The following is a 42,904-nucleotide window of genomic DNA, read 5'->3' as shown; positions in this document are numbered from 1 at the left end:
GTGCGGCTTTTGTTCTTCATGGCCACGGCTGTCCGGTCAAGTGAGGCTGCTGCCACCAGGTCGGCGCTGTATTGTGACACAGCATTGGTTACCTCCTGCAATGTAGGTACCGGGTTAGGAAAGGCCGGGTTGTTCGTCATACTGCTCAGTATGGCCTGTGCCTTTTGCTCAAACCCGGCATCGCTGTACGCCGAAAAACTCATGTTGATTTTTTGAGTCTTCATAATAATTGAATTTTACGTTTGCCACAAATTGTGGGTTGCCGTATTAACTGGCCGTGGGTAATAATTATTGGCTGCCTGTTCAACAAAGTAACGTTTTACCCTTGCCGCAAGCGGCGCTTACCCTTATTTACCCCCGTTTTTTGCTAACAGGCTGAGGCTGAAACCATAATACAAAAAAAACGGTTCCCGATGCAACAAACAACCCCAATAAAGCGCCGGAAGATGCCACAAAAGCAGTAAACGAAAGCCGGTTAGCAACGGATGTAAGCCCGGTAGCTCCGAAAAAGCCATCATAGCAGCGCAAACAGGCGCAATAGCAGCAAGAGCAGCCTTACATGCAGCAAAGGGATGGGCAATAGCGGCAAAAGAAACCGCAAAAGCAGCAGAAGCCTACCTGGTAGCAGCACACGAAAGGTCAATAGCGGCAAAAGAAAATCTTCAACAAGCAGAAGCAACGCCACAATCAGCAAGAACAGCACATATAGCATACGCGGAACGTTGGCTGAAGTACAACGGCCATCCTTGCCGTATCCCGAAGTTTTAAATACAGTATTGTCCAAACATAAAGGCATCGGGCAACATCGTTGCATCGCCCTCTTGTACGGCATACCGTTGAGGGGCTTTTATCATAGCGGTTGTGCGTTTACCAAAATAAAAGGCACGTTTACGTAAAGTTTTATTTTGGTGTTGGTTTTTAGTGTACATTGTTCACCACTTACTTCTTATATCCCAGCGATTAATTTTTAACCCTAAATAGCTTTTCCATGATGATGAATATCACCGCCCGTTTGTGGCCTGCGTGCTCAATTTTCGTGCATTCCCAGCGACGACTTCTTCCGAGCCAATGCGTTAGCCACGGACTTGCCATACAACGGAACGACAAGTATAGCGCCTCTTATAAATTTTCACGATTAGTGACATTACAGGTCTTATTGTCTATTTATAAATTTTCTCGAACTACACAAATTGAATCCGATAAAATCATTTAAGATGAGAGATGAAAAAAAACAATTGGAATATTTAGAAGAAGAAAGAAGAAAAATTTGGTCAAAGATTCTTTCCCTTGAGGAAGAAATTAATAAGCGCCCTTCTGATTTAGAAAAAGAAGCAATGCAGGCTTCAAAAAAAACTTCCGAGTATCGAAATAGGGCAGAAGAATCCAAAAATGCAGCGTTCGAATCTTTAGGAGAAATTAGAGCACATGTAGATGAGGTTTCTAACCTTGCTAGCCGTTCCATAGAGCTGCATAAACAAATTCAAGAAAGTAATATTCACTCAAAGGAAGTTTCTGACTTGCTTAGTAGCACCTATGATGATTTAACTAAAAGGAAAGTTACAATTGATGAAGAAATTTCAGAAATAGAAGTAGCCTATGAAGGTATAGACTCTTTAATGGAGAAAATAAATGCACTAGAGACGATTTTCAAAAACGGGAATGAAAGTGCTGCAAAAATTGAGACATTAAATAAATCCATCTTGGCGAGGAAAAACGAGATTGACAAACTTTATTTTGATATCATTGGATATACTGAACAAGATGCCGAAGATAAACCGGTAGTAGTTCCAGGAAAAAAAGCTGAATTAGAAGAAACTTACATAAAACTCAAAGCAGATTTTGCAAATAGCGCAAAAGATATTGCAGAATTGAAAAGCGGAATCGAATCAGAGTATTTGGATTTTGAGAATAGAAAAGAAGTTATTTTTAAAAATACTATCGAAGATAGAAAAAAGGAATTTGGCGATGTTTTACACAAAATTGAAGAACTCTTGCCGAATGCACTTACCGCTGGTCTAAGTTATGCATATTCAAAAAAGAAGGAAGAAGAAATAGATGAAAGCAAAAGGATTTCCAAGAATTTCAATGCTGCCATTTGGGGTTTGGTAGCAATATCACTAATTCCTTTTTCCATTAGTATATTTTCCTTGTTTCATGGAGAAGATCTAAAAGAGGTTATTTATAGAATGCCTAGAGCTGTCTTGTCTATATTACCCTTATACATTCCAGTTTTGTGGGTCGCCTATTCTGCAAACAGAAAAATGAATTTGTCCAAAAGATTAAGTGAAGAATATGCTCACAAAGAAGTGCTTAGTAAAACTTTTGAAGGGTTATCAAAGCAAATTAATAATATCGAAAATGTAGAGATTTCAAATGATTTGAGAAATAAATTGTTGTACAATATTTTAGAAGTTAGCGCAGAAAATCCCGGCAAACTAATTTCTGATTATAATAAATCTGATCATCCTCTAATGGATGCTTTAGATAAAAGTGTTAAACTGGCTAATGTTGTAGATAAGCTTGCAAGAATTCCAGGGTTTGCTAAACTTACAAAGTCCATTGATAAAAAATCAAAATCAATTTTGCATGAAAAAGATAAGAAAGCTTCAGAAGGCTTAGCTTTTTTAGATGACGAGGAAGTGAAGTAGGTAATAATAGAATTACAGAGAAAAAAATAGTGATGACAATAAAATACAATCATTTTCTTACACTCGATAATGCAATATTAAAATCAAAGGATTTAATTGCCAAGAGTTTATTAGAATACAAAGGCCAATATTCAAAATTTACTGAAAATTGGCAAGGAGATTTATGTAAATATGAAATTATAGCTAAAGGGCAAAAAATATATGGGCAGATAAAAGTGGATAGAAATTTAGTACTGCTCGACATTTCATTACCGTGGATATTTCTATTATTTGAATCGAAAATTAAAAAAGAAATTGAAAGCAAATTATTTCAACACTTTAAAAGTTAGTCCCTTCGCCTCGTTGGCGCAGGGTAGGGACGGTAAAAAGCATTAATTCTACTTTAGCCAGATTAAAACAATGAACGGGCAAAAATACATCAATAGCGATAATGTTAGCCTTTACAAACAGAAATAGAAGCACCGTTTATGGACAGTTATCAATTTTATAAAAGCCTTTATGACAGAGAGCTAAATCGACGCAAGGATTTGGATGCTGCAATTAATTTGCCCATCACAATTTTGACAATTTTGGTCGCTGCGAATTCATATTTAATAGGCAAAGAGGTAACTATTCAACAGAAATATATAGTTGTATGCTCATCCATTTTATTAACATTACTACTGGTTTCATTTTTAGTTAGTATATTTTATTTAATACGTTCTTACAATAATTTGTTCAAAGGATTTGGTTATGGAAACTTGGGGCTTACAACTGAAATTAGAAATTTTGAACTCATTGAAATTCCAAAATACAATGCTCAAGTTGACGAAACAAAAAAACTAAATTTTGAGGCAATTATTATTAATAAGCTGACACAATATACTGACGACCACATTGTGTTTAATGACAAGCGGAGTTTTGATCTGCACAGAGCTAAAACTTTTATTATAATAACTTTAGTTTTAACTGGATTCGAATTTTTAATAATCACACTTAAATATTTAACAGCATGAGTAATGACAATGACAATTCAGGCACAACACCAACTCCTGAAAAGCCAGTGGTGCCACAGTTTCCAACAGGGAGAGTTGAGCTAAATGATATTCCCGAAATGCCTAGGTTTCCTACTGACAGAATAGAGAAAGGGGAAAAGTCTGGCGATATCAGCAAGAGTGACAACTAAAATTTTATGCTAGCATAGGATTGGTTTTATCAAATGGAAGCTGATGAATTGAGTTCGTCGGTTTCCTTTTTTCAACTTCGTTTCTCTGCGTCCATAGTGGGTGTAATATCGTTGAGCCGTCCCCAACTGCGCTAAGCCCTGGAACCTTAGGCGTAACCTATAGAAACACTTCACCATGAACAGAACGACATAAAAATGACAAATAAAAAGAGTACAACGAGGAAGACGATTTTCATATCCCCCATTTGGTCCAAGCGCACTCTTCCAAATCAGCGGGCTTTTGCATTGGCGCAAGCTTGGTAGCAAAGGTATTGTGAGTAGGCCATGCTTGTGCCAGACAACAAAAAGAGCTAACAAGTATTTAGCGTACCATCTAACGTAACATTCTGGCAGCAACATAACAAGCCAATTGAAATAGTAGACCGGGCAATGTTTGCAGAAATCGTATTTTACATTCATCAAAATCCTGTGGTATGCGGGTTTGTTTACGAAGCTGAACAATGGGTATAGAGCAGCGCAAAACATTTTGCAAAAAATGATGGCATTATAAAATTGTCTGAGTTTTGTTAGCGAAAAGTTAGTTTAAAGAGCCTTCGGGGAACAAGGATAGCCGACGCATATAGCCAACGCTACACCCTTGCGCCAAATGCAAGCGTTCAACTGTTTGAAGAGATGCTTGCACCAATGGGGGGCATTGCACAAACAAGGGCAATTTGACCTCAACTAAATTCTAAAATAAATTTAAACTTACAAAAATGAAAAGTATAAAATATTTAAATGGAGTTCTCACAATCATTGCTGTCTGTCTTGTATTAATCACATTAGCAATTTCAGGGTTACTACCAAAATCATATGCCTCTGACAAACCATCTTTAAATGAAAGAAAATACATTTCGGTTCCTCTTAATGAAGACGGTTCAATAAATGTTAAAGTGATAAACTCAACAATGGATGTAAACATTGAAGAAGTGGGTGGAATAAATACTTTAGGCAAGGTTCCTATCAATATCGAAGAAGTTGGAGGGCATAGCACCCATGGAACTATACCTGTGGAAATTGAGAAATAAATTTCACGACTATTATAAACAGGTAAGCCGAAAACTGAATAGAGTAAGCAAAATTAAATAAAGGCAATATGAAAAGTTTAATTCTAATTTTTATTTTTGGACTTATTACTTCAATAAGTTTTGGGCAAACTCGTCACCCGTATTATGGAGGTGGACACCACACGACAAGCCACGGAGGTCATTATTCAGGCGGATATGGTTCTCATAATCGTGGTAGTCATTATGTGAATCCTAGAACATCAAATACATATGGCAGACACAAAAGGTATTAATACTACCTCCTGTTGGTCCAAACGTTCTACTGGAGTGAAGTCTGCGTTGGCGGAGTGGCGTAGGGGGGGCAGAAACGTTTGCTATCCTTGTGCCAAACAACAAATGCGTTAACAATAAACCTTCCCAGCAACGTCTCCTCCCGAGCCAGTGTGTTAGCCAGGGACGTTGTGTACTACGGAGCAACGAAAAATACTCAGGCCGGCGCAACGTCCTCGGCTATGCATCAAATGCACTGAGAGAGACGTTGCTGTAAAGGTAATCCTGTGGTATGCGGGTTTGTTTACGAAGCGGAACAATGGGTATACAGCAGCGCAAAACATTTTGCAAAAAATGATGGCATTATAAAATTGGCTGAGTTTTGTTAGCGAAAAGTTAATTTGAAGAGCCATCGGGGCACAAGGATAGCCGACGCACATTGCCAACGCTACACCCTTGCGCTAAATGCAAGCGTTCAACTGTTTGAAGAGATGCTTGCACCAATGGGGGGCAATCATAAAAGCAGCGCAAACAAAATAGTAAGCCTGTTAATTATTGGGAAGTGTTACTTTGCAGCGCCTGCAACGGCACAAGGATAGCCGGCGCAAATTGCCAACGCTACACCCTCGCGCCAAATGCAAGAGTTCAACTGTTTGAAGAGATGCTTGCACCAATGGGGGAAGAGAGAGAGAGAGAATGTTAATTAATTAAAGAAGCTTAAAAGGTTATAAACCCCAATTTTTATTTTATTGTTTTTCTCTATAATTTCTTATATTAGTGAGATAATATATTTAATATCTATTCAACCATTTGACTAATGAAAAGTTTTTTAATGTTAAAAGAATTACCATTTCTTTTGACCTTGCTTTTCACGCTGGCCGGGGGCGCATTTATGAAATTATCAAACACTGTTACTTCTTCACCAACTATCGAATATAAATTAGTTAAAAAAACACATGCCGACACGACTTTAGCTTATTACCGTTTGGTTAATTTGTCGAACAACAAACAGTTTTCAAACCTTATCTTTCTCGTACAGTTTGATCCAAACGACTATGAAAAGAGCCATTTTATTGATGGTAGACTTGAGGCAATTCCACCTGCAGCCCAATTCCAATTAAAACCCAATATTTCGCTTTTCACCTCTACCTACACAATACCGAATTTTAATCCAAAAGAAGAATACCATTTGTGCTTTACTATAAAAGGACAAGTTAAAATACCTTTTCTCTCATTGTCTGAAAATGAAGGTAGTGTTGTAGTCTTAAGAAAAGCATCTTTATTCACTTTTTTTATTCAAAATGAAGAGTATGTATATGCGACAGCCTTTCTTGTTATTATGTGCCTCATTTTCATTTATGTTTTAAACCTAAAATCAGACACTCCAAAAACTAAATCACATGTATCCCGAGCTGCTTAAAAAAATTATTATTTACTTATTTTTTACCACAGGATTTGCAAAAGTTAATGGGCAAAATAACCGTGTGCGTTTTTATTGTTCAAGTGATAATAGCGATTCTATTCTTTGTCGTATAGTGATAACAGAAAAAAACGGGCATAAAGTCAGGGTTAATGATTATGTCTACTCTTATCCTTTAAATGTGAGTAGTTGCGATGAAGTAGAATGCTATCCAGATGAGCCAGGTGTGTTTTATGAGGCAAGAAAAACGTGTGCACAGATTAACAATATTATCCTTATTGATGTCAGGTCAATTGACATTTATAAAGCTTATAAAAAACTAACAGCAAAAGTTCAAAATACACAACATGAGGTCAGCGTTCTCCAAAATGGCAAAAAACTAGGCCAGAATGCAGGTACAATTGAAAAATCAGTTTCATTTTAGACCATTTTTATGAAAATCATCCTTATTATTATAGCCATTCTTTACATGTTATCGGTCAAGGGGAATGTGGATATGCGTACTGGAAATTTTTATAGTACATTCACAGACGTAGTATTTGATCAAAGTCCTGATTTAAAAATGGTGCGTGTGTACAATACGCAAAGTGAATATAGTGGTTTATTTGGTCATGGCTGGTCCTCTAATCTTGAAACACATCTTCAACTGCTAGCGAATAACCGAATACTGGTACGGGATTTTGGCGGCGGTAGCATGACCTATTTTAAAGGAAGTGCTAATTTTCCAGAAGGAACTATTTTTGAGACAGAACAATATGGGTATGAAGTTTTAACCAAAATAAAAGACGGGTTTAAGCGCCTCACCCATGAAGGTACTTTCGAATACTTTGATGACCAGGGGTATCTTAAAGAAATCATTAATAGCTCAACCAATTCCATGATTTTGATATCTTATGATGTCCATTATAAGATTGATCGCGTAAGTGATAATCTTCAGCATGAGTTGTTATTTTCCTATAACGAATTAGGATTTGTAGAAACTGTAAGGGGTACTAACGTCGGAACAGCTACTTACAAATATACCTCGGTTGGATCAATCTATCTCTTACATAGCAGTGAAGATATTAGCTCCAACCGATATCAATATCAGTACGATGATAAAGGTAAAATGACTGGTATACGATATGCTGACGAAAAGACCATGAATATAACATACGATGACAAGTACCGGGTATTAAAGGAAGTGAGCAAGGGTGGTAGCTATACGGAATATATTTATAACGAGGACAAACGAGATCCTGAATTTCATTTTCTAAGGGAAGCAAGAACATATGACTCAAATGGTAGAATGATTAAAAAGATAAATAAAGAATTTAGATTTAAGTTAGACGAAAATAATCACTTGCTCCTTACATACTATAAAAAAAATGACAAATCAGATAGTGGAAATCTTAAGAGCAGCATGAAAATGAAATTTAAAGGAACCGGGATGCCCTATGACAGTTATTCATCAATTTTTGATGATTAATACTACTCTAAATTAGTAGAAATTAAACTGGCTGATTATCATGGTAAAGTCTGCTTCCGTGGTTGGTGAGCCCCCCATTTGGTCCAAGCGCACTCTTCCAAATCAGTGAGCTCTTGCATTTGGCGCAAGCTTGGTAGCAAAGGTATTGTGAGTAGGCCATGCTTGTGCCAGACAACAAAAAGAGCTAACAGGTATTCGCTTTCGCGGTTGGTGAGAACCCTTCCACCCCCAAGGTAGGTGTCCCGCCGACCTGTAGGAAAATGAATTATCTTACAAATAAAAGTGAAAGCCAGCGACTTCAATACAATGGTTATCGCAATTCGTACGCCGAATTGAATGAAGTATATTTTTTGCACTATTACCATCACTAAGTGGCAGCATTCAGCACTATATGAACACCATGATAACTACAGCAGACTTTAAAAAGCAAATAGCAAAACCTTTTGGACAAGAAATGCGGCTTCACGGTTTTAAGGGAACCGGGTTTGAATATTTACAAGACACCGGCGATTATTTAATTGCAGTCTATATTGATCCAGGCAGATGGGGCGGTAGTTGTTCGGCAGGGTTTGCTATACACCCAAAACAAATTGACAAAGATTATTATGCAAAAGGGACTTGACCAAGCTCAAGATTTACCAATATGAATTTAAATTTAGTTTGAAAAGATATGCCAGAGGTGCAAAATGGGAATACGCTAACGATGAAAATACAAATCTTGCTACTTTATCCAAAATTGTAAAAACAATTAAAAATAAAGTCTTCCCGGTAATTGAAATGTTTAAATCTTCACCGAATATTCTTGATCAATTTGAGGTTAATGAAATGAATAAGTTTCACGCAAACTGGACAAAGAGAACCGGTGTTGCTATCGCAACGACTGACATACGATTTGCATGGGCATTGACAGTCATCTTTGAAAATAAAAATATTGAGAAGGCAAAGCAATTTGCCAACTGGGCTCTTGCACAGTCGTACGATGGGGACGATGAGTGGTTTGGAAACAAAGATTTTCATCGCATCCTGAAGAAGAATAACGCTGCGTAATTTAAGTACCAACGCTAAACGATTGCCCCCATTTGGTCCAAGCGCACTCTCCCAAATCAGCGGGCTTTGGCATTGGCGCAAGCTTGGTAGCAAAGGTATTGTGAGCAGGCTATGCTTGTGCCAGACAACAAAAAGAGCTGACAGGTATTTAGCGTACCATCTAACGTAACATAAATCCCCAACAAAGAACTCACGTTATGCGTAATTAAAATGACAGACTTACAGACAATATCCTGGATTTTTTTAGCGACTGCTCTGGCGACTAACACTAAGCCGACAGACATCAGCGGAATTTCCTCAGTTGCAGACGGAATTAATCACGCTGTTCCGACTCAAAAAGAATTACAGACATCCATTGCCTGGCTTACGACAAAAGGACTAGTTATAAAACGGGGAAAAAACTACGAATTGACTTCTAAGGGAAAACTTGCATACGAATCGGCATCGAAGAATACTCAGACAGTAATGAAGATTTGGGAAAACATAGAATTGAATTTTAACGGCTATGGCGACAATTAAGATGGCAACTAAAGACGATAGTATAGAAAAGATTTGCAGCCTGCCATTAGACTTTAAAGTTGCAGACAAATCATCCTTCACGCTGTTACAAGAATCGAAGTTTGCAGACTTTCATAATGACATCACAAAGCAAGACATTGTTGACTATTTATACCGACACAAGAACTTAATTGACAAGTGGGAAATTTGGTCGGAAGACAAACGAACCAGGGGTTTTTATTTATCACTTAACGCTGGCAATTATTCTGTTGGTTCATTAGACAAAGACGGAAAAGAAAACTTCTTTAAATCTTTTGCGACAGCAGAAGAAGCTTGTGCAGAATTTATTTTGAGAGAAGTTAGTGCTATACTTGACATTAAGAATGATTAAATTAACTACGCATAACAGTACATTTACAATAGGCGGGGTTTCATGCTCCTCTACATTGGCGCAGGGGTGTAGGGTGGGGCGGGAGCGTTGGCTATCCTTGTGCCAGACAACAAATGCGCTAACAATAATAATGCACCCACTGCGGCATTCATAAACCAGCGCAAACAAAAGAGTGAGCCTGTTAATTATTGGGAAGTGTTACTTTGCAGAGCCTGCAACGGGACAAGGATAGCCGGCGCAAATTGCCAACGCTATACCCTTGCGTCAAATGCAAGCGTTCAACTGTTTGAGGAGATGTTTGCACCAATGGGAAATAATTTTTTTATTGAGCCGTTTACTGAATTACATTATCTTGCTTTTTATTAAACCAAAACATATGAAAACTTTTGTTCCGGCTTTATTGCTTGCGTTTACTGGTCTGCTTGTTTCCTGCGGTAAAAAAAATGACGTTGCTGTATCTAAGGATGAGGTTGGTATCAGTTTATTTAGTATTGATACTACAAAGACAAAATTATTTAAAGAATCTTTTAATGGTAAGACTGAGGGTTATTCTGTAGGTCTTATTCCTGATGTTAGCACGCCGCTAACCGTTAATTTTAGCGTTACTACTAACCCGGCAAATTATAATACTAAACTGGAGTACACTATAGTCAATTCGGATGGTTCTGCAGTGCCTTTGTCATCCTATTCTATCTCAGCTAACCAAATTAATTTTACCGTTCCAGGCAATTATAGAATAACTGGAGCAGTACCAGGCGGGGCTAATAATAACCCGTCAGCAGTAACACCAGAAATAAAAATTCAGGTAGCCCCGAACGTTCCCGATAACAATTTAAGAACGGAATTAAAAAAAATAAGCACACTTCATTTTACCGGCGAAATTCTCAATGTTACCACTTCCCAAAGCTCAGGTACTTTGTCGCTGGGGAACCTGATGCTGCAAAGCCTGGAAGGAATTAAATATCTGAAAAACATCGACACATTGTATTGCCAGGCCAATACTTTAACCAGCCTTGATGTCAGCGGAATGACGAGCTTGAAATGGCTGGATTGTTCATTCAATCAACTACGGTCGTTAAATCTTACGGGTCTTTCTAACTTGTTCTTGCTTGGCTGTGGTAATAATAAACTACCATCTTTGGATGTGCAGGGGTTGAATAATTTAAGCGCACTTTTCTGCGATGCAAATCAACTAACTGCGCTCAATGTAACTGGTTTAACAAAGCTGAGGTCTTTGACTTTTAGTAACAACCAGGTATCTCTTATCGACCTCTCTGGCTTAATGGATTTAGGATATTTAGATTGCTCCTCGAACCCATTGTCGTCTCTTAATGTAACAAGTTTTACAAAAATGCAAACTTTAATGTGCATCAATAATAACTTTACCAGTCTTGATGTACAACAACTTTCACAGCTTGTTGCTTTTTCCTGCTATTCGAATGCCCTGTCTTCATTGACGTTTAGTACAGCTCCCAATAGCTACCCTAAATTAATTGACTTGCGGGTGTATGACACATTTGCATGCACGCCAGGGATTAAACAGGCAAAAATAGATCGTGGTGCTGCATTGAGTGTACGCTTGTTTAATGCTAACGGTCTTGTCAATAACGATTATGATGCTTCAACCTGCCCTTAATAGTGTCATTTCTTTTCAGCAGTCGAAGGAGTGTGTCAATGGAACGAAATGAAATAAGCTCAACAATGCTAAGCCTTTGTGCTAAAGTCGTAAAATTTTAACTAGCTAACAGAACATCAAAACAATGATTGTAAAAACGAAACTATCTGAGAAAGACTATATTAACGCAAGCATTGCTATTCTTTTTGCCAGATCCTATACGCGAAATTTTTTGGGCATTGCTTGTGTGGTTATTTTAATGAACATTATTTCCGGCATTGTAAGAAGCGGGTTGGTTATAGCAAATGTATTGCCTCCAATAATCATATTGGGGATTTTTCCTGCCGTGTTTTATTTTAGTATCAAAAGGGGGTATAGAAATAATAAAAGAATGAATGAAAGCATTGAATACAACTTCATGCAAAATGATTTAGTCGTAACGGGAGAATCATTTAAAAGCGAACTTTCATGGAACAAGGTTTACAAAGTTGCAAAAACAAACAAGTGGTTGCTGATTTGGCAAACCCGGCAAATTGCAAATGCAATTCCCATCAATAATATCGCAGGTGACGACTTAACAAAATTGAAGAATATACTAACCGATAACCAGGTTGTAAATAACTTGTGAGTCTTGAGTCCGGCGGCGTTTTCACAGAAGCAAATAATAATTATAATGCTGCGATGGTGAAAACACGAAGCAGAAAAGAGTTGCAAACAGTTTGTGGTCACGCTATTGAGGATGAGCGCTTTTGAAAGGCAGTGCTTCCGGCGTTGGGGTTTTCACGTAAAGCAAGTGCTTGTTGCTGCTTAAGCTATGAAACACCGTCGGGACCGAAAGGCCAAAAAATGTAAATTATGGGACAGCAACAGAATGTGTTTCTGTAATTTCAATAGTGGTTGAGGCTTGATGAGTGACGCTCAACTTTAATTACTAACTTCAACAAATAATGTTAACCGGCAGTGATAATGGCAGCCGGAATTTTGCGATTTTACTGCCTGCACAAAGGCCTGCCCGTTGTGTACTATGCGCAATAAAATTTACCGCTATGAGTCAAGCTAATTTTATTTTATTTACAATTGCTATTTTGGTTGGTGGCTGTAAAAGCCATCATCAGGGCGATTCAACATCCTCGTTTAAAACAGAAATACCTGCCTCTGTTTTCGGGCATGCTGACATTTTTTATCTGTTAGCAAAAGACAGGCAAAAGGAGTTAGGTCTTGACAGGCTTGAAAATGGCTTCCACGATTTACAGGTCAGGGTTTGGTATAACTCGCCAGTGGCAAAAGAGCAAAAGCTGGTAGTCATCACAAACAAAGACACCAACTGGACAGCGGCTGTTTATGATTTCCAGGTTAACAGGGACGACAAAGGGGAAACTATTCTATCTAAAAAAATAAGGCAGGTTTCACCCAAATCCGGTTGGCCAACATTCTCAAAAAAGTTATTGGACTTACGGATACTGACATTGCTCAACCAGGATGATGTAGAAGGCTATAGTGCGGGGCGTGACGGCACAACATACAGTATTGAAGTGGCAACGAAAAACCAATACCGGTTTTATAGTTATTGGGAACCGCAGGGATACCAGGACAAGTTTTGGCAAGCAAAGAATATGACTGAAATTTTAAAACTTATTGAAACAGAACTGGTCGTTTGAGAAACGCACAGGGACATGATGCGGGGACGTTTTACTACTGAACCCTGGCCAATAATTGTCAGCCAAAAATAAATCGAAATGTAACAAAGCACAACGGATCCGGCTATGTGCAAATACTTGCCCGGCAATGTTGGTAAAAATAAACTGTGATCAGTGTTGCGGTATTAATAGCTTTTGAATGAGAACTCCGAAAACTGGGCCTGCTCGGTTGGCCCACCTTTAAAATGCAGCCCTGCCCGCGGACTTCTGTCCCATTGGGGTAAAAACTGTACCGATACCGGTTGGGCGGTTGGCAACAACTTCCATTGCTCTTTGCCCTGCCTGTAGTAAACAAGTGTAGTCGCGTCGGGCTTCATAGTCAGTTTAAGCTGTACCGGTAACGTGCTGCTGATGGCAGCCTCTGCCAGTATGTTTCGTTTATTACTCCGCACCTCCCAAAACACCACTTTACCGCCGATAGTTCCAACACCGACAGCTGCATTGGCATCACCATAAAAAGCCAGCCCTTTCAGCACATTGTTATGATTTACCACGGTGGTGGTGATGTCAAAACTATCGGATACCGGCCTTACAGTTAGCACTATGCCTGTTTGATTATCTGCCCTGGCTGTGCCGGATAAAAATAAGGAACCATTGCGCTGTTGCACCACAGGCATTGCATTGCGGAAATCCCATTGCCAGTATTTGGCAGCCAGTTTATTATTGAAAAGGTCATTGATAGCGGCAGGCGCTGCTGGTGCAGTTTCCGTTTCTTTAAATGCCGGCCAGCCATTATTGTTGGGCCATACCAGTTCGGCAAGCATGCCCTGCCTGCCTGTAAACACACCGTTTTTATTGCTGTATGCATGGTGCAGGTAATAGTATTTGCCGCCGGCTGTGTTTACAAAAGTACCGTGCCCGGTGCATGTAAAGTCGCCACCGCCCTGCAGTAGAGGGTTACCGGTAAAATTTTCATAAGGACCTGTAAATTTTTTTGACCTGGCAACACGTACATTGTAACTGCAAGTAGCTCCGCAGCAATTGCCTGCAGAATAGAACAGGTAATACAAATCTCCTTTTTTGAGAATGCTCTGGCCTTCCATACCCATACGCGGCTCATCCTTCATCAAAGAAAAAGGGCTGCCCTCCAGCTTCAATCCATCTTTTGAAAGCTTGCTTCCCAATAACTCAATAGGCCGGTTATCCAGGCCATAAGCCTTAAAGGTGATGTACAATTGCCCCATGTCATTGTAGACGAATGCATCGATCGCTTCTTTGCCAAAGTCTACAATAACTCCATGGTCAACAAAGCCCTTGTCAGGATATCGGGAGGTAGCCACACCGATGTATGATACACTATCTTTTTTGCGCCGGGCGGTGTAATACAGATAATAAGTGTTGCCGATCTTGTAATATTCCGGTGCCCAGAAAGAACCTGCTGTCCATTCGGGTGCTTTGTTAAAAATATAGCCCTGGTGTTTCCAATTTTTAAGATCAGTTGATATGTAAACCGGGAAGTGTGGCGCCCATTCTGATGAAGTGCCTACAGCGTAGTAAGTGCTGCCAACCCTTATGATAGATGGATCAGCAAAATCCCCGGCAATAACGGGTTTAACTCGTTGTTGCGCTTGTAGCGGGGTAAAAAAAACAATGCATTGCAAGGTCAAACAAAACAGGAAAAGGGTAGCAACTGGTTTCGTCATGGAAGGCATTTATAGTTATCGTCCAAAGATAGAAGAGTGAATTGATACACAGTTAGACAACACAGTTTGGGGCAAGCGTTCTGCTAAAGTGAGTTGAGTTGCCGCAAGGGGGAAGATGAAATAGCAGCACATCAATTATCGGGCAAGTCTTACTTTGCAATGCCTGCATTGGCCCAAATAGCAAGTATTGAGCAGCCAATATAGCTGCATAGTAAATGCCGACAACTACCAATCAATTTCAATAGCAGCAGCCATACGACTTTCACCACCCGAACAGGAGATAGCAGTGGTAGACATTAGGAGTTGATGGTTGTAGTTCCTAAATTTGAATTATCAAAATTATGGGAGCCACTTTCTTTATTGTTGAACAATTACCGTCAGTAAGTGGCAGCATTTATACAAGCCGGATGAAAACAACATGGTTATTATCGAGCCATTGCGGCAGATAAGAGCAACCCCGGCCATTGGTGAACAAATAGAAAAAAATAAAAAGAAAAAATAATCAGAAAATGGAATTCTCACCCTTCAACAATGTTGTTAAACGCTGTATTCAAGGGATGGATATGGAAGAAAAAGGTAAGCATGACGAGGCAATCAACGTATTTCAGCAGGCCTGGGAAGAAGCGGCAAATGACTTTGAAAAGTTTCTTGCTGCACATTATATCGCCCGGCAACAAAAAACTGTATCCGGCAAATTAAGATGGCTTGAAACAACTTTGCAGTTTGCTTTAAAAGCAGATAGCGATTCTGTTAAAAGTGCATTTCCTGCACTCTATTTAAATATTGCCAAATGCTATGAAGATTTAAAAGACTATAACAAGGCAAAAGAGAATGCAGAATTGGCAATTTTATTTCAGACAAATCCTGCCGATAAAGGCCCGTTTTATCATGGTACGAAAGCCGATTTGCTGGTTGGCGATTTATTAACGGCGGGTGGTATTTCTAATTACAAATCCGAAATTAAAATGAATCATATTTATTTTACAGCACTGGTAAATGGGGCGGGACTTGCTGCTGCATTAGCAAAAGGCGATGGAAATGAACGGGTGTATATTGTTGAACCAACAGGTGATTATGAAAATGATCCCAACCTTACAGATAAAAAATTTCCAGGTAATCCAACTCGTTCCTACCGCTCAGAAGCCCCATTGAAAATAGTGGGAGAAGTAACAAACTGGGTTCGGCAAACTCCCGAAGAACTTAAAAGATTTCGTGAAAAATTGGCAAACAATAAAGGAGAAATAATTAACTAATGCCGGAGGGCTTGCAACAACTAACCGCTGACATGGGGTTTTATAATATTGGTGCATCACGAGCAATTATCAGCTAAAAGCAAAGCCAGTCTTAAGTTTTGGTTTTGACCAGCATCGCTCAAATTTAGTACAAACAATGAATTTGTAATTGTCCATTTGGCAGCGGTTACCTGCCGGCGGAGGAAAATATCCCGACAGCACAACGCCCGGGTCGCTGTATGAAACCTTACCCGGGTAATCTAAATCTTTACAGAAATAATCCCGCAGGTAGTTACAGTTATCCAGTCTATATTGAGTAATGAATCTTACCGAATAATAAATGACATAGTCAAAACGGAATGGTGTTCCTTTGCGGCAACTTAATAAATTATGAAGGAATATTTGAAAAAGGGACTTATCCTGCTGCTGATTTTCGCATGTAACAATATTGTTTTTGCGCAGGCTGACAGTATTGATGCTTTTGTACAAAACCAAATGCAGAAGCGTAGAATACCAGGCTTACAACTGGCTGTTGTGAGGCATGGAAAGATTATTAAAACGGGCAACTATGGACTGGCAAACCTGCAGGATTCGATTCCTGTAAGCGACAAAACTGTTTTTAGCATCAATTCAATTACAAAGGCATTTACCGGCGTTGCGACATTGCAATTAGTGGAAGCTGGAAAATTAAAGCTGAATTCTACTATTTCCGAATACCTGGCCGGCTTGCCTGATACATGGAACCGGGTAACGGTGCAGCAACTATTGTCACATATTTCCGGGATTCCCGATATTGTAGACGAAGAGGAAGCCGTTATGATATCCGGCGATCCGGAAGAAGCCTGGAGGAAGGTGCTTGTAATGCCCATTGACTTTAAGCCCGGTGAAAAATTCAGTTATAACCAAACCAATTATTTACTGCTCGGTCTCATTATTGACAAACTGAGTGGCATGTCGTTCCAGGAATTTATTACAAATGAACAATTGGTAAAAGCAGGTATGCCGAAAACCATTCACTCTGGTTTTGGTGCAACAAAAAACATTGTAGCGCATGCAGCCTGCAGTTACCAGTATCAAAAGGGAAAGCTCAACAATATGTTCTTCTCATTTCCTCCCTTTTTGCAAACGGCTGCCGGCATGAGTTCAACAGCAGCAGAAATGGCGGACTGGATTATTGCATTGCAGAACCTGCAATTACTAAAACAACCACAGAGCCTTACTGCACTTTGGACGCCTGCTGTACTGAATGACGGCGAAACAGGCGGGTTTAGCAGTTTGATTAATGGGTATGCTGCCGGCTGGGCGGTTGTAAAGAGAACGGAGCATCCGGCCTTAGCGCTTGTGGGTGGCGGACGTTCGGCAGTATTTCTTTATCCCGGCGATGACCTTTCAATTATTGTTCTTACAAATCTGTCAGGCGGGTTGCCGGATGAATTTATTGATGAACTGGCAGGCTTGTTTATCCCGGATATGAAAGAAGCGAATGGTTTCGGGCTTTCTGCATCTGTGAAATTGCTAAAGGCTGCGTTGGATAAAGTAGGATATAAAAATGCAGCAGAAGAAGTAAAAAAAATCAGGAAAGCAAATAAAGAATTTACCATAAAAGAAAATGAAATCAATAGTTGGGGATATAAACTTATCAAACAAAAAAGAGTGCCCGATGCTCTGGCAATATTTAAACTGAATGTGTTTCTATATCCGGCAAGTGCGAATGCATTCGATAGCCTGGGGGAAATCTATGCAGAGGAAGGCGATACTGAACTGGCCATAAAAAATTATGAACTGTCACTGAAACTAAACCCTCAAAATAGCAATGCAGCGCAACAAATAAAAAAACTCAAATCAACCAAATAAGGCATGGCCGTTTGGTGCAAGCGCTCTTCTGAAGAGAAGTTGGCATTGGGGAAGGGCAGGATAGTGGAGTTGGCTGCCCTTATGAAATACAACAAATATATTAACAACAATGATGCACCGATGCTGCAGTACCGTTAGCATTTGCAAACAAAAATAGTCAGCATATAAATTAGTGGAAAAGCTTACTTTCCATATACCGAATTGGTACAAGCCTACGTGGCGCACATTGCCCACGTTATACCGTTGCGCCAAAGTAAGCAATGCCAGTTTGAAGAGATGCCTGCGCTAACAGGAAATCAGGAGCGCTTTGCAACGGCCTGCTTACCTAAAATCTCTTCCCTGAAGTGAACGCCCCATTTCAACAATTCCTCCAGCATTTTATTCATCGACTTGCCAAGCGGGGTTAATGAATACTCTACAATTACCGGCATACTGTCGTACATGGTACGGGTAATAATTTTATTTTCTTCCAACGCCTTTAACTCCTGCGACAACATTTTGGGCGATATATCCGCAATATCTCTTTGCAGTTCACCAAAGCGTTTGCTGCCAAATGTAAGGGCAAGTACTATCGGCAATCTCCATTTGCCCTGTATTACTTCCACGGCATCCCTGGTAACCATCAGCTTCTGCTGGCATACGCTGTCTTTCTGGTTCATAACTGCTGTTTTTGTTTGTACTTACTTGTGGGTAACTACTTACCCGCAGGTAACAACTATCTATTGGATAGCAAGGTTAATTAATTTTGAGTTTCAAAACAAAAAAATATGGCAAATACAACAACATGGGTAATAGACCCGATGCATTCAGAAGTGTTATTTAAAATCAAACATTTGGTGATCTCTACCGTAACCGGTTCGTTCAGAAAGTTTGAGGGACAAGTGGTGACGCAGGGAGACGACTTTAATGATGCAAAGGTAACCATTGCAATTGATGTAAAGAGTATCGACACCAATCAGCAGCAGCGTGATGAACATTTACAAGCCGGTGACTTCTTTTCTGCAGATCAGTATCCGCAAATAACTTTTGAATCTACCTCTTTTAAAAAAACGGACGGTAATGACTATAAAATGACAGGCAACTTAACTTTAAAGGGTGTAACCAAACCCGTTGAACTGCATGTAGAATATGGCGGTTCTGAAAATAACGGGCACGGTGTAATAAAGCATGGCTTTGAAGTGACGGGAATAATTAACCGCAACAAATTTGGTATGACGTGGAATAAGCTAACAGATACGGGCGGCTTAGGTTTGGGTGAAGATATAAAACTGATTGCCAATATCCAGGTGGCTGAATTGGTGGAAGAAGCAGTATAGATAACCTACGCTGATGGCAGGTTCGGGCAATAAATGTTTTTGCAATTGCTACGCTGTTGATTCACTAAAGAAAACCCGTAGTTGGCCAACTACGGGTTTTCTTAATTTATACCAACACATTTGTGCCAGTATTTAAATAACTTGTAGTGATATAATGCAGAAACTTCGGAATAACTTTAGCATGGATCTTATACTTTAAACTGAAACCTTGGAAAACCTGACCAATCCTGACCGGCATCATCTTAACATTCTTAGTAAATTATTTCATGACCTGGGTTATGACGCCATTTGTAAAATTCACGCAGCAGGTGAGAAACAGCAAATCGACTCCGGGGAATATTTATTCAGGCAGGGGGATATCCAGGACTCACTTTATATTGTTTTAAGTGGAAGGTTACGGGCTGTGCATGAAGACAATGGAGCCTTGCAAATCCTGGGTGATATTGGAGAAGGTGAACCCACCGGTGAATTTGCGTTATTCACAAACGAACCGAGAATGGCAGCGGTATTGGCGATTCGGGCCACCACTGTTTTAGAAATCACCAAACAGGAATATTTAAACCTGGTCGCTCAAAATCCCGGGTTTGCGGGTAAGCTAACAAGTTTTCTTATTAAAAGACTAAGGCGGAATATGCTGGAGCAACACACGAGTAATGCGCCCAAAAATATTGCTGTCATCAACCTGCAGGCACACCATGACCTGAGCCCCTGGACAAATGATATAGAACGTACCCTCGGAGAAAACGGAACGCCGATCCAGGTTTATGAATACGATTCACAACCGGGGCTGCATTTTAAAACTACATTTGATACACTGGAAGAACACGAGGGACTGAATATTCTGGTGTGTTCGGAGGCGAATCTTGAATGGTCGCGGCAGGCCCTGCTCTATGCCGATTTGGTAATAGTTGCCACTAATTTTCTGGCTGATACGAGCTTGTACCATATTGAAAAAACACTGGACCTCTACGCTCAAAGTATTCTGAATAAAAAAATATACATCGCCTTCTTACATGAAAATACAGGTTCCTTACCGCAACAAACCAGTCGCTGGCTTCAAAAACGTGCCGTAAACTTGCACATTCACGTGCGTAAAGGACATGCTGCGGACACCCGACGGTTTTGCCGTATCATTTCCAACCAGGCGATCGGAGTTGTATTTGGCGGGGGCGGAACAAAAGGCTTCGCTCACGTAGGCGCAACACGGGCAATGTATGAGGCGGGAATTGAGATTGATTTCCTTGGAGGAACCAGTGCCGGCGCTCTCTACGGTATCGGGATGAGCCATTCCGATTTTAATTTTCCAAAGGTCGAACTGCTTTGCGAGGCGTCCGCCAAAGCCCGGCTTATGACCAATGATTATTCCTGGCCATTTATTTCCATTATGTCAGGTAAAAAAATGATCGGTTTCATCCGGCGCATGTTCGGCGAATCTGAATTAGAAGATATTTGGGTGAACTCATACTGTGTGTCTACCAACTTTACCAGTTCTGCCACCGCTGTGCATGATGGAGGACTTGCCAGCAAAATGATCCAGGCGAGTATGGCCATTCCAGGCGTTTTTCCGCCGGTGGTAATCAATGGACAATTACATGTTGACGGAGGAGTAGTAGATAATTTACCGATCGAGCCAATGTACCAGTATCCCGTCCGGCACATTATTGCCATCTCGTTGTCAAGTCTTTCAACGAGGGAGATCGATTATACTGAAACACCTTCTGCAATCACCTTGGCATGGGATAAAATTACAGGCAGGCGGAGATACAAAATTCCCGGCATCATGTCGTTGATTATTAATTCTCTTACCCTCAACAGCCGCCAGCGGCAGGAAAATGCCAAAGGTAAAGTGTCGCTGTATCTTGAAATGGATCTGAAAGGGGTTGGCTTACTGGATGACAAAAAATGGAATGAAACAATCAAAAAAGGCCATGAGCAAATGAGTACTTTCCTCGCTGGTTTGCCGGATGAAAAAAAATTTTGGATGAAGAGCCCGAGTTTTCCACCAGTTATTCGCAGCATCCCGGAGGTAGCTCCACGATATGCAGACAAAGCGCCCGATAGTTGATGGTCAATTGCATTTGCAATTTTATTTTTCTCATCGTGTTTTTTACATTACATGTTATCAATAAACAACCTCCTTCATTTACAGCGATATTGTAGTTGTGTTTTGTCTGGATGACCTGGCTACGATTCTGTGTTGATTATTATAATGCTTTGGTATTCGATACGCGGATTCAACTCGTTACTTTAAAAAACTGTTGAGGTAATTTAAAATGGTTGCGGTCTGCATCATCAGGCTCACATGCCCCTGGGAAGGAACAATGGCAAGTTGCGATGCCGGCATTGGCTGCATGTCGGCACTAACTCCACCGCCCAATAATTGATATGTTTTCATCAACTCAACTTTATCCAGTCCATCATTGTCACCGGATATGACTAATACAGGAGCCGCAATTTTTGAAATATTGGAGTCACCAACATTGAATGGTTCCTCTGCGAAAGCAAACATCTGCGCTAAAAACGGTCTCCATTTTGTTTTGTCAGGTGCCACTGCATCGTAGGCAGTTTTGATTGGGGTGTTATCAAAAAATTCTGGTTTAAAATTTTTAAACCCGCCGTTTACTACGGGTAGCCAGCCAGCGGTTTTATAAGTAGATGAAATGATGACTAATTTTCTCAACCGTTTCGGGCTTTGTACAGCAAACTGGTAAGCCACCGAGCCGCCCATACTAAATCCTGCAACATCCGCACTATCAATTTTCAGGTAATCCATTACACCGGCTACATCACTTGCCAAAGCAGTGATCGACAATTTTCTATCTGAAAACGGCGAATGCCCATGTCCCTGCATTTCAATTGCAATTACCTTCCTGGTTTTTGACAGTTCAGGGATTAATTGGCTCCAGTTCAAGTCAATGGTATAAAAAGCGCCATGCAGTAAAACTAAAGGCTTACCTTCTCCAAATACTTCGTAATATACTTTGATGCCATTAACAGGTGCATAGCCACTGTTGGAAGGTTTGATTGATTGCCCGTTTGATTTAGATACTGACAACATAGTGATTACAACTAACAATAGTATTGATTTCAGCCGGTTGCCGGTTTTGAATAACTTTTTCATAACATGATTTATCTTGTGTTTGAATTTTATTGACAAGACAAAGATTGGATTCATTTCCCAATTTGACACTGTGTAAAGACGACAACTTAGGGACGATTTCTGCCAAAATTTTTTACTTCAGTAGTTGGGTTAAACTCTTTAACTCCGGGGGGAGACGTCGCCATCAGCCTGTGGAAATTGAATTACTGTACAAATAAAACTGAAAGCCAGTGACTTTAAAAACAATGGTCATTGCAATTCGGGCAGCGGATAAAATGAAGTTTATTTTGGACAATTGCCATCAAAAAGTGCGGCATTTTATTAATAGCCGGACAAAGATAAAATGATTGTCATTAACCTGGGATATTGTATGAACAGCATCTTAAAACAGTTGAAAAAAAAGTTTGAGAAAACTTGCATTTATAAAAAATTAATCCAAATTTTACCGCACTGGTTTTTTAAACCAGTCCTCCTCTTTTAACTATACAGAAGACGCCAGGCAACAGCCGGCGAACGAAATGATTCAATAATTTTTATCTGAAGATTTTCCTGGTATCAATCCAATCATTCTTCCTTAATAAAAGTAATCCTTATCTGACAGGATAGTATTCCAGTGAAGCAAATATGCGCATGTTAAAAGTGCGCAACAGCAGGCCAATGCATATTTTTTAATGTAAGTAAATTGATTTTTTATGGATTTTGCATTCGCCCCCGGTGCATCTGGTTACGACATCATCATGCGTAAAATGTTTACCAACCGGGCATCCACCACATTGATAAATAAGCGTGGCATCAATTCGGTAAAAGATTTTTTCAATCACCTGGCAAGTGCCGGGGTAGTGGCTACACCGCTTACAGATATTTTAATCGGAACGCATGGCAACGAATCAGGCTGGATGAATGTGCAGCTGGATCCTGCATTTGATGCGCACACTACTTACGAAGCAATGGAAAGTGCGATCAATGCACCAACACGTACCTGCCAGCTTGCAGATGCCATCATCAACCCCAGGCCCGTGGACAGCAATAACAACCCAATTGATCCGCATGTGTTTATCAGGGGCTGCCGCATCGGAGTAATGAATCCTTTTATCGAAAAATTTAAAGAGGTAATCAATGGTTTGAGCACAACCGATATTGGCGTTTGCGCCCCGCTTTTTTATCATGAAGTCTATAATGTCAGGCAAGGTGTTTTTGAATCGTTTAACTATGACTTTCACATATTCAGTAAAACGGCGGTTGCCGATAAAGCTGCGCTGGTAGCGCTTTTTGATGGCTTAAACGCAGTGGATACATATGGAACCGCTATTACAACAGCCCAATGGAACGGGTGGATAAAGACCAATATCACAAGGGATGCAGATCCGCTGGTATTGGTAAATTTAGCTGCAACTCCGGTTACCAATTTACTAACTCTGAGATCCGGCTTTTACAGGCACAGGTTTCAAACCATCATATCCTCTATTCGGGTAGATCCTGCAGTGGGTGCTCTTCCGACTGATCCCGCTGGTATCGCCACTTTTTTAAAGCAACAACTCAATAATCTGGCAGCTAATCCGGGAACTAATCCGTTTGGACTTCAATTGCAGAGCACACATCCTTTTCCACTTTTTACCAGGTATGAATATGCTTCCATTGATGACATGGTTGACGGATTAACCTGGACTGTTAACACCCAATCAAGAGTTTTTGTAGGAAAGCGCCACGAATATTATGTATGTCCGCCGGTAATAGCCAACAATGCAAACAATGAACTGATATATAATTTTTACGCGACCCAGGGAGGAGGTGCGACCTCGAAGAAAAACTTTGCAGATGATGCAGCTGATTACTTTAACGCAGTATAAATAATTAAGTACCACCATGGCAGATCAGGATACCTTATCAATAATAGCAGAAGAAATCGGCAGTGCGTTTATACCGTTGAAAGATATGGTGCAAACGCCAGAGGCTTTCCGGTCGACCATGAAGGAATTGGGCTGGGATGCAACGGCGGCGATACAACCCGTTACAGACCTGGTGAATCTGGTAGACCCTGTTATCACCTTACTTGAAACAGGCGACATCAATTTTGGCAATATCACGCAGTTACTTGGTCTCATCAAAAACCTTGTAACGGGTATTGAGGGCCTGGTGTCAAAACCCGATGCTTTGTTCAGTGGTCTCGCTTCCACTGCTGCAGAATTTAAAAACGATTTTCCTTCCGAAATTGGCCAGTATGTACTGGTTGAATACTTTTTAAATCAGCGCCCCAAAGTTGGCAGTCTGCTGCAGTTGCTGGGTATTATTACCATCACGTCAAAAGACGCCAGTGGCACAAGACCTGCCTACTACAGGAAAGAAATTCATTTTGATAAGATTGGTACATTGTTCAGCAATCCGCTGAAATTGTTGCAGGATTTGTATGGTTGGGCAACACCGGGGCTCGACAGGGAATTGCTTTTCAAAAACCTCACGGATATTTTTGACGGGTTTAGCATTCCATTTAACCTCACTGAAATAAAATCGCAGTTTTTGCAGGTGTTGAATAATGGGGTGCCTGCAGGTACATTTGACAAAGATGCGCTCACGCTGGTGTTGATTGATGAAAAAACTTCCAATGTAGGCGCCGCCGCCGGAATTAATTTTTACCTGTTGCCTCAAAACGGTTCCTTATTGCCGGCCATTGCCATTATACCTTATGCCAATACCGAGATTACCGAAGAAGTCAACATTACAGATAATCTCACTTTTAAATTTGATACGGGGCTTGACCTGAACAACGGCGTGGCTTTGATCATCAGGCCGGGCAAAGCGCCTGAACTGATCAGCAATCTCGCCGGCGGGGGAACCAGTGGCGGGGCCAATGCTAAAGTTTCTCTGTTGCTGGAATATAAAAAAGCCGATGGCAAACCCATCATCGTATTTGGCGATCCAGCCGCAAGTCACTACGAGTTTTTATCGGCCTCCATTGCTGCTGCGGCCAATATCACCACGGCAGGTTCCAAAGATGTAAAGCTTGAATTTGATTTAAAGGGAAGTAAAATTGTTATAAAGCCAGCGCCAAATGATACGGATGGTTTTCTTTCAAAAATATTACCGTCAGATGGTATTACACTTGCCTTTGAACTGGGTTTTGGTTTTGGTTTGCAAAGCGGGTTTTATTTTAAAGGAAGCAGCGGCCTTGAGATTGATTTGCCTGCTCATTTACAATTAGGGCCTATTGATATTGAAACAGCGAAGCTGGGGATAAAACCTGCCGGTGGCAATATTCCAATCAATATTGCGCTGGATATAAAAGGTACATTGGGGCCTATTGAAGCTGTGGTGCAGGGTATGGGCTTATCCGGCACATTCAGTTTTCCGGCCGACCGAAAAGGAAATCTTGGCCCTGTAGATTTCAATATTGGATTTTTATTCCCTACCGGCGTAGGGTTATCTATCGATGCAGGCATCGTAAAGGGCGGCGGTTTTCTTTCCATCGACCGTGATAAAGGCGAGTATGCCGGTGCATTGGAATTATCTATACAGGATACCATCCAGGTATCTGCCATCGCCATCATCAACACAAAAATGCCGGATGGCAGCAATGGGTTTTCGCTGCTCATCATCATCAGCGTTCAGTTTGAACCCGGCATTTCGTTGGGTATGGGTTTCTTCCTGAGCGGGCTGGGAGGTATGCTGGGCATCAACAGAACAATTAATGTAAATGCCCTGCGGGATGGCGTAAAAAATGATGCCATTGAACAGATCATGTTCCCTGAGGATATCATCGCCAATATCAATACACTGCTTCCCCAGATCAAGGCCATTTTCCCGGTAAAGGAAAACCAGTTTATGATTGGCCTGATGGCCAAAATAACCTGGGGCGTGCCCACACTGGTTACCATTGAATTTGGTATTGCAATTGAGTTTACCAGTCCTGTAAGGCTCGCTATCCTAGGTGTGTTAAAAATAGTATTGCCAACCGAAGACGCCGCCATTTTGCAGCTGCAGGTAAACTTCCTCGGCATCATTGATTTTGACAATGGCTATTTATCTTTTGACGCCAGCATTTACAATTCGCATATCCTCACTTTCACATTAGAAGGTGATATGGCTTTGCGATTAAACTGGGGTAATGAAAAAGCCTTCCTGTTATCGGTGGGAGGTTTTCATCCTTCGTTTACACCGCCGGCTGCTTTAAATGTGCCGAAAATGAAGCGGCTTACACTAACCATTTTAAGCCCTAATCCGAATTTGGTTTTAACAGCCTATTTTGCTGTAACCTCAAACACAGTGCAGTTTGGTGCACGTATTGATTTTAAATTTGAAGTATCAGGATTTAGCGTGGTAGGTTACCTGGGCTTTGATGTACTCTTCCAGTTCTCGCCATTTAAATTCATCGCCAATATTACTGCAGGCCTTGAAGTGAAGATGGGCAGCAGTACCTTGTTCTCCATCAACCTGGATTTCGAACTCTCCGGGCCAACGCCATGGAATGCAAATGGCACCGCTTCTTTCCATATTTTATTTATCAGCATCAAGGTACATTTCAATGTTACCTGGGGCGATGCACAGCAGGATACATTGCCCAGCATTGCGGTATTGCCAAAAATTCTGGAAGCCTTTACCATTGATGCCAACTGGTCGGCTGAAATACCGGCTAATCGTTACAACGTGGTAACAATTGCCGGCATCGTTCCGCAACCAGGACAAATTGTGTTGCAATCTTTTGGAGCTGTAAAGGTGAGCCAGTTAATAATGCCATTGGGCCTGGTGATTAACCGGTTTGGTAATAACGCACCATCTGATATTAACATGGCAGATGTGTCAGCATTCAGGCTGGGCGGCGCCGTTACGCCATTGAGTAACGAAACAGAATCCTTCGCCCCTTCGGCATTTAAAAATATGAGCGATGATGATAAATTGAAATCACCATCCTATACAAAGGAAAAAGGAGGCGTAAAAGTTGCTGATACTGCAACACTGTTTGTAGATTATGCACTGGACAGGGATGTGGTGTATGAAGTTAAAGTATCTGATTTTGATCCGTTCCCCAATCCGCCGGCATTTGACATCGATTTCAGCTGGTTTAAACTGATGATGCGGGGGGGAGCAATTGGCAAAAATGAGCTGTCTGTACAAAACAGGCAAAAGAGTTTTAAACTCGCCAATGCTGCTGTAAATATGGACGAAGAGCAGTTTGTGCTGATTGATAACGCCACGCTTACACAGCACAATGTAAATGTATTTGCAGGTGGAACACATGCCCAGGCCAACGATGCTTTTGATACGATACTCAAACAAAATCCGGCATTAAAGGGCAAGATAAGTATTGCATCTGCTTACCAATTGTAGTCATTGATTTTTTAATTTTTCAGATATGCCAACATTACCTTCTTATGGATTTTTACCCTGGGCACGACAGGGCGTTGCGTCAAAAATAGGCGAGACGGATACGTTGGGAAGCGGTGACGGACCTGCTATAGTTAGGGCAGATTTGAGTGCGGAACTGGATATCCAGTATACCAATCTCGATGGGTCGGTTCAAACCAATACCATTAAAAAACTGGTGCAGGTAGTTGGACCCGGCGATGTGCTGAGCGTAAGTACCAGGGCCATTGTAAGAACAGAGCCTGCCAATGGTGTGATGAATTATGAAGATAACGGATTGCCCTATATTGAATTTTATGAAGAGGATTTTTTATGGAGATATACGCCCGCCGCTGCAGCCAATTTAAATACCCGGCAAACTAAACTTCGTCCTTGGCTGGCATTGGTTGTATTGAAAGATGATGAGTATAAATTAAAACAAACTTCAGGCGGCCTTCCTTTTATATCTGTAGAACAAGGAACTTTTGATGCTGCCTTTCATCACCAGAATGATAACTGGGCTTTTGCACATGTACATTTTAATAACAAGCTGACAAATCTGAGTGGTGCCGCCATGCAGCAGGAAGTAAATGCAGATATAGCGGCAGACCCGGATGTGGCGGTATCAAGATTACTTTGTCCCCGTAAACTGGCCAAAAATACTTCGTTCACAGCCTTTGTGATACCCGCTTTTGAAACGGGACGTTTAGCAGGTTTGGGGCTTGATACAGCCGGCGTAGCAGCACAAAAAACTTCCTGGCACAAAGGCGCTATGCCTGGAACAGGTACCAGACCTTTTGATTTTCCTGTGTATTACCAGTGGCATTTCAGAACGGCTGCATATGGTGATTTTGAAAGTCTTGTCACCATGCTGAAACCCATCATTATGGATGGCAATTCGGGTAAGATGCCGATGGATATCCAGGACCCCGGTTTTAACCTGGGGGTTCAAAATGACGGCACCAAGGTAATTGGTATGGAAGCCGCATTGAAACCACCGGATTTTGTTCCTGACAGCTGGCCTGGAAATGGTGGTGCGAATGCAGCGGACAAAAACACCATTCAAAAGTTAAAAGACCTGCTGAATTTGTCTGCCGACCTGGTAGATAAGAATATTGTAGTCGCAAGTCCGAATCCTTTTTTTAATACCGACATTGGTGAAGATCCTTTGTTGGTACCTCCGGTATATGGTGTGTGGCATGCGTTGGTATCAAAATTGGGCGACGGTACCAATCCTCCATGGATAGACCAGCTGAACCTGGATTTCAGGAACAGGGGAGCTGCAGGGCTTGGCGTAAAAGTGGTACAAAGCCACCAGGATGATTTTGTAAACCGGGCCTGGCAACAGGTAAATAAGGTAAATGACGCCAATAAAAAAATACAGGAAACATTGCTGGCGCAGGCCATCACCAAATGCATATTTAAAAAGCATATTATCAATGCGGGAAACGACAAGGCGGTTATGCTTACGCATTCGGTACAGCATCTTATAAAAAATGCAGCCAACACAAAAACGGTTCAGCAGGATTTTGTTGAAAGCCGCATTCCTTTTGCATCCAAGACGGCAGCCTTCCGGAAAATGGCAAGGCCTAACAGCAAAATAGCAAGGGTTGGTCTCGGTGTTTCATCCGGCATAGCTTCTGTTGTTAAATTGAATGCTGTCATTAAAAATTTTAATGCAGATGAAAACTTGCCTCATGCTGTTACCGCCGCAAAGTTAAAGCAGGCGCCGCTTGCAGCATTAACCACTGCCATGATTGATACTGCCATAACCGGCGCAGTAAGCAGTTATACAGCCAGCGTTCCCGACCTTGCCAAAGATGCTTTTGTTGAAATGATAGAAACGGATGTCATCACTGCTAACGCATCTTTAAGCCAGGCGCAATTGCTGACCGCCATTGATGGAAAGGCGGTAGCGGCAGATGTAAAAGCCGCCATGAAAGATATTGTGAACAATATCGTTGCAACCAATTTTCCGGTAACAAAGAATGCAGATGGGCAGGCCATTATACAATTAAATCCGGCTAAGTTTTTAAGTCTGTTTGGTACGGGCATTCATGCTAAAAATTACAACGATGTAATAATAAGTGACGGTGCCGACCTGACAAAAGTGAGCATTAAATCAATGACCACTCAAAATGACGTACTGGCATTGAAGGCATCTTTTGCAGACTTTACCTCCGTATTAGGTGCATTGCCGCAGGTTGAAGTTGTGCCTGCATTTAGCAATGCAGCAAATATTTCGACCCATATTTTTGAGAAATTAGATCCGGCTGCAACCTTTGCCAGGAAGTTGTTTGTCAATATAAAATTGCTGCAGAAAGATGGCTCCTATATTCCTTTGCCACAGTTGAAACCCATCATGGCTTATCCTGAATTTACAGAAGCCGTATACACTTATCTGCTGGAAATTTCCAAGAATTTTATACTACCCAATATTGATAAACTGCCAAACAATTCCATCACGCTGCTGGAAAATAACCAGGCTTTTATAGAAGCATTTATGGCTGGCATGAACCATGAAATGGCAAGGGAATTATTGTGGAGGGAATATCCTACAGATCAGCGGGGATCCTACTTCCGGCAGTTTTGGAATATAGATGACAGCCTGATGCCATTGGATCCGGATCCTGAAAAAGACAAGGAATTAAAACTGGACATCCGCAAGATCAATACATGGAGTCATCCCCTGGGCGAGAACAATCCAAGAGGAACCAAGCAATCCAATCTTGTGCTGGTTATTCGTGGCGATCTGTTTAAAAAATATCCCAACACAATGGTATTTGCGCAACAGGCCATGTACGATCCCAATGATGCATCCAAACCAAGACAGTTGAAAGGTGGCATTGATTCCAACTTTACAAAATTCCCCCTGTTCAAGGCAGAGATAGAACCAGATGTTACTTTGTTTGGATTTTCCCTGGATGAAGCCACTGCACGCGGCGACCGGATTGAACAGCCGCACGGTTCTACCGCAGGTAAAAACCCGGGTTGGTTTTTTGTATTAAAGGAAAGGCCCGGCCATATCCGTTTTGGCCTGGATGATTTTACAGATGAACATGGTAACACTGATGTAATGCCACAAGGCAATCCGAAAACCTGGGATGACATGGCCTGGGAATACCTTGTAAACGCCAAGGCAGAACTCGACTCTTACCACATCACGTTTAATAAAAATATTACCATACAAAACCCGGCGGGCCAGCCATTGTGGAACGCGAATGCGGCAGACCTGGCGGCTATTTTATTTCAGGACCCTGTATTGTTTGCAAGACACGCTGCAGAAATGTTACCTGAAAATTAATGTTATTCAACTGAAACAAATTATGGCAACCATCAATGCACAAGTAGAAGACCCCAGGCTTGACGAAATAAGAGCTACTGTAGCCCGGCACACGGATTCGATTCCTTATGTACTGCTTCCCCTGCGGATAGAGACAAGATTTATGCAGGTGGAAAAAAAAGCGCCTGAAGCAAAAGCTACCATTGAATCAGTGCTGGAAACAATGGCTTTTGTGCAGATAGAAGCGATCAATGTGCAAGTCAGTTTAACTGGCGATAGTGTGCGTACGTTAACTGGCGATACAAATTCACTGATAACCCTGATACAATCCATGGGCCTTTTGCTGGTAAAGGAAAAGGGCTGGCTGCGGCAGTTGTTCGGCGATATGCAAAAAGATATGCAGGCTGTTGTTGCAGCGTCTCAGAGTATATTTCCTGCTGATAGTCAAAAATTAAATATGGCCATTGCACAATTAAATGCGGCTGTAACAGGTACCAAGATTGTTGACCTGGCTGCGCTGGAACCTGCTCGGGTATTGATTGACAGGTTTACAGCTATCAGTAATACACTGCAAACATTGAATGGTGTTAACAAGAAGAAAGTGCCTTATACAGATGTAAAAAATAAGAAGACGCTGTATGGATACATCACCGACACTTTAAATGTTATTAAGGACTTTTATCAGAACGTTGATGCAGGTATCAAAGCGTTGCAATATATAGATGCAACGCAGCGAAAACGCATTCAACAACTACAGGCAGATATACAAACACAACTCGGCACGTTGGGTGCATCTATTGAGAAAATGCATACCGATGCTGCATGGAAAAAATTTGCAACTGAAACAGCACAACCGGTTGTAACCGCTATTATTGCTTTGAGCAATGCTTTTGCCGCTGGCTCGCTGCTGTTATTAAATAATTTACCCGGCCCGCCAGCCGTACAAACGGGCGACGTTTATTTTAGCGGAATTAAAGCGTTGGTTAAAATAAAAAGATTCAATGCCCAAAAACAACAGGGGTACGAGGTGATAAAAAAATACAAGACCTACCTGGAGCCCCGGATTAATTCGCTCGCTAAAACAATTCAATCTCCGATATTGGAATCAAAGCCGGGGCAGATATCAAAACTGCAAAGTTTGTTTGCTTCTATCAACACAGAAGTCACCAACTCCGTTACAAAAATTAATAATTACAATACGGCGAACAAATCTCAGGGCGCTGGTAAAAATCTGATCAGTACATTTTTTAATCAGAGTGTGTCCAGTGTTATCGGCGGCTTTGCCGGCCAGGCGGTTGGAAATTTTCCAAAGCCGGTATACATCACTGATCCGCCAAAAATGGTTAACCAGCTGTGGGTGCGTATTTATCCGGATGATGTTTTTGTACAAACGCATGAAGAGGCTTTGTCGCCAACAGAAACAGATGCCGGTAAACAGTTCTGGAAAGTTTGGTGGGCGGCTGGTGGCGATAAGGATTTACAAATGGCCGCCTGGCAAACCCTGTGCAAGGCATTGGGCACACACCGTGCGTCATGGGTGGCGAGGGTGTTAAACCCTTCTGCTATTGCTGCAAACAAAGCTATCTTTCAGACCGGCCCTTCTTCAAAAATTATTGATGCAATCACTATCCTTACCGCAATCAATGCACGGCTAAAACAATTGCCGTTAGATAAGCCCATATCAAACATTGTATCGGCCACTTTTGCACAAAAAGCATTGGCAGAGGTGCATACCAATCTTTTAAAAATCAGCACAATACTTTCCTCCTTAAAAAAGGAGCAGGATTTTTTACTCGAAAAATTCAGAAGCAATTTTATAAATACAGCAGGGTTGTTAAACCAGCTGATCACCAGTAACCAGGATTTAAGCGGCCTGAAACAAAAAATAGCCGCGGCGTTTGTCCATAGCCTTCATATGATGTCCGGCAATCTTGAAAGCATACAAAACGCATTAAATAAAATAAAACCTGTTAATCACAAAGACTTTGTTAACGCGATAGACAATCCATTTGTATTTCCGGCAGTAGCTGCAAAAGATAAAGACTGGACCGTGGCGCCTTATTCAAATTGCCTGCCCGATAAATTTGCCGTAATCACCATGAAAGGCAGCCAGTTTACACGCATTGCCGTTGGTAATGCAGTAGATGAAACCGTGCAGCTGGGCCTGGATCCGCAAAAATTTGATGATCTGTCTTTATTTACAATTGATGCCGACGGCAACCTGAATATTGACGAAGGGCTAAAGTGGATGACTGATTACAATACCGCCGTTTCAAAAGGATTTGGTATTACACTCGACATTACTGATGATGAATATAATAATGGTTTTGACAGGTTAATTGTACTGGGAATTAAAGGATCTGATGCAACCAATTCAAAACAATTGTTTGAACAGCTTATCACTAATCACATTTATGGGGTGGACGGCCTTGACTTTTTAAAAGTGGGTACGCCTACCAATAATACACATGAAGCTGCATCAGGCTGGCAAAGCGGTAATGACTCGCAGCAGCGATATGACATTGAAATAAATAACCTGAAATATAACCTGGGCGAAACAGATATTTTTAAAAAGGCAGATGGCAAATATTTTTCAGATGCATTGGGTATTGACAATGCGGTTACCCAGTTTGCCAACTATTCTGGCAATCTTGAAATTGCCAATGCCTTTGCCGCCAACAGGGCTTTATGGGGAGTATCGCTTGGGCATTATATGGAAGAAATGTGGGATGGATTGTTTACCTATGACAATATCCGGCGTACAGAAAATTTCTTTACTAATTATTGCGTGGGAAGAGGCATTGTTCCATCCGTGCGTATTGGAATGCAGCCGTATGGTATTTTAGCCACTACCGCATTTTCCCAATTGCAATTATATCCAGGCAACATCCCTGATTTAAGTATTGATGAAGCAAAAACAATTTTGCCATGGACTGTGCCTTCGCCTGCCCTGGAAAATAAATTGCAGCAGCGGTATGAAATGCGCCTGTACAGGTTGCTGAATATGCTGAAGAATACATGGACATCGCTTCGTGACAACAATGTAATTCATTCGGGAAATCTTGATATGGAAGGCGAGGACGCTCAAAAGCGTTTTGTACAAATGCTGGGATTAAATGCCAGCTCTCTCGATTATTTTTACAGGTATGCCATTAACATTGCCAAAGGCCCTAATGCTTCTGCCGATGGATTTGGTACCAACTTTAAGGCAACAGATGTCTTTGGTCCAAATGGTTTGACAGAGCTTTTCAAAAACCAAATACTGGACGGCGTTTTTACACCATCATTTGATTTTATAGATGAGCGGTGGCCCGGAGGACTTACAACATGGCAGCTTACGGATGCCAAATATTCCCGCATCCTGCACCAGTTCGAATCATCCCGCCTGTTTATTGCCAGACTGGTAGAAAATTCGCTGCCTGTTACCGGAAACTTAATTGATACGATACCTGATGCCGACAACGGTTTAAAAAGCGATTACTTAAGCTGGCTGTTGACTTCCGGCGCCAACAGTTTACTCGGAGGAAATGCGGTAGGAGACCCGGCAAAGATTCCTTTTGATACCATGCTTTTTGTACTATTGCGGCAATCTTTGCTGCAGGGGTATCAGGAGGCAGCATTGAATATTTTACAATCGGAAGCAATTTTACCTGAGCTTGACAGGCGCATCGCAGGCAATACAAGCCATTACCATTACAAATTATTTCAGAATGGCAAATATGTAAACAAGTATCTGACCAAGTGGCATTTTCTTTTTAAAACCCTGAGTGATTTGGTGACTGATATTGCTTTGCCACCTGCCACTACAGCCAAACCATTTTACCAGTTTATTAACCAGGGGCCGAAGTCACTGGCTAATTATCTTGATGGAGTGAAAACTACCAACCCGGGAATGTTCAATAATTCGCATAAACAATTTTTTGACAAATTAAGTCGTACAAGGCAGGCAATAACAACACTAAAACGTGCCACCACAAACGAGCTGGATTTGCTGATGGCGGAACACGTTGATCTCTGCACTTACCGCCTTGATTCCTGGCTGCTCGGCTTTGTTGCAAAGCGGTTGCAGCAGCAGAGAGCGAAACAACCAGCAGGCGTTTTTCTTGGCGCCTACGGGTATGTTGAAAACCTGCGCAGGGATAAAGGCAAGGATAAATTTGCAGATCAGAAAAAGCTGGCCAATTTTAAGCTGGATGCCACGAAACCTGTTTATCACGACGCCTCCAACCAGGGCTTTATTCACGGGCCATCTATCGGGCAGGCTATTACTGCTGCGGTATTGCGCAATGCCTATATGACCAACAATACTTCTGCAGAAGATATCGCCAACCGGCTTGCAGTCAATATTTCATCCGGCCGCGTTCGCATGGCAATGCAATTGATCGAAGGAATCCGGAACGGCCAGGAACTGGGTGCCATTCTTGGTTTTCAATTTGAAAGAGGATTGCATGACCGTTACAAAACAATCGAGCTGGACAAATATATTCAACCGCTACGCAAAGTATTTCCGTTGCAGCAGGCAGTGGATGAAACTGCCAATGGCAGCGCAACCTATATAAGCCTTGTTGTAAACGGCACGACCATACTTGATAAAGTGCACGCTGCCGTGGATTGGCCATCTAACCCGGCAATAAAAGATGATACCATTGCTGAATTGCTGAAAGCCAATAATTACGCAAAGTTTCCAAAATTGATAACCGATGTACTTGATGCGAACCTGGCCGGCGACAATAAAAATAAAGTATACGACAGCATCATTGAAGAGATAGACCGGATGGCAGATGCATTTGATGCACTGGGAGACCTGGCGATGTCGGAAAGTGTTTACCAGATGGTATTAGGCAATCATGTTCGGGCAAGTGCCGTATTAACAGCACTGGCAGAGGGAAAGCACATGCCTGATCCTCAAATTATTGACACTGTAAGAAACGGTACAGTGGTAACGCAGCGCATCATTTTGAATTTTTCCGCAACCAATAATTTCTTCCAGGTGCCTGCCGGTTGGGCAGCGGCACCTACCGTAAGATCATTGACAGAGCCATCGTTCAACAACTGGCTTGGCCTTACTTTAGGGCCGGCAAAAGCAATCAAATATGTACTTACAGCCGTTGATGCAAATAATAACGTTACAAAAACAAGCTTTGACATTGGTGCATCGGGGCTGCAGGCAATCGACCTCTTCCTGGTGCCGGGAGGCGAAAGCGAATTGCAGGAAATAATCATCAGTCTCTATCGAAAGGCAAACAATGATTATCAGTCTGTGATTACGATTGATATAAAAGAACGGGATAATGGCTGGAGTTTGGATGATAAATCTTTGTCGGAAATATACATCCTGATGAAGTATATCCGCAATATGGTGAGCAGCGCCAAATATGCCGGAGACAGTGATATCCGGCTGCCGAACGACCCGGTAAATCCTGATAATCCAGGCAATTGTGATGCGGACGAATTAAACAAACGGGTTACAGCAGCACATAAATCGTTGCAACTATTTATACAGGACATTGCTACTGCTGCTTTTCTTACAGATGTGCTTAGTGGTAAAACGCCTGTAAATGATGTAGTACCAACTGTGGCGCAGGTTGATACCTTGTTTACATACCTGCACAATGCCGTGTTCCTGGGCATACCGCATGCGCTTTCTATACCTTTTGATGCGGCAGCAACAGGTGACCAGCGGGCAACGGGTTTGCTGCAACAGGTGGTCAATATTTACAAACAAGCGGTGGCCAGGGAAGCCGAAGCAACCGCAGCAGTAACGGCAATGGCAAGCGTTACAAGTGTAAAGTTGAGAGTGCAAAAGTTAATTGAGCTTACCAAAATAGTATTGGGTAAAAATGCCATTGTAAATCCATTGTATACGCCGCTGGAAACAACCAGTATACAAAAAGAACTGGCACTTGCACCCGATAAGAAGATTGCAAGAAATGGCGGATCGCTGGTTATGGAAGACTGGTTACAAAATGTGTCCAAAGTAAGGGAGCGTATGTATGATCTTTCCATGGTGATACAAACAACGGATATATACAATCTGCCTGTTGCCCAGGCAGAACCTGTTCAGCTTCCTTACGCAGACGGAGATTACTGGCTGGGTATAGAGTATCCGTCAGCATTCGCGCCAGTTGGTGATGTTACATCACTCGTATTGCTCAATCCTAAACAGTTGCAAACGGCCGGCATTCAATCGGGTTTTATAATTGACGAATGGCTGGAAATTATTCCTGTTAAGGAACAAACTACGGGCATCACCTTTAACTATAATAATCCCAATGCATCCCCACCACAATCCATATTACTGGCAGTAACGCCGGAAATCACCAATCAGTGGACATGGGATGATTTGGTGTACACGATCATTGACACGGTGGATCTTGCCAAGAACAGGGCGGTAGAGCCGGATCATTTTGACAAAAGCTTTTTAGGACAGGTATTACCTGGCATTTTCTCTGAAGTAGTGCCACCACAGTTTAGAAATGAAGATACCAATCCGCTGGGAGTACAGGTTGTTATGGATTTAGCAGATGTAGTTTTACCAAAATAAATTTATTGTATGCCAAGAATAGACATTTTTTCGTGTGAACCATTCAGAGCCTGGAACCGCCTGGAGGCAAGGCCGCGGCATGCTGAATTTGATAAAGTGCTTGAAGCAGATGTGCATGATGCGTTGTGGATGCTTACCAGGCAATGGCAGTTTGGAGAGTTGCAGGGAGAAGATACCGGCTCCGCCATTTTTTCAAAAATTTACATGAAAACCACCGCCATTACGCACGTAAAAACAGCCAATGGAAAAGCGCAGCCTTTTGACGATTCTATTCCGCTGGAAGAACGCATAGAAAGCATGCCTTATAAGCTTGATTTTAAAAGTAAGCTGGAAGCCGCCTATATCTTTCTCAGGTGCCTTGACCGTGCGGGAGAAAACGCCAACCCGGTGGTACCGAATGCAAGTAAATTGTATAAGCCTAACCTCATTAAAAAATTTGGTATAGATGAAATAGCGCCGGTACAAAACGGTGACACCAATGCAACCATCATCGGTAAAGTAAAGTCACTAAGCAATGACAATTATGTAAACATGGTCAATGCTTCAGCAGGCAGGTATTTTGATGGAGCTAAATTGTACGTAGCTATCATTGCCAGCCAGGTTAACGCTATAGCGGCTATCAGCCTTGGAGGTGATACCCCTTTACTTACAGCTGCCATGAATGATTTTGTGGCATGGTACCAGAAAAATTACGTCTTTTCGTCTGCGGAAAGTTCCGCTTGGGTTCCGTCAAAACTGGAGTACCAGTTTAATTGTGCATTGCCAGCCGAAGATGGCAACAATATTGTCCTTTCGGCCGACCAATATTATTCCGGAGACCTGGACTGGTTTTCTATGGATGTGAACAAGGTTGAAACTGTGGAAGGTATTTCCGGTGCTGCGGATGTAGGTGATATGCTAAATATAAAAGAACAACTGTTGTCGGTAATACCCGTGGAGGCTAAATTCGCGGGTGCACCCAATTCCCGTTTCTGGCAATTTGAAGATGGAAAAGTTGACCTGGGTAATATCAATGCGCAGACAACCGATTTATCGAAACTTGTTTTTACTGAATATGCACTGATGTATAATACAGACTGGTTGCTGGTTCCATACGGTGTTCCGGTCGGCACACTGTGTGAAATAAAAGGAATTATAGTTACTGATGTATTCGGCCAGCAGTTTTTTGTACAATCAGCTACACAGGGAAATACAGATAACTGGGCCGGATGGGGCATGTACAATTTAAGTACTGTAAATCCGGACGGCGCCAGGAACGTACCAACAGATACAAGGTTGCTCGTACTGCCCAACGTGGTGAAAAATTTAGAAAGTGAGCCGGCTGAGGAAGTGTTTTTTGTAAGAGATGAAATGACCAACAGCATATGGGCAATAGAATCAAGCGTGGGGGATGAACTGGGAAGTAATACAGACGGTCATAATAGTTCAAGATCTTTTACAGAAGCATTGAAGGCAGTTGATACTACACCTGTTACCAATGAAACAGATGTTGATGTGATGTTCCGGTATACGCTTGCCAATACAGTTCCTGAAAACTGGATACCTTTTATACCGGTGCATTCAGATGAATTGAACAGGCAGGTAAAATTGCAACGTGCCGCCATGCCGAGGCTGTTTAATAATGAATTTACACACATACGGCCGGTAACGCAATTATTACGGGAAGGCATTGCAGGAGATGACGACGAAAAAGCTAAGGCTTACTTTATTAATGAAGAAGAAATACCAAGAGCGGGCGTACAATTGTCCGCTACTTTCCAAAGAACCCGCTGGTATAACGGTGCTGTAATAAACTGGTATGGATATAGAAAACAGGTTGGGCGTGGAGAAGGTTCAAGTGGTCTTTACTATGACCGTGTGGATGCAGTTAAAAAATAACAATACCGAAACGTTCAAGCACAGTTAAAACTTCTTTTGCATCGGCAGATGGATTGTTGCCGCTTACCGGTACATTGATGCGCTGTTTATTATCAGTAGTGTAGTTTGTTGTTGCATCATAATAATCCAGCATCAATGTTATAAATGAGGTATAATTTTCTTCCTGCAGCAATGCTTCCAGTTGTTGCATAACGGGGTGGGGCAAACGCTTATGTAATTTGTTTAAAGCGGTCAGAAAGCTTTCCTTTCCTGCGGGGCCATATGCTTTCAAAATATTTTGAACCCTTGTTTTTTTTTCAACCTCCAGTTGCAGAGAAATTCCTTCATTCATTTTTGCATTAAGCCAACCCGGAAGTCGTAATATACCTACCGGCGATACTTTTTGTTCTATAAAAATATAAGGTGAGTGGGAGTGTAAAAGGAATTTATTCTGAAGTACGTTTTCAAACTCATCTTGCGAGGGTTGCGGAGGCAATAGCATTCCGCCGAAGGCTGATCCCCGGTGAGATGCCGTTTGTTCAATGTTGATGGTGGGGTAGCCTGAGTTTTCAAGCTGTTGCAGTAACATCGTTTTACCCGAACCTGTCTTACCAAAAAAAACAATGCATGTTAAAGAAGTTGGAATGGTCATTGACAAAGAGACACCTTTTTAGAAGAAATATGTTCCATAACTCACGTTCAGTTTCAATGGACATTCTGAGACCACAAGACAGGGAATGACCCGCAAATGAAGACAGTTTGAGCAAAGATTCCTAATAGCTAACATACGAAGAGACTCATTATTCAACTTTATTAAAGTGGTAATATTCTCTGTTCGGACCAAACCCGATACTGCACATGCAATCGAATAAAAACAGTAGTAAGATAGAAAAAAATATGAACCGATGCAAGTTTTTCTGCCTGCATTTTTTAGAAATGTTTTTTAAAGTGAGGAAAGAGGTTAGGTACAATAACAATCAAAAAAAGTTGTTGCAGTTATTTTTTTAACTTGATCAATTGCAGATACAAGGAATGCATTGAACGCAACTCTGTGCACTTTTTTTATATCATCACTTCCATCGTAAAACCTGGCTTTGCCTCCACACTTTCCAGGTTAAAGCTGCCTCCAAAAATGGCAGATCTTTGCTGAATGGTTGAAAAACCTTTCCCAAACTGTAACCCCTTAAGATCAACGCCGGTGCCGTTATCACTAATACGCATTTTTATTTTTTTGTTAACAACGGTAAGCCGCACCGTTACATGGGTAGCGTTGGAATGTTTTAAAATATTCGTAAACTGGTGTTGTGCAATACGATAAAAGGCAGTCTGTAAATCTATATTCACTTTACGGAAATCAATGTCGTCTACAAAAAGGGTGTAATGAATTTGATTCTCTTTTTTTAAAGCAATCAGTAATTCTTCCAGTGCTAGTTTTAAACCAAGCATGTTCAGCGAAATTGGGGACAGGCGCTTTGATAAAACCCGGATTCCAGAGATTGACTCCAACAATAAATGCTGGGCTTCTTCCAGCCAGGCAAGCCCTGTAATACTGACATGTTTTTTTGCGTTGGCGATATGCAAATTGATGGCACCCAGCACCTGGTTGATATTTTCGTGCAGTTCTTCACTGATGTGGTGACGCTCAGCTTCTTCTGCCTGGAAGACCGCTTTGTAAATAATTTGCTGATGTTCCTGCCGGATATGGTCAAACTTTTGTTCCAGTGTATCCAGTTCCGAAAGATCCTGCATTGTGCCAATCAGCCTGATCGGCGTATTGTCTTCGTTTCTGACTACAAACAACCTGTCGAGAATTAATTTGTAATTTCCGTTTTTGCATCTGAAAAGGTACTTACCCCACCACACATTTTCAGTACCGGCCAATAAGTCGTCCAGGGCATTGATGACCCTGTTTTTATCCTGTGGGTGAATATTGTTTCTCCACCAGGTATTGTTGTCTTCTATTTCCGGATAGCCATGTCCGAAAAGTTCGGTAATGCCTTCATTATAAAAGGATTTTTTTGTGATAAAATCGTATTCCCAGATGCCTTCCTTAGTGGCAAGGGATAAAAGTTTAAACCGGTCAATCGCTTTAATAAATTCACTTTCCCGAACTGAATTTTTTTTCATTGAATATTATTAAACGTTGCTGTTACTAAACAAAATCATTGGTTTGAAAATGAATTCTGGGTTAATTGAGAGAGGATACGCAAAATTTACTATAATTTGGCATGCACCATTTTAGAAAAGGGCAAAATCTTTCCAGTGCCACTATTGACCTATTACATTCTTTTCAGAACGTTTCTTTACGGCGACATAGTAATTTATGGCCAGCACAGCAATTAAAATCAGTAAACCAAAAAACTCCCTGGACTCTTCAATCCATGGCTGTTCAGCTTTCATGGTTCCAGCAATGTTTTCTGCATGGTGCAGCTTAATCCAATCCACCAGGCCATTGGCATCAAAAGCTTTGTAAACTGCATACAATGTGTATACCCCTATTCCATACAAATACAATTTGGGATAATATCGTTTCTTCGCCGCCAGCCAGCATAAAACAGCCGTGTACATATAAATTGGTACCCAAACATACGGATCAGGATCATTGTATTGCAGCGCTGCGAATACGATAAATAAAAAGCAGCAAATAAGATTAAATACTTTCACGGCAATTCGTTGAAGGTTTAAAGATAATTTTAAAGGGGCTTATTTTGTCTTCACAGGCGGCAAATATACTTTCCGCAATCTACATAAAAAAAGTATGGAAATTTGCGGAAACTTGCTATCTGATTTAAGGCAGGACGTACGCAAAAACCTTTACCAATTATCAGTTCTTTTTTTTTAGAAGCGTAGTTTTCAGATCAATACGATTGAGATAAGGTGAAAAAACACCCGGCTATTTCGGTTAGCCGGGTAATAAAAAGTAACCTGTTGGTGATTTATAAAAATAGCAGCCTGGCAGATTTGTACGAGGCTTCGTTTCAGCAGCCAATTTTAACCAATCAGATCGCTGAGTATTATTTTAGCCGTAGTCGCGGCACTTTGCAAAGCGGCTTCAACAGTAGCGTTTTTTTCGCCAATGTAAAGCGCTTCTCCTGCAAAAAAGAGTGTTTTATCCAAAGGCGTGCTAAGCAGTTTTTTTGCTCCGGATGATTCTATGGTATCATAACTGTAGCCCCCGAAAGCGAACACATCGTTTTGCCAGTTAAAAATATAACTGGCTGTCAGCATATCCTGCATTTGAATAACTGACATTGAAAAAATAGAAGCCAGCGATTGCAGTGCTTTATATAATATTAACTCATCGGTTGCATCGGATAAATTTTCAGCACCCGGGCCACCCAACCAACCTGTTAATATGGCTGAAGTATCAGGTAATTGTGTCCACCAGGTTTTAAACAATTCGTCACTGATTATAAAGCCTGCCTCTGCCGGCCAGAAACGGTGATTAAATTCAAGTACTACCTTTATGACGCTGC

31 protein-coding genes and 2 pseudogenes are annotated in these 42,904 nt (G+C 41.4%); 25 read left to right on the top strand and 8 right to left on the bottom strand.

The window, feature by feature from the left end; genetic code table 11:
• Positions 1-224, bottom strand: a pseudogene (locus tag JWR61_RS24935) (hypothetical protein); the annotation flags it as partial.
• A 990-nt stretch (positions 225-1,214) separates the two neighbouring features.
• Here JWR61_RS24935 and JWR61_RS24930 point away from each other — a divergent pair.
• The 15 genes from JWR61_RS24930 (at position 1,215) to JWR61_RS24860 (ending at position 13,226) form a co-directional block, all read left to right on the top strand.
• Positions 1,215-2,648, top strand: a complete 1,434-nt coding sequence (locus tag JWR61_RS24930; RefSeq protein ID WP_301930384.1) for a hypothetical protein — start codon at positions 1,215-1,217, stop codon at positions 2,646-2,648.
• 32 nt (positions 2,649-2,680) lie between these two features.
• Positions 2,681-2,977 carry a polyhydroxyalkanoic acid system family protein gene (locus tag JWR61_RS24925; protein ID WP_301930383.1) on the top strand — a complete coding sequence of 99 codons (297 nt, stop codon included), beginning with the start codon at positions 2,681-2,683 and terminating at the stop codon, positions 2,975-2,977.
• Between the two features lie 138 nt (positions 2,978-3,115).
• A complete protein-coding gene (locus JWR61_RS24920; RefSeq protein WP_301930382.1) occupies positions 3,116-3,643 on the top strand; it encodes a hypothetical protein in 528 nt (175 codons plus the stop codon).
• Positions 3,640-3,813 carry a hypothetical protein gene (locus tag JWR61_RS24915; RefSeq protein WP_301930381.1) on the top strand — a complete coding sequence of 58 codons (174 nt, stop codon included), beginning with the start codon at positions 3,640-3,642 and terminating at the stop codon, positions 3,811-3,813. The genes JWR61_RS24920 and JWR61_RS24915 overlap by 4 nt, the downstream gene beginning before the upstream one ends.
• A gap of 755 nt (positions 3,814-4,568) precedes the next feature.
• On the top strand, positions 4,569-4,880 hold the full coding sequence (locus JWR61_RS24910) for a hypothetical protein (protein ID WP_301930380.1): 312 nt from the start codon (positions 4,569-4,571) through the stop codon (positions 4,878-4,880).
• A 1,081-nt stretch (positions 4,881-5,961) separates the two neighbouring features.
• Positions 5,962-6,549 (top strand): hypothetical protein, encoded by a 588-nt coding sequence (locus tag JWR61_RS24905; protein ID WP_301930379.1) that lies wholly within the window; start codon positions 5,962-5,964, stop codon positions 6,547-6,549.
• The gene (locus JWR61_RS24900) at positions 6,530-6,973 is read left to right on the top strand and encodes a hypothetical protein (protein ID WP_301930378.1); all 444 of its coding nucleotides are present in this window, start codon (positions 6,530-6,532) and stop codon (positions 6,971-6,973) included. The genes JWR61_RS24905 and JWR61_RS24900 overlap by 20 nt, the downstream gene beginning before the upstream one ends.
• 9 nt (positions 6,974-6,982) lie before the next feature.
• Positions 6,983-8,017, top strand: coding sequence for a DUF6531 domain-containing protein (locus JWR61_RS24895; RefSeq protein WP_301930377.1), 1,035 nt, complete (start codon positions 6,983-6,985; stop codon positions 8,015-8,017).
• 400 nt (positions 8,018-8,417) lie between these two features.
• Positions 8,418-8,639, top strand: a complete 222-nt coding sequence (locus tag JWR61_RS24890) for a hypothetical protein (RefSeq protein ID WP_301930376.1) — start codon at positions 8,418-8,420, stop codon at positions 8,637-8,639.
• Between the two features lie 38 nt (positions 8,640-8,677).
• On the top strand, positions 8,678-9,064 hold the full coding sequence (locus tag JWR61_RS24885) for a hypothetical protein (protein WP_301930375.1): 387 nt from the start codon (positions 8,678-8,680) through the stop codon (positions 9,062-9,064).
• 210 nt (positions 9,065-9,274) lie between these two features.
• Positions 9,275-9,583 carry a hypothetical protein gene (locus JWR61_RS24880; RefSeq protein WP_301930374.1) on the top strand — a complete coding sequence of 103 codons (309 nt, stop codon included), beginning with the start codon at positions 9,275-9,277 and terminating at the stop codon, positions 9,581-9,583.
• Positions 9,570-9,953 carry a hypothetical protein gene (locus JWR61_RS24875; protein ID WP_301930373.1) on the top strand — a complete coding sequence of 128 codons (384 nt, stop codon included), beginning with the start codon at positions 9,570-9,572 and terminating at the stop codon, positions 9,951-9,953. The genes JWR61_RS24880 and JWR61_RS24875 overlap by 14 nt, the downstream gene beginning before the upstream one ends.
• Before the next feature lie 376 nt (positions 9,954-10,329).
• On the top strand, positions 10,330-11,589 hold the full coding sequence (locus tag JWR61_RS24870; protein ID WP_301930372.1) for a leucine-rich repeat domain-containing protein: 1,260 nt from the start codon (positions 10,330-10,332) through the stop codon (positions 11,587-11,589).
• A 124-nt stretch (positions 11,590-11,713) separates the two neighbouring features.
• Complete coding sequence (locus JWR61_RS24865) at positions 11,714-12,196, top strand: hypothetical protein (RefSeq protein WP_301930371.1); 483 nt, start codon at positions 11,714-11,716, stop codon at positions 12,194-12,196.
• Between the two features lie 418 nt (positions 12,197-12,614).
• Positions 12,615-13,226, top strand: coding sequence for a hypothetical protein (locus tag JWR61_RS24860; RefSeq protein WP_301930370.1), 612 nt, complete (start codon positions 12,615-12,617; stop codon positions 13,224-13,226).
• A 164-nt stretch (positions 13,227-13,390) separates the two neighbouring features.
• On the opposite strand, the gene JWR61_RS24855 is transcribed toward JWR61_RS24860, so the two are convergent.
• A complete protein-coding gene (locus tag JWR61_RS24855; protein ID WP_301930369.1) occupies positions 13,391-14,908 on the bottom strand; it encodes a glycoside hydrolase family 43 protein in 1,518 nt (505 codons plus the stop codon).
• Positions 14,909-15,417: 509 nt separating this feature from the next.
• Between JWR61_RS24855 and JWR61_RS28345 the strand changes: the two are divergent.
• The 3 genes and pseudogenes from JWR61_RS28345 to JWR61_RS24845 all read left to right on the top strand — a co-directional run.
• Positions 15,418-15,744: pseudogene (locus JWR61_RS28345) on the top strand (rRNA adenine methyltransferase); the annotation flags it as partial.
• 3 nt (positions 15,745-15,747) lie between these two features.
• On the top strand, positions 15,748-16,161 hold the full coding sequence (gene arr, locus JWR61_RS28340) for an NAD(+)--rifampin ADP-ribosyltransferase (protein ID WP_353960497.1): 414 nt from the start codon (positions 15,748-15,750) through the stop codon (positions 16,159-16,161).
• Positions 16,162-16,530: 369 nt separating this feature from the next.
• Complete coding sequence (locus tag JWR61_RS24845) at positions 16,531-17,994, top strand: serine hydrolase (protein WP_301930367.1); 1,464 nt, start codon at positions 16,531-16,533, stop codon at positions 17,992-17,994.
• A 296-nt stretch (positions 17,995-18,290) separates the two neighbouring features.
• On the opposite strand, the gene JWR61_RS24840 is transcribed toward JWR61_RS24845, so the two are convergent.
• On the bottom strand, positions 18,291-18,653 hold the full coding sequence (locus JWR61_RS24840; RefSeq protein WP_290338700.1) for a helix-turn-helix domain-containing protein: 363 nt from the start codon (positions 18,651-18,653) through the stop codon (positions 18,291-18,293).
• 108 nt (positions 18,654-18,761) lie between these two features.
• Between JWR61_RS24840 and JWR61_RS24835 the strand changes: the two genes are divergently transcribed.
• Positions 18,762-19,310, top strand: a complete 549-nt coding sequence (locus JWR61_RS24835; RefSeq protein WP_301930366.1) for a YceI family protein — start codon at positions 18,762-18,764, stop codon at positions 19,308-19,310.
• 208 nt (positions 19,311-19,518) lie between these two features.
• Positions 19,519-21,375, top strand: a complete 1,857-nt coding sequence (locus JWR61_RS24830; RefSeq protein WP_301930365.1) for a patatin-like phospholipase family protein — start codon at positions 19,519-19,521, stop codon at positions 21,373-21,375.
• Between the two features lie 177 nt (positions 21,376-21,552).
• Here JWR61_RS24830 and JWR61_RS24825 read toward each other — a convergent pair whose 3' ends face one another.
• Positions 21,553-22,431: an alpha/beta fold hydrolase gene (locus JWR61_RS24825; RefSeq protein ID WP_290338697.1), complete on the bottom strand. Its 879-nt coding sequence runs from the start codon at positions 22,429-22,431 to the stop codon at positions 21,553-21,555.
• Between the two features lie 671 nt (positions 22,432-23,102).
• Here JWR61_RS24825 and JWR61_RS24820 point away from each other — a divergent pair.
• Genes JWR61_RS24820 through JWR61_RS24800 form a run of 5 tightly spaced genes read left to right on the top strand, consistent with a single transcriptional unit; the run spans position 23,103 to position 39,449 of the window.
• A complete protein-coding gene (locus JWR61_RS24820; protein ID WP_301930364.1) occupies positions 23,103-24,257 on the top strand; it encodes a hypothetical protein in 1,155 nt (384 codons plus the stop codon).
• Positions 24,258-24,273: 16 nt separating this feature from the next.
• A complete protein-coding gene (locus JWR61_RS24815; RefSeq protein WP_301930363.1) occupies positions 24,274-27,729 on the top strand; it encodes a DUF6603 domain-containing protein in 3,456 nt (1,151 codons plus the stop codon).
• 25 nt (positions 27,730-27,754) lie between these two features.
• Positions 27,755-31,048, top strand: a complete 3,294-nt coding sequence (locus JWR61_RS24810; RefSeq protein ID WP_301930362.1) for a hypothetical protein — start codon at positions 27,755-27,757, stop codon at positions 31,046-31,048.
• Between the two features lie 22 nt (positions 31,049-31,070).
• Positions 31,071-37,571 (top strand): hypothetical protein, encoded by a 6,501-nt coding sequence (locus JWR61_RS24805; protein ID WP_301930361.1) that lies wholly within the window; start codon positions 31,071-31,073, stop codon positions 37,569-37,571.
• Between the two features lie 9 nt (positions 37,572-37,580).
• Positions 37,581-39,449: a hypothetical protein gene (locus JWR61_RS24800; RefSeq protein ID WP_301930360.1), complete on the top strand. Its 1,869-nt coding sequence runs from the start codon at positions 37,581-37,583 to the stop codon at positions 39,447-39,449.
• On the opposite strand, the gene JWR61_RS24795 is transcribed toward JWR61_RS24800, so the two are convergent.
• From JWR61_RS24795 to JWR61_RS24780, 4 genes are all read right to left on the bottom strand, one after another.
• Positions 39,439-40,080: a hypothetical protein gene (locus tag JWR61_RS24795; RefSeq protein ID WP_301930359.1), complete on the bottom strand. Its 642-nt coding sequence runs from the start codon at positions 40,078-40,080 to the stop codon at positions 39,439-39,441. The genes JWR61_RS24800 and JWR61_RS24795 overlap by 11 nt on opposite strands.
• 410 nt (positions 40,081-40,490) lie before the next feature.
• The gene (locus JWR61_RS24790) at positions 40,491-41,555 is read right to left on the bottom strand and encodes a PAS domain-containing protein (protein ID WP_301930358.1); all 1,065 of its coding nucleotides are present in this window, start codon (positions 41,553-41,555) and stop codon (positions 40,491-40,493) included.
• Between the two features lie 141 nt (positions 41,556-41,696).
• Positions 41,697-42,092, bottom strand: coding sequence for a transmembrane 220 family protein (locus tag JWR61_RS24785; RefSeq protein ID WP_301930357.1), 396 nt, complete (start codon positions 42,090-42,092; stop codon positions 41,697-41,699).
• Between the two features lie 327 nt (positions 42,093-42,419).
• Positions 42,420-42,904, bottom strand: a 485-nt coding sequence (locus JWR61_RS24780; protein ID WP_301930356.1) for an FAD-dependent oxidoreductase, incomplete at its 5' end; no start/stop codon positions are given.

Origin of the sequence: Ferruginibacter sp. (assembly GCF_028288465.1) — a bacterium.
GTDB lineage: Bacteria > Bacteroidota > Bacteroidia > Chitinophagales > Chitinophagaceae > Ferruginibacter.
Note: the sequence above shows the minus strand (reverse complement) of the source record. Positions and strands in the feature narration are given on the sequence as shown.

Bases quoted from the DNA above. Each gene is read 5' to 3' on its own strand.
- JWR61_RS24930 (WP_301930384.1), top strand. From the start codon at position 1,215: ATGAGAGATGAAAAAAAACAATTGGAATATTTAGAAGAAGAAAGAAGA.
- JWR61_RS24925 (WP_301930383.1), top strand. From the start codon at position 2,681: ATGACAATAAAATACAATCATTTTCTTACACTCGATAATGCAATATTA.
- JWR61_RS24920 (WP_301930382.1), top strand. From the start codon at position 3,116: ATGGACAGTTATCAATTTTATAAAAGCCTTTATGACAGAGAGCTAAAT.
- JWR61_RS24915 (WP_301930381.1), top strand. From the start codon at position 3,640: ATGAGTAATGACAATGACAATTCAGGCACAACACCAACTCCTGAAAAG.
- JWR61_RS24910 (WP_301930380.1), top strand. From the start codon at position 4,569: ATGAAAAGTATAAAATATTTAAATGGAGTTCTCACAATCATTGCTGTC.
- JWR61_RS24905 (WP_301930379.1), top strand. From the start codon at position 5,962: ATGTTAAAAGAATTACCATTTCTTTTGACCTTGCTTTTCACGCTGGCC.
- JWR61_RS24900 (WP_301930378.1), top strand. From the start codon at position 6,530: ATGTATCCCGAGCTGCTTAAAAAAATTATTATTTACTTATTTTTTACC.
- JWR61_RS24895 (WP_301930377.1), top strand. From the start codon at position 6,983: ATGAAAATCATCCTTATTATTATAGCCATTCTTTACATGTTATCGGTC.
- JWR61_RS24890 (WP_301930376.1), top strand. From the start codon at position 8,418: ATGATAACTACAGCAGACTTTAAAAAGCAAATAGCAAAACCTTTTGGA.
- JWR61_RS24880 (WP_301930374.1), top strand. From the start codon at position 9,275: ATGACAGACTTACAGACAATATCCTGGATTTTTTTAGCGACTGCTCTG.
- JWR61_RS24875 (WP_301930373.1), top strand. From the start codon at position 9,570: ATGGCGACAATTAAGATGGCAACTAAAGACGATAGTATAGAAAAGATT.
- JWR61_RS24870 (WP_301930372.1), top strand. From the start codon at position 10,330: ATGAAAACTTTTGTTCCGGCTTTATTGCTTGCGTTTACTGGTCTGCTT.
- JWR61_RS24865 (WP_301930371.1), top strand. From the start codon at position 11,714: ATGATTGTAAAAACGAAACTATCTGAGAAAGACTATATTAACGCAAGC.
- JWR61_RS24860 (WP_301930370.1), top strand. From the start codon at position 12,615: ATGAGTCAAGCTAATTTTATTTTATTTACAATTGCTATTTTGGTTGGT.
- JWR61_RS24855 (WP_301930369.1), bottom strand. From the start codon at position 14,908: ATGACGAAACCAGTTGCTACCCTTTTCCTGTTTTGTTTGACCTTGCAA.
- JWR61_RS24845 (WP_301930367.1), top strand. From the start codon at position 16,531: ATGAAGGAATATTTGAAAAAGGGACTTATCCTGCTGCTGATTTTCGCA.
- JWR61_RS24840 (WP_290338700.1), bottom strand. From the start codon at position 18,653: ATGAACCAGAAAGACAGCGTATGCCAGCAGAAGCTGATGGTTACCAGG.
- JWR61_RS24835 (WP_301930366.1), top strand. From the start codon at position 18,762: ATGGCAAATACAACAACATGGGTAATAGACCCGATGCATTCAGAAGTG.
- JWR61_RS24825 (WP_290338697.1), bottom strand. From the start codon at position 22,431: ATGAAAAAGTTATTCAAAACCGGCAACCGGCTGAAATCAATACTATTG.
- JWR61_RS24820 (WP_301930364.1), top strand. From the start codon at position 23,103: ATGGATTTTGCATTCGCCCCCGGTGCATCTGGTTACGACATCATCATG.
- JWR61_RS24815 (WP_301930363.1), top strand. From the start codon at position 24,274: ATGGCAGATCAGGATACCTTATCAATAATAGCAGAAGAAATCGGCAGT.
- JWR61_RS24810 (WP_301930362.1), top strand. From the start codon at position 27,755: ATGCCAACATTACCTTCTTATGGATTTTTACCCTGGGCACGACAGGGC.
- JWR61_RS24805 (WP_301930361.1), top strand. From the start codon at position 31,071: ATGGCAACCATCAATGCACAAGTAGAAGACCCCAGGCTTGACGAAATA.
- JWR61_RS24800 (WP_301930360.1), top strand. From the start codon at position 37,581: ATGCCAAGAATAGACATTTTTTCGTGTGAACCATTCAGAGCCTGGAAC.
- JWR61_RS24795 (WP_301930359.1), bottom strand. From the start codon at position 40,080: ATGACCATTCCAACTTCTTTAACATGCATTGTTTTTTTTGGTAAGACA.
- JWR61_RS24790 (WP_301930358.1), bottom strand. From the start codon at position 41,555: ATGAAAAAAAATTCAGTTCGGGAAAGTGAATTTATTAAAGCGATTGAC.